This is a genomic window from Pseudaquabacterium terrae (genome assembly GCF_013266755.1).
In the GTDB taxonomy this organism is placed as follows: domain Bacteria; phylum Pseudomonadota; class Gammaproteobacteria; order Burkholderiales; family Burkholderiaceae_C; genus Pseudaquabacterium; species Pseudaquabacterium terrae.
The window spans coordinates 282,477-336,401 of sequence record NZ_JABRWJ010000005.1 but is presented as its reverse complement, the minus strand read 5'-3'; the positions used below and the strand labels follow the sequence as shown (position 1 = coordinate 336,401).

General features: G+C 70.2%; 57 protein-coding genes (1 of these 57 cut by a window edge). 27 read left to right on the top strand and 30 right to left on the bottom strand.

What is annotated here, in order from left to right; genetic code table 11:
• The first annotated feature begins 280 nt into the window (after positions 1-280).
• The 6 genes from HLB44_RS36760 to HLB44_RS17535 are packed head-to-tail and all read left to right on the top strand — an operon-like array spanning position 281 to position 6,484.
• Positions 281-1,546: a Tm-1-like ATP-binding domain-containing protein gene (locus HLB44_RS36760; protein WP_343051402.1), complete on the top strand. Its 1,266-nt coding sequence runs from the start codon at positions 281-283 to the stop codon at positions 1,544-1,546.
• Positions 1,530-2,360, top strand: coding sequence for a phosphoenolpyruvate hydrolase family protein (locus HLB44_RS17555; RefSeq protein ID WP_173124863.1), 831 nt, complete (start codon positions 1,530-1,532; stop codon positions 2,358-2,360). Before HLB44_RS36760 ends, HLB44_RS17555 begins: the two co-directional genes overlap by 17 nt.
• Before the next feature lie 10 nt (positions 2,361-2,370).
• A complete protein-coding gene (locus HLB44_RS17550) occupies positions 2,371-4,071 on the top strand; it encodes a flotillin family protein (RefSeq protein WP_173124861.1) in 1,701 nt (566 codons plus the stop codon).
• 6 nt (positions 4,072-4,077) lie between these two features.
• The gene (locus HLB44_RS17545) at positions 4,078-4,548 is read left to right on the top strand and encodes an SRPBCC family protein (protein ID WP_173124859.1); all 471 of its coding nucleotides are present in this window, start codon (positions 4,078-4,080) and stop codon (positions 4,546-4,548) included.
• Between the two features lie 18 nt (positions 4,549-4,566).
• The gene (locus HLB44_RS17540) at positions 4,567-6,057 is read left to right on the top strand and encodes an SRPBCC family protein (RefSeq protein WP_173124857.1); all 1,491 of its coding nucleotides are present in this window, start codon (positions 4,567-4,569) and stop codon (positions 6,055-6,057) included.
• 31 nt (positions 6,058-6,088) lie between these two features.
• The gene (locus tag HLB44_RS17535) at positions 6,089-6,484 is read left to right on the top strand and encodes a VOC family protein (protein WP_173124855.1); all 396 of its coding nucleotides are present in this window, start codon (positions 6,089-6,091) and stop codon (positions 6,482-6,484) included.
• On the opposite strand, the gene HLB44_RS17530 is transcribed toward HLB44_RS17535, so the two are convergent.
• Both HLB44_RS17530 and HLB44_RS17525 read right to left on the bottom strand, forming a co-directional pair.
• On the bottom strand, positions 6,477-8,300 hold the full coding sequence (locus HLB44_RS17530) for a putative bifunctional diguanylate cyclase/phosphodiesterase (protein ID WP_173124853.1): 1,824 nt from the start codon (positions 8,298-8,300) through the stop codon (positions 6,477-6,479). The genes HLB44_RS17535 and HLB44_RS17530 overlap by 8 nt on opposite strands.
• Positions 8,257-9,162, bottom strand: a complete 906-nt coding sequence (locus HLB44_RS17525) for a carbon-nitrogen hydrolase family protein (RefSeq protein ID WP_173124851.1) — start codon at positions 9,160-9,162, stop codon at positions 8,257-8,259. Before HLB44_RS17525 ends, HLB44_RS17530 begins: the two co-directional genes overlap by 44 nt.
• Before the next feature lie 93 nt (positions 9,163-9,255).
• Here HLB44_RS17525 and HLB44_RS17520 point away from each other — a divergent pair, with 93 nt between their 5' ends.
• Entirely contained in the window at positions 9,256-9,876 is a 621-nt protein-coding gene (locus HLB44_RS17520) for a TOPRIM nucleotidyl transferase/hydrolase domain-containing protein (protein ID WP_217283704.1), read from the top strand.
• Here the strand turns inward: HLB44_RS17520 and HLB44_RS17515 are convergent.
• Complete coding sequence (locus HLB44_RS17515) at positions 9,861-10,400, bottom strand: GNAT family N-acetyltransferase (RefSeq protein ID WP_173124849.1); 540 nt, start codon at positions 10,398-10,400, stop codon at positions 9,861-9,863. The two genes, HLB44_RS17520 and HLB44_RS17515, sit on opposite strands and share 16 nt — an antisense overlap.
• Before the next feature lie 98 nt (positions 10,401-10,498).
• Here HLB44_RS17515 and HLB44_RS17510 point away from each other — a divergent pair, with 98 nt between their 5' ends.
• From HLB44_RS17510 to HLB44_RS17495, 4 genes are all read left to right on the top strand, one after another.
• On the top strand, positions 10,499-11,404 hold the full coding sequence (locus HLB44_RS17510) for a LysR family transcriptional regulator (RefSeq protein ID WP_173124847.1): 906 nt from the start codon (positions 10,499-10,501) through the stop codon (positions 11,402-11,404).
• A gap of 7 nt (positions 11,405-11,411) precedes the next feature.
• A complete protein-coding gene (locus HLB44_RS17505; protein ID WP_173124845.1) occupies positions 11,412-12,149 on the top strand; it encodes a CAP domain-containing protein in 738 nt (245 codons plus the stop codon).
• Between the two features lie 89 nt (positions 12,150-12,238).
• Positions 12,239-12,409 carry a hypothetical protein gene (locus HLB44_RS17500; protein WP_173124843.1) on the top strand — a complete coding sequence of 57 codons (171 nt, stop codon included), beginning with the start codon at positions 12,239-12,241 and terminating at the stop codon, positions 12,407-12,409.
• 20 nt (positions 12,410-12,429) lie between these two features.
• Entirely contained in the window at positions 12,430-14,103 is a 1,674-nt protein-coding gene (locus tag HLB44_RS17495) for an NAD(P)/FAD-dependent oxidoreductase (RefSeq protein WP_173124841.1), read from the top strand.
• Here the strand turns inward: HLB44_RS17495 and HLB44_RS17490 are convergent.
• Entirely contained in the window at positions 14,100-14,999 is a 900-nt protein-coding gene (locus tag HLB44_RS17490) for a GntR family transcriptional regulator (protein WP_217283703.1), read from the bottom strand. The genes HLB44_RS17495 and HLB44_RS17490 overlap by 4 nt on opposite strands.
• Positions 15,000-15,070: 71 nt before the next feature.
• On the opposite strand from HLB44_RS17490, the gene HLB44_RS17485 reads away from it, so the two are divergent.
• From HLB44_RS17485 to tam, 6 genes are read left to right on the top strand one after another with little or no spacing between them, the layout of a single operon-like run.
• Positions 15,071-16,234 carry a C45 family autoproteolytic acyltransferase/hydrolase gene (locus HLB44_RS17485; protein WP_173124837.1) on the top strand — a complete coding sequence of 388 codons (1,164 nt, stop codon included), beginning with the start codon at positions 15,071-15,073 and terminating at the stop codon, positions 16,232-16,234.
• Between the two features lie 22 nt (positions 16,235-16,256).
• Positions 16,257-17,813, top strand: a complete 1,557-nt coding sequence (locus HLB44_RS17480; protein ID WP_173124835.1) for an ABC transporter substrate-binding protein — start codon at positions 16,257-16,259, stop codon at positions 17,811-17,813.
• A gap of 13 nt (positions 17,814-17,826) precedes the next feature.
• Entirely contained in the window at positions 17,827-18,771 is a 945-nt protein-coding gene (locus HLB44_RS17475) for an ABC transporter permease (protein ID WP_173124833.1), read from the top strand.
• A complete protein-coding gene (locus HLB44_RS17470; RefSeq protein ID WP_173124831.1) occupies positions 18,768-19,571 on the top strand; it encodes an ABC transporter permease in 804 nt (267 codons plus the stop codon). The genes HLB44_RS17475 and HLB44_RS17470 overlap by 4 nt, the downstream gene beginning before the upstream one ends.
• On the top strand, positions 19,571-21,208 hold the full coding sequence (locus HLB44_RS17465) for an ABC transporter ATP-binding protein (protein ID WP_217283702.1): 1,638 nt from the start codon (positions 19,571-19,573) through the stop codon (positions 21,206-21,208). Before HLB44_RS17470 ends, HLB44_RS17465 begins: the two co-directional genes overlap by 1 nt.
• A 1-nt stretch (position 21,209) precedes the next feature.
• Positions 21,210-21,983, top strand: coding sequence for a trans-aconitate 2-methyltransferase (tam, locus tag HLB44_RS17460; RefSeq protein WP_173124829.1), 774 nt, complete (start codon positions 21,210-21,212; stop codon positions 21,981-21,983).
• Between the two features lie 7 nt (positions 21,984-21,990).
• On the opposite strand, the gene HLB44_RS17455 is transcribed toward tam, so the two are convergent.
• Complete coding sequence (locus tag HLB44_RS17455) at positions 21,991-22,386, bottom strand: tautomerase family protein (RefSeq protein ID WP_173124827.1); 396 nt, start codon at positions 22,384-22,386, stop codon at positions 21,991-21,993.
• A 101-nt stretch (positions 22,387-22,487) separates the two neighbouring features.
• Between HLB44_RS17455 and HLB44_RS17450 the strand changes: the two genes are divergently transcribed.
• Positions 22,488-23,381 (top strand): LysR substrate-binding domain-containing protein, encoded by an 894-nt coding sequence (locus tag HLB44_RS17450; protein WP_173124825.1) that lies wholly within the window; start codon positions 22,488-22,490, stop codon positions 23,379-23,381.
• 3 nt (positions 23,382-23,384) lie between these two features.
• Here HLB44_RS17450 and HLB44_RS17445 read toward each other — a convergent pair whose 3' ends face one another.
• Genes HLB44_RS17445 through msbA form a run of 4 tightly spaced genes read right to left on the bottom strand, consistent with a single transcriptional unit; the run spans position 23,385 to position 28,230 of the window.
• Positions 23,385-24,257 (bottom strand): aldo/keto reductase, encoded by an 873-nt coding sequence (locus tag HLB44_RS17445; RefSeq protein WP_173124823.1) that lies wholly within the window; start codon positions 24,255-24,257, stop codon positions 23,385-23,387.
• Positions 24,254-24,847: a peroxidase-related enzyme gene (locus tag HLB44_RS17440; protein ID WP_173124821.1), complete on the bottom strand. Its 594-nt coding sequence runs from the start codon at positions 24,845-24,847 to the stop codon at positions 24,254-24,256. Before HLB44_RS17440 ends, HLB44_RS17445 begins: the two co-directional genes overlap by 4 nt.
• Before the next feature lie 59 nt (positions 24,848-24,906).
• The gene (locus HLB44_RS17435) at positions 24,907-26,469 is read right to left on the bottom strand and encodes a phospholipase D family protein (protein ID WP_173124819.1); all 1,563 of its coding nucleotides are present in this window, start codon (positions 26,467-26,469) and stop codon (positions 24,907-24,909) included.
• Between the two features lie 36 nt (positions 26,470-26,505).
• Positions 26,506-28,230, bottom strand: a complete 1,725-nt coding sequence (msbA, locus tag HLB44_RS17430) for a lipid A export permease/ATP-binding protein MsbA (RefSeq protein WP_173124817.1) — start codon at positions 28,228-28,230, stop codon at positions 26,506-26,508.
• A 103-nt stretch (positions 28,231-28,333) separates the two neighbouring features.
• On the opposite strand from msbA, the gene imuA reads away from it, so the two are divergent.
• A complete protein-coding gene (gene imuA / locus HLB44_RS17425; protein ID WP_343051361.1) occupies positions 28,334-29,326 on the top strand; it encodes a translesion DNA synthesis-associated protein ImuA in 993 nt (330 codons plus the stop codon).
• Between the two features lie 28 nt (positions 29,327-29,354).
• Entirely contained in the window at positions 29,355-30,905 is a 1,551-nt protein-coding gene (locus tag HLB44_RS17420; protein WP_173124815.1) for a Y-family DNA polymerase, read from the top strand.
• A 27-nt stretch (positions 30,906-30,932) separates the two neighbouring features.
• On the opposite strand, the gene yidD is transcribed toward HLB44_RS17420, so the two are convergent.
• From yidD to HLB44_RS17390, 6 genes are all read right to left on the bottom strand, one after another.
• A complete protein-coding gene (yidD, locus tag HLB44_RS17415; protein ID WP_173124813.1) occupies positions 30,933-31,277 on the bottom strand; it encodes a membrane protein insertion efficiency factor YidD in 345 nt (114 codons plus the stop codon).
• Between the two features lie 72 nt (positions 31,278-31,349).
• Positions 31,350-32,015 carry a LysE family translocator gene (locus HLB44_RS17410; protein WP_173124812.1) on the bottom strand — a complete coding sequence of 222 codons (666 nt, stop codon included), beginning with the start codon at positions 32,013-32,015 and terminating at the stop codon, positions 31,350-31,352.
• Positions 32,016-32,023: 8 nt separating this feature from the next.
• Positions 32,024-32,593, bottom strand: coding sequence for a chromate transporter (locus tag HLB44_RS17405; protein WP_173125562.1), 570 nt, complete (start codon positions 32,591-32,593; stop codon positions 32,024-32,026).
• A 20-nt stretch (positions 32,594-32,613) separates the two neighbouring features.
• Positions 32,614-33,219: a chromate transporter gene (locus tag HLB44_RS17400; RefSeq protein WP_173124810.1), complete on the bottom strand. Its 606-nt coding sequence runs from the start codon at positions 33,217-33,219 to the stop codon at positions 32,614-32,616.
• Positions 33,212-34,393 (bottom strand): MFS transporter, encoded by a 1,182-nt coding sequence (locus tag HLB44_RS17395; protein ID WP_343051360.1) that lies wholly within the window; start codon positions 34,391-34,393, stop codon positions 33,212-33,214. The genes HLB44_RS17400 and HLB44_RS17395 overlap by 8 nt, the downstream gene beginning before the upstream one ends.
• Positions 34,390-35,397 (bottom strand): D-2-hydroxyacid dehydrogenase family protein, encoded by a 1,008-nt coding sequence (locus HLB44_RS17390; RefSeq protein WP_173124808.1) that lies wholly within the window; start codon positions 35,395-35,397, stop codon positions 34,390-34,392. The genes HLB44_RS17395 and HLB44_RS17390 overlap by 4 nt, the downstream gene beginning before the upstream one ends.
• 117 nt (positions 35,398-35,514) lie before the next feature.
• Between HLB44_RS17390 and HLB44_RS17385 the strand changes: the two genes are divergently transcribed.
• Entirely contained in the window at positions 35,515-36,027 is a 513-nt protein-coding gene (locus HLB44_RS17385) for a DUF1993 domain-containing protein (protein WP_173124806.1), read from the top strand.
• A gap of 81 nt (positions 36,028-36,108) precedes the next feature.
• On the opposite strand, the gene HLB44_RS17380 is transcribed toward HLB44_RS17385, so the two are convergent.
• The 4 genes from HLB44_RS17380 to lexA form a co-directional block, all read right to left on the bottom strand.
• A complete protein-coding gene (locus HLB44_RS17380; protein WP_173124804.1) occupies positions 36,109-36,471 on the bottom strand; it encodes a hypothetical protein in 363 nt (120 codons plus the stop codon).
• Positions 36,472-36,488: 17 nt separating this feature from the next.
• Positions 36,489-36,872: a hypothetical protein gene (locus HLB44_RS17375; protein WP_173124802.1), complete on the bottom strand. Its 384-nt coding sequence runs from the start codon at positions 36,870-36,872 to the stop codon at positions 36,489-36,491.
• A 226-nt stretch (positions 36,873-37,098) separates the two neighbouring features.
• A complete protein-coding gene (locus HLB44_RS17370) occupies positions 37,099-37,422 on the bottom strand; it encodes a helix-hairpin-helix domain-containing protein (protein WP_173124800.1) in 324 nt (107 codons plus the stop codon).
• The gene (lexA, locus tag HLB44_RS17365; protein WP_173124798.1) at positions 37,422-38,096 is read right to left on the bottom strand and encodes a transcriptional repressor LexA; all 675 of its coding nucleotides are present in this window, start codon (positions 38,094-38,096) and stop codon (positions 37,422-37,424) included. Before lexA ends, HLB44_RS17370 begins: the two co-directional genes overlap by 1 nt.
• A gap of 90 nt (positions 38,097-38,186) precedes the next feature.
• On the opposite strand from lexA, the gene HLB44_RS17360 reads away from it, so the two are divergent.
• From HLB44_RS17360 to HLB44_RS17350, 3 genes are all read left to right on the top strand, one after another.
• Positions 38,187-39,122: an asparaginase gene (locus HLB44_RS17360; protein WP_173124796.1), complete on the top strand. Its 936-nt coding sequence runs from the start codon at positions 38,187-38,189 to the stop codon at positions 39,120-39,122.
• Between the two features lie 74 nt (positions 39,123-39,196).
• The gene (locus HLB44_RS17355) at positions 39,197-39,787 is read left to right on the top strand and encodes a 2-hydroxychromene-2-carboxylate isomerase (protein WP_173124794.1); all 591 of its coding nucleotides are present in this window, start codon (positions 39,197-39,199) and stop codon (positions 39,785-39,787) included.
• 8 nt (positions 39,788-39,795) lie between these two features.
• Complete coding sequence (locus HLB44_RS17350; RefSeq protein WP_484573297.1) at positions 39,796-40,215, top strand: styrene oxide isomerase; 420 nt, start codon at positions 39,796-39,798, stop codon at positions 40,213-40,215.
• A gap of 63 nt (positions 40,216-40,278) precedes the next feature.
• Here HLB44_RS17350 and HLB44_RS17345 read toward each other — a convergent pair whose 3' ends face one another.
• Both HLB44_RS17345 and HLB44_RS17340 read right to left on the bottom strand, forming a co-directional pair.
• The gene (locus HLB44_RS17345) at positions 40,279-40,704 is read right to left on the bottom strand and encodes an organic hydroperoxide resistance protein (RefSeq protein WP_173124781.1); all 426 of its coding nucleotides are present in this window, start codon (positions 40,702-40,704) and stop codon (positions 40,279-40,281) included.
• A gap of 45 nt (positions 40,705-40,749) precedes the next feature.
• Positions 40,750-41,232 (bottom strand): MarR family winged helix-turn-helix transcriptional regulator, encoded by a 483-nt coding sequence (locus tag HLB44_RS17340; protein ID WP_173124779.1) that lies wholly within the window; start codon positions 41,230-41,232, stop codon positions 40,750-40,752.
• A 272-nt stretch (positions 41,233-41,504) separates the two neighbouring features.
• On the opposite strand from HLB44_RS17340, the gene HLB44_RS17335 reads away from it, so the two are divergent.
• Positions 41,505-43,664: an ATP-binding protein gene (locus HLB44_RS17335; protein WP_173124776.1), complete on the top strand. Its 2,160-nt coding sequence runs from the start codon at positions 41,505-41,507 to the stop codon at positions 43,662-43,664.
• A gap of 14 nt (positions 43,665-43,678) precedes the next feature.
• On the opposite strand, the gene HLB44_RS17330 is transcribed toward HLB44_RS17335, so the two are convergent.
• Positions 43,679-44,677 (bottom strand): helix-turn-helix transcriptional regulator, encoded by a 999-nt coding sequence (locus tag HLB44_RS17330; protein ID WP_173124772.1) that lies wholly within the window; start codon positions 44,675-44,677, stop codon positions 43,679-43,681.
• A gap of 88 nt (positions 44,678-44,765) precedes the next feature.
• Between HLB44_RS17330 and HLB44_RS17325 the strand changes: the two genes are divergently transcribed.
• A complete protein-coding gene (locus tag HLB44_RS17325; RefSeq protein WP_173124770.1) occupies positions 44,766-45,437 on the top strand; it encodes an NIPSNAP family protein in 672 nt (223 codons plus the stop codon).
• Positions 45,438-45,473: 36 nt separating this feature from the next.
• Positions 45,474-45,983, top strand: coding sequence for a hypothetical protein (locus tag HLB44_RS17320; protein ID WP_173124769.1), 510 nt, complete (start codon positions 45,474-45,476; stop codon positions 45,981-45,983).
• Positions 45,984-45,999: 16 nt separating this feature from the next.
• Here the strand turns inward: HLB44_RS17320 and HLB44_RS17315 are convergent, their stop codons facing one another.
• The 8 genes in view from HLB44_RS17315 to HLB44_RS17280 are tightly spaced (at most 27 nt apart) and all read right to left on the bottom strand, a layout consistent with a single transcriptional unit that may run on beyond the window.
• On the bottom strand, positions 46,000-46,293 hold the full coding sequence (locus HLB44_RS17315) for a TFIIB-type zinc ribbon-containing protein (RefSeq protein ID WP_173124767.1): 294 nt from the start codon (positions 46,291-46,293) through the stop codon (positions 46,000-46,002).
• Between the two features lie 22 nt (positions 46,294-46,315).
• Positions 46,316-48,292, bottom strand: a complete 1,977-nt coding sequence (locus tag HLB44_RS17310) for an ABC-F family ATP-binding cassette domain-containing protein (protein ID WP_173124765.1) — start codon at positions 48,290-48,292, stop codon at positions 46,316-46,318.
• The gene (gene prmB, locus HLB44_RS17305; RefSeq protein WP_173124763.1) at positions 48,289-49,170 is read right to left on the bottom strand and encodes a 50S ribosomal protein L3 N(5)-glutamine methyltransferase; all 882 of its coding nucleotides are present in this window, start codon (positions 49,168-49,170) and stop codon (positions 48,289-48,291) included. Before prmB ends, HLB44_RS17310 begins: the two co-directional genes overlap by 4 nt.
• A complete protein-coding gene (gene dapE / locus HLB44_RS17300) occupies positions 49,167-50,312 on the bottom strand; it encodes a succinyl-diaminopimelate desuccinylase (protein ID WP_173124761.1) in 1,146 nt (381 codons plus the stop codon). The genes prmB and dapE overlap by 4 nt, the downstream gene beginning before the upstream one ends.
• Positions 50,313-50,328: 16 nt before the next feature.
• The gene (locus tag HLB44_RS17295) at positions 50,329-51,528 is read right to left on the bottom strand and encodes a PilT/PilU family type 4a pilus ATPase (RefSeq protein WP_173124759.1); all 1,200 of its coding nucleotides are present in this window, start codon (positions 51,526-51,528) and stop codon (positions 50,329-50,331) included.
• Positions 51,529-51,555: 27 nt separating this feature from the next.
• Complete coding sequence (dapD, locus tag HLB44_RS17290; RefSeq protein ID WP_173124757.1) at positions 51,556-52,392, bottom strand: 2,3,4,5-tetrahydropyridine-2,6-dicarboxylate N-succinyltransferase; 837 nt, start codon at positions 52,390-52,392, stop codon at positions 51,556-51,558.
• On the bottom strand, positions 52,389-53,630 hold the full coding sequence (dapC, locus tag HLB44_RS17285) for a succinyldiaminopimelate transaminase (RefSeq protein WP_173124755.1): 1,242 nt from the start codon (positions 53,628-53,630) through the stop codon (positions 52,389-52,391). Before dapC ends, dapD begins: the two co-directional genes overlap by 4 nt.
• 25 nt (positions 53,631-53,655) lie before the next feature.
• Positions 53,656-53,925, bottom strand: the 3' portion of a protein-coding gene (locus HLB44_RS17280) for an SET domain-containing protein-lysine N-methyltransferase (protein ID WP_173124753.1). It continues 153 nt past the right edge of the window; 270 of the gene's 423 nt are visible here — the last part of the coding sequence; its start codon lies off the right edge, out of view — the gene reads right to left on this strand; its stop codon occupies positions 53,656-53,658.

The window sequence follows — 53,925 nt, the reverse complement described above, 5'->3', positions numbered from 1 at the left end:
GGAAGGCGAGGCGGGCGACGACGTGGCGGCCGACGCGGCAAGCGACGACGGTGCCGTGCGGGTCTTCACCGTCCGGCGCGCACATGGCGACGGCGCCACCGTGCAGGACGAGCTGGCGCCGCGCAGCGTGCGCGGCTTCAACCGCTGGAACACCGGCGGCGTGTCCGGACCGGTCACGGACCTGCCGCGCGAAATGAGCGTCCAGGCCGGCCCAGCGGATCAGGCGGCGATGCCCCGCCCCGCCGAAAGGGCCGACATCCCGGCCTCATCGTCGGCACAGGTGTTCGACTTCCCCGTCGCCGCCAGCAGCGCGCGCGCGGCCTATGTCGCCGGCACCTTCGACACCAAGGCGCGCGAGCTGTTCTACCTGCGCCAGTGCCTGGACAAGCTGGGCCTGCGCGTCGTCACGGTCGATCTGGCGACCTCGGGCAAGCCGTCGCCCGCCAGCGTGCACCCGCGCGAGGTGGCGCGCCACCATCCGGAGGGCGAGGCAGCCGTCTTCAGCAGCGACCGCGGCAGCGCGGTCACGGCGATGGCACTGGCCTTCGAGCGCTTCATCGCGACGCGGCGCGACCTGGGCGGCTTGATCTCCGCGGGCGGCTCCGGCGGCACCACGCTGGCCACCCAGGGCATGCGCGCGCTGCCGGTCGGCATACCCAAGGTGATGGTGTCGACGATGGCCAGCGGCGACACGCGCCCCTACGTCGGCCCGAGCGACATCTGCATGATGTATTCGGTCACCGACGTGCAGGGCATCAACCGCATCAGCGAGAAGGTGCTCGCCAATGCGGCCCATGCGCTCGCCGGGATGATCGCGCACCCGCCGCCGCAGTCGCAGGCGACGAAGCCGGCGATCGGGCTGACGATGTTCGGCGTTACCACGCCTTGCGTGCAGGCGGTGACGAAGGCGCTGGGCGACGAGGTCGATGCGCTGGTCTTCCATGCCACCGGCGTCGGCGGGCAGTCGATGGAGAAGCTGGCCGACTCCGGCCTGCTGGCCGGGGTGATCGATGTCTCGACCACCGAGATCGCCGATCAGATCGTCGGCGGCGTGCTGTCGGCCGGCCCCGGCCGGCTCGACGTCTTCGCGCGCCATGCGCTGCCCTACGTGGGGTCCTGCGGCGCGCTCGACATGGTGAACTTCGGCGGCTGGGACACCGTGCCCGAGCGCTTTCGCGGCCGGCGCCTGGTCCGCCACAACCCCAACGTCACCTTGATGCGCACGACGCCCGACGAGTGCCGCCGCATTGGCGACTTCCTGGCGGCCAAGCTCAATGCAATGCGCGGGCCGGTGCGCTTCCTGATCCCCGAGGGCGGCGTGTCGGCGATCGATGCGCCCGGGCAGCCGTTCCATGATCCCGAAGCCGACCGCGCGCTCTTCACGGCCATCGAGCAGCAGTTCCGCGGCGGCAGCGACCGCCAACTGCTGAAGCTGCCGCACCACATCAACGACGAGGCCTTCGCGCTGGCGCTGGTCGCCGCCTGGCGCGAGGTCGCGCCGCACACGGTTCGTCCGCTGGAGCGTCCCCATGCCACGCATCGCTAGAGACGTGCTGCTCGCGCGCCTGCGCGCCAAGGTGGCTGCGGGCCGGCCGATCGTCGGCGGTGGCGCCGGCACCGGCCTGTCGGCCAAGTGCGAGGAAGCGGGCGGCATCGACCTGATCGTGATCTACAACTCCGGCCGCTACCGCATGGCCGGCCGCGGTTCGCTGGCCGGGCTGCTGGCCTACGGCAACGCGAACGACATCGTGCTCGAGATGGCGCGCGAGGTGCTGCCGGTCGTGAAGCACACGCCGGTGCTGGCCGGCGTCAACGGCACCGACCCGTTCATGGTGCGCGACCGCTTCCTGCGCGAGCTGATCGAGCTTGGCTTCTCGGGCGTGCAGAACTTCCCGACGGTCGGCCTGATCGACGGCACCTTCCGCGCCAACCTCGAGGAGACCGGCATGGGCTACGGCCTCGAGGTGGAGCTGATCGAACGCGCCCACGCGCTGGACCTGCTGACCACGCCCTACGTGTTCAACGAGGCCGAGGCGCGCACGATGGCCGCGGCCGGTGCCGACATCGTGGTCTGCCACCTGGGCCTGACCACCGGGGGCGCCATCGGCGCCGGCACAGCGCTGACGCTCACCGACTGCGTCGAACCCATCCGCGCCTGGGCGGCGGCTGCGCGCGCGGTGAATCCGCAGGTGCTGGTGCTGTGCCACGGCGGCCCGATCGCGACGCCGGCCGATGCGCAGTTCATCCTGAACCAGTGCCCGACCATCGACGGCTTCTACGGCGCCAGCTCGATGGAACGCCTGCCCACCGAAACCGCGCTGACCGCGACCACGCGGCAGTTCATCGAGATGACCCGTTAGGAGATCCGCCATGACCGGCGCCCAATTCGGCAGCTTCCTCCTCGGCCTGCTCGTCGTCGCGATCGTCGTCGCCATCGCCGTCTGGCTGCTGCACTGGCTGTACCTGCGCAGCAGCAAGGAGCGCGCGTTCGTGCGCACGGGACTCGGCGGCCAGAAGGTGGTGCTCGACGGCGGAGCCTTCGTGCTGCCGATCGTGCACGACGTGATCCCGGTCAACATGAACACGCTGCGGCTGGAGGTCAGCCGCGGCCGCGACAAGGCGCTGATCACGAAGGACCGCATGCGCGTGGACGTCATCGCCGAGTTCTACGTGCGCGTCGCCGCGCAGCCCGAGGCGGTGGCCGCGGCGGCGCAGACGCTGGGCCTGCGCACGCTGGAGCCCGAGCAGCTGAAGGAGCTGGTCGAAGGCAAGTTCGTCGACGCGCTGCGCACCGCGGCGGCCGAGATGACGATGGAGCAGCTGCACGAGCAGCGCGGCAGCTATGTTCGCCGCGTGCGCGAGGCGGTGGCCGGCGACCTGACGATGAACGGGCTGGAGCTGGAGGCGGCGTCGCTGACGCAGCTGGACCAGACCGGCATGGAGTTCTTCAATCCCAGCAACGCCTTCGACGCCGAGGGCCTGACGCGCCTGACCGAGCAGATCGAGCGCCGCAAGAAGCAGCGCAACGATGTCGAGCAGGACACGCTGGTGGCCATCCGCAACAAGAACCTCGAAGCCGAGAAGCTCTCGCTCGAGATCGACCGCGACAGCGAGTACGCGCGCCTCGAGCAGCAGCGCGAGGTCGAGATCGCCCGCGCCCGCCAGCGCGCCGAGGTGGCCACCGAGCGCGCGCAGCGCGAGCAGGACGCCGAGCACGCGCAGATCACGGCCAAGCAGACGATCGACACCGCGCGCATCCGTTCGGAGCAGAGCACCGAGGCTGAACGCATCGCCAAGGAACGCACGATCCAGGCCGCCGAGATCGAGCGCCGGCAGGCGATGGAGCTGGCCGAGCAGCAGCGCGCGATCGCCGTCGCGCGCGAGAGCGAGGTGCAGTCGCTGGCGCAGGCGGCGGCCGACAAGGCGCGCGCCGAAGCCGTGTCCGCCGAGGAGAAGGTGTTCACCGCGCGTGACGTCGAGGCCGCGGAACGGCGCAAGGCCATCGATCTGATCGGCGCCGCGCAGTCGGCGGAGCGCGAGGCCTTGCGCCTGACATCGGCGGCACGCGCCGAGAAGGACGCCAGCGACGACCGCGGCGCGGCGATCCGCGCGCAGGCCGAAGCCGATGCCGATGCCGACAAGATCAAGGCGCTGGCGGTGCGCGTGCGGGCCGAGATCGAGGCCGAGGCGCTGCGCCTGATGAACGAGGCGCAGAACGTGCTGTCGCCGGAGGCGCGCGCGTCGGTGCTGCGGCTGAAGCTGGTCGAGAAGGCCGAGGCCATCATCCGCGAGGCCGTGCGGCCGATGGAGCGCATCGAGGGCATCAAGATCCTGCACGTGGACGGGCTGGGCGGCGGCGGGGTCACGAACGGTGCCGACGGCAGCCATGCGAGCTTCTCCGACAGCGTCGTCAACTCGGCATTGCGCTTCCGCGCGCAGGCGCCGATCGTCGACCAGCTGCTGCGCGAGATCGGCTTGGCAGGCGGCGACATCCACCAGTTGGTCAACGGTGCGACCGGCGGCGCTGCCGCGTTGCCACCGGCGCCGACGACCACACGCGCCAAGGAGTGACATTGCGTGATCCGCGTCTACGTTTCCAGCGTGATCGAGGCCAGCGGTGATTCGGTGTGGTCGCGCATCCGCGATTTCAATGCGTTGCCGCAGTGGCACCCGGGCATTGCCGACAGCCGCATCGAGAACGGTGAGCCGAGTGATCGCATCGGCTGCATCCGGCACTTCCACACTCGCGACGGCGGCCTGATCCGCGAGCGACTGCTTGCGCTGTCCGACTACGACTACAGCTGCACCTACGAGATCCTCGAGAGCCCGATGGGCGTGGCCGACTACACCGCCACGCTGAAGCTCACGCCGGTGACCGACGGCAACCGCTGCTTTGCCGAGTGGAGCGCCGAGTTCGACTGCGATCCGTCGCGCGAGAGCGCGCTGGCGGAGTTGATCGGCCAGGGCGTCTTCCAGGCCGGCTTCGATGCGCTGAAGAAGCAGTTCGCCGGCGGCGCCGCCGCCTGGCGCGTGGCCGGCCGGGCCTGAGAAGCAACGAACCCCGCGATGCTGCAGAAGGTCGTTCGCTCCACGGTCATCGACGCGCCGATCGAGCGCGTGTGGGCGGTGCTGCGTGACTTCAACAGCCACGACCAGTGGCACGGCGTGGTCGAGGCCAGCCGCATCGAGGGCGGCGAACGCAGCGACCAGGTGGGCTGCGTACGCAGCTTCACGCTGAAGGACGGCAACCGCATCCGCGAGCAGCTGCTGGCGCTGTCGGACCGCGAGCACCGCAGCACCTATTGCATCGTCGAGGCCACCGTGCCTTTGCAGCGTTACGTCGCGACGCTGACGCTCAAGCCGGTGACCGACGGCAACCGCACGTTCTGGCACTGGGAATCGACCTTCGCGACGCCGCCCGGCGAGGAACGGGCGCTGCGCGAGATGGTCGCGACCCAGGTGTACGAGGCGGGTTTCGAGAACCTGCGCCGGCACCTGCGACAGGGCGGCGACCTGCGTCCCGCCCCGTCGGCGTCGGGCCGGCATGCGGCCGGAACCCCGCTGCCGCGCGCGCTGCCGCTGCCGTCGCGGCAGATCATCGTGCGACGCTACGGCGAGGCCGGCGAGCTGCGAGCGGAGGCCGCCGAGTGCGCCGCGCCGCAGGCGGGCGAGGTACGCATCCGGCAGCGCGCAATCGGCGTCAATTTCTTCGATGTCTACCTGCGCCGGGGCTGGATTCCGCAGGCGCTGCCGCTGCCCGGCGTGCCGGGACTGGAGGCCGCCGGCACCGTGCTCGATGCGGGGGAGGGTGCGCTGGGCCTGCTGCCCGGCGATCGCGTGGCCTATGTCGCCGCGGCACCCGGTGCCTACACGGACCTGCGATGCGTGCCTGCCGTGTCGGTGCTGCGGCTGCCGCCCGGCATCGACGAGACGGTGGCCGCGTCGGTCCTGCTGAAGGGCCTGACCGCCGACGTCGTGCTGCGCGACCTGGCCCGTGTGCGCCCCGGCATGCGATTGCTGGTGCACGCGGCGGCCGGCGGCGTCGGCCTGCTGCTGTGCGCGTGGGCGCGGCAACTCGGGGCGCGCGTGATCGGCACCGTGTCGAGCGACGAGAAGGCGCGCGTGGCGCGCGAGCACGGCTGCGAAGAAGTCATCGTCACCCCCGAGCACCGCTTTGCCCAGGCGCTGCACGGCGCCTGGCCCGACGGCGCCGAAGTGATCGTCGACGGCCTCGGCGAAGCGGCGCGGGAAGAGAACCATGCCGCGCTGGCGCGCTGCGGCCACTGGATCAGCCTGGGCCAGGCCAGCGGACCGCTGGCGCCGATCTCGCCGGAGTGGCTGGTGCAGAAGTCGCTGACGTTCTCGCGCCCGGTGCTGTTTCACTACATCGCCAGCCGCGAGGCCCTCGTCGAGCGCGCCGAGCGCCTGTGGGCCGCCATCGACACCGGCGCGCTGAAAGTGCCGCCGATCGAGACTCATGCGCTCGAGGCGGCCGCCGAAGCGCACGCGCGGCTGGAGTCGCGCCGCACCGTCGGCGCGCTGGTGCTGCGCGCCTGAAGGCAATGCCAACACACAAAAGGAGCGTCCCATGATTGTCGGGATGAACCACTTCACCGTCATCGCCGAGGACGAGGCCAAGACGCTGGACTACTACGTCGGCGTGCTCGGCCTGAAGGTCGGTGCGCGGCCGGACCTGGGCTTTGCCGGCGCCTGGCTGTACGGCGAGGGCCCGCAGGCCGTGCTGCACCTCTACTTCGGTCGCCCGCTGCCGCCCACGCGCGCAGGCGTGATCGACCACATGGCCTTCACGGCCCGGGGCCTGCGGGCCATCCGGGCACGCTTCGACGAGCGCGCCATTCCGTACGACCTGAGACGACAGGCCGGCGCCGGCACATGGCAGCTGTTCAGCCACGATCCGAACGGCGCGAAGGTGGAACTGGACTTCGAGGCCAGCGAGGAGTTGGCAGATGCGCTGACTACTTGAAGATGTCGCTCAGCCGCTGCATCGGCCGGCCGATCAGGAAGCCCTGCACGTAGTCCACGCCGAGCGACTTCAAGGTGTTCAAGGTCTGGCGGTCCTCGACGCATTCGGCGACGGTTTTGATGTTCAGGCCCTGCGAGACCTCGTTGATGGCCCGCACGAACAGCGGATCGTCGGGACTGTCGGTGACATGGCGCACGAAGCTGCCGTCGATCTTCAGAAAGCTGATCGGCAGCTTGCGCAGGTTGAGCCACGACGAGAAGCCGGCGCCGAAGTCGTCGAGACTGAACTGGCAGCCCAATGCGCTGATGCGATGCAGCAGCTCGGCCATCTTCTCGATGCCCTCGATCGCCGCCGTCTCGGTGATCTCGATCGTCAGCAGCTCGCCCGGTACGTTGCTGTCGCGCAGCCGCTGCTGCAGGAACTCGCAAAAGCCGCCGGCCTGCAAGGTCTTGGTCGACACGTTGACCGAGACGCGCGGTTTGCGGCCCTGCACGAGCATCTGGCTCATGTGCATCAGCGCGATGTCGACGCCCCTGCGATCGAGCTGGTTGATCAGCCCGGTGTGCTCGGCGTGCGCGATGAACGCGCCGGGCAGCACGAGATGCCCGTCCTCGCCGATCATGCGCATCAGCGCTTCGCAGTGGGTGATCCTGCCGTCCTTGAGCTGCTGGATCGGTTGATAGAACAGCAGCAGCCGCTCCTCGCGCAGCGCGGTCTGCAGCCGGTCCTTCCACTTCACCTGCTCGGACAGCATCTGCAGGTCGGTGAAGGACGGGTCGTAGATCACCCAGTTCGTGCTCGAGCGGCTTTCGGACTTGGCGCGGTACATCGCCATGTCGGCATTGGCCATCAATTGGCCCACCGTCGAGCCATGCTCCGGGTAGAGCGCCACGCCGATGCTGCACGAGATGCTGTTCAGGCGGTCGTTGCGGCGAAAGCGCACGTTGCTCAGGCGCTCGCTGAACTGGGCGACCGCGGCATGCACGACATCGATGTCGACCTCGTCCATCACGACGGCGAACTCGTCGCCGCCCTGCCGCACCGGCAGGTCGGTCGCGCGGATCGATTCCTTGAGCACCTGCGAGACCTTCTGGATGATCTCGTCGCCGACCTTGTGGCCGCTCAGATCGTTGATCAGCTTGAAGTTGTCGATGTCGAAATACAGCAGTGCCACGCCGTGGTTGTAGCGCGACGCGCGCGTCAGGATCTTCTCGAAGTTCTCCTCGAAGCGGCGGCGGTTGTACAGGCCGGTCAGCGGGTCGCGGTCGGCCAGCCCGACAAGGCGGCGCTCCTCGGCCTTCTGCATCGTGATCTCGAACCCGACCGTCAGGCATGCGAACTCCTCGCCCAGCCCCCACGTGCCTGGATCGACCCGCGTGTGCCACCACTCGAAGACCCGCTCCTCGCCGCGCGGGTTGTGCAACTCGGCCTCGTGCCTGAGCGATGTCAGCGCGCCGCTCAGGAGCCGGTTCAGGCCCATCACGTTCTCGTAGCGGCGCGGATCGGGGCCCAGCAGTTCGCCGAACAGCCTGCCCTGCAGCGTATCGAACTCGGCGGCGAGGAATCTCGTCGCCGTGGCGTTTTCCCACATGATCTCGCCGTCCAAACCGAGCAGCAGCACGCAGTAGTCCGCATGGCCATAGAGCTGGCGCAGAAAGCTTCGCATCGCCGCCAGGCGCGCGCTGGCGCTGAGGGCGAGCCCTTCGACCGCTTCCTCGAACAGGACTCCCGCCGCGGTGCCGCGCCCGATCGCGCCCTCGCGGTCCTTCAGATCAATGGAGTCCGTCGGGCTCGTCGGCAGCGATGCGTTCAACATGGTTGAGACCTTCGCGGTACCACTCGTTCAGCACGGTTTTTTCGATCAGGGTTCGCTTGGCCGTGTGGCCATGCGCCGCGCCGAGTCTGATTTCCTCACTGATGATGCATTCCTCGAAGTAGCCGGCTTCCTGCAGCACCTCCCCTTCCGGGCTGACGATGACTGACTTGCCGTGCGACGAGCCATGGCGGCGCAGGTTGTCCGGATCCGCCGGCGTATTGGCCTTGACGACGTAGATGCCGTTCTCGAATGCGCGGGCGATCGCCATCGCGCGGTAGGCGTTCATCTTGCGCTCCGCCAGCAGGCCCGATTCGCAGGAGCTGATCAGGCAGATCTCGGCGCCCATCGCTGCCGGCAGGCGTGCGAGCTCCGGGTAGCGGACGTCACGGCAGATCAGGAAGCAGACGTTGGCGCCCGCTACCTCCATCAGCGGAATGCGGGCGGCGAAGTTCGTGCACCAGGAATCTCCGCCGAGGAAGGTCTTGCCGTAGCGCCCGATCAGCCGCCCGTCCTTTTCGAAGACGGCCAAACCGTTGATCCAGCCCCCGGAACCCTGAAATGCCGAACCGACGACAGCGGCGAGCTTCAGGCGCTTGCAGGCGGCGGCGATGTCGCGTTCGGCGGCCAGGAAGGCTTGCGGATCCGCCGTGGCCCAGAATTCCGCGCGGTTGCTGTAGCCCGAGAGCGTGGCCTCCGGGAACAGCAACAGGTCGACCCGTTGGGTCGCAGCGATCTCCATGAACGAGATGACGCGGTTCTTGCTGAACTCGATGTCCTCGGTGGTCATCAGCTGGCAGGCGGCGACCTTTAATCTCAGAAGGGATTTGCACATGGACGACTGCCCGGTGGGTTTGAGGTTCAAGGTCGGATTCGCCGCCGCCTGCCGATGATGGTTCAGCGAGTTGTCGTACTGTTTTATAAATCAATCAATTGCACCACTGGTGCAACTACCTAGGTGAACGGTCCGCTGCTGCCCCTGACGGTGCTCGCCGCGTGCGAGATGCTGGTCGCGGCGCACGCCGTGGCGGTGATCCTCGTCGAGGGCTGGAGCGACCAGGCCGCGCTGGAGGCGCTGGCGCGGCGCAGGGGCTGGGACCTGCGCGCCGAAGGCATCGTGGTGGTGCCGATCGGTGGCGTGACGAACTTGCGCAAGTTCGTGCGGGCGCTGGGTCCGCAGGGGCTCGGTCTGCGGCTGGCCGGGCTCTACGACGCGGCCGAATGGACGTACGTGCGGCGCGCGCTCGAGCAGGTGGGTTTCGGCGTGAGCCGCACAGAGGCCGGCACCGAAGCGCTCGGCTTCTTCGTCTGCAATGCCGATCTGGAAGACGAATTGATCCGCGCCCTCGGCCCGGCCGCGGTCGAGCGCGTGATCGAGGCCGAAGGCGAGCTCGCTTCTTTCCGCAGTTTCCAGGCCCAGCCCGTACAGCGCGGACGCGACCTCGCAGCGCAGCTGCGGCGATTCATGGGCACGCGTGCCGGCAGGAAGATCCGCTACGGTTCATTGCTGGTCGAGGCGCTCGAGCCGGACCGCGTGCCGAGCGCGCTCGATCGGGTGCTGGCTCAGGTCAGGGCCTGAAGCCCCGGCGGCGCGCCGTCGCCCACGCCGAGCATTCGCTGCATCAGCACCGTGTCGGTCCACTCTCCAAGCTTGAATCCGACCGCGCGCAGCGTGCCGACGGTCTCGAAGCCGACACTGCGGTGCAGCCCCAGCGAGCCGGCATTGCCGCTGTGGCCGACGGTGGCCAGCATCTGGCGCCAGGGCCCGCGCTCGCAGCGCTCGATCAGCGACTGCAGCAGCGCGCGGCCGATGCCGCGGCCGCCGAGCTCGTGCGCGACGTAGACCGAATCCTCGATCGTGTGGCGGTAGGCCGGGCGCGGCCGGTACAGCGTGGCGTAGCAGTAGCCGGCGATGCGGCCGTCGAGCTCGGCAACCAGGTAGGGCAGGCCGGCGGCCAGCACCGCGGCGCGGCGCACGCGCAGCTCGTCGACACTCGGCGGCTGTTCTTCGAAACTGGCGCGCCCGTGCAGCACATGGTGGGCATAGATGGCCTGGACGGCGGCCATGTCGTGGTCGGCGGCATCGCGCACGGTGGGCTTCATCGTTCTCCTCCGGCAACAAGGTCGATGCCCAGTGTCGGAGCGCGCCGGGTATAAAGGAAGCTCATGCACTTTATGCAAATCATGAGCGATTCTTTGCCATGCACCGGTTGAACCTGGACCATCTGCATGCCTTCGCGACGGTGATCGAGCACGGCAGCTTCTCGGCCGCCGCCGAGCGGCTGGCGCTGACGCAGCCGGCGGTCAGCCTGCAGGTGCGGCAGCTGGAAAAGCGGCTGGGCACGCTGCTGATCGAGCGTGTCGGCCGCCGCGCGACGCCGACCGCCGCGGGCACCGAGCTGCTGGCGCACGCGGCGCGCATCGACGAGGCCGTCGGCACGGCGCTGGGCGCCGTCGGCCAGCATGCGGCCGGCGTCATGGGGCGCGTGCGGCTGGGCACCGGTGCCACCGCCTGCATCTTCCTGCTGCCGCCGCTGCTGCGCGAGCTGCGCCGCCGCTACCCCGGGCTGGAGCTCACCGTGACCACCGGCAACACGGCAGACATCGTCAAGGCGATCGACGAGAACCGCATCGATGTCGGCCTGGTGACGCTGCCGGCGGCCGGCCGCTCGCTGGTCGTGACGCCGGTGCTCGATGATCCCTTCGTCGTCGCGGCGCCGCGCGGCACCGAGCTGCCCACGCGCCTGACGGCGGCGGCGCTGGCGCGCCAGCCGGTGCTGCTGTTCGAGCCGGGCGGCAATACGCGGCGCATCGTCGACGCCTGGTTCGCGCGCGCCGGCGTCACGCTCAAGCCGGTGATGTCGCTCGGCAGCGTCGAGGCGATCAAGGCGCTGGTGGCCGCGGGCCTGGGCTGCGCGGTGCTGCCGCAGATGGCCGTGCGGCACGAGCAGGCGCGGGGCTCGCTCGTCGTGCGCCCGCTGGCGCCCAAGCTGCAGCGCCAGTTGGGCGTCGTCGTCCGACGCGACAAGCGCCTGCAGCGGCCGCTGGCCGAGACGATCCGCGCGCTCGAAACGCTGGCAGGCACGGCGCCTGCTGCCGCGCCATGATTCGACCATGAAGCTGCAGCACTGCACCTGGATCGCTGCCACGGCCTGTGCGCTGGCAGCACCCGCGGCCGCGCGCCCGCCGGCTCGGCAACCCGCGCTGCCCGAGATCGAGCAGCGCATCGTCGATGGCACCAACCGCCTGCGCCAGGCCGCCGGCCGTGGCGCCGCCGCCCCGAATGCGCAGCTCGAAGCCGCCGCGCGCGGCTTCGCCGAGTTCATGGCCCGCACCGATCAGTACGGCCACCAGGCCGATGGCCGCCAGGCGGCGCAGCGCACGCAGGAACGCGGCTACGCGCATTGCATGATGGCCGAGAACATCGCCTACCAGTTCAGCTCGGCGCGTTTTCGCAGCGAGGAGCTGGCCGATCAGTTCGTGCAAGGCTGGCGCGATTCACCCGGCCACCGCCGCAACATGTTGGACCCCGACGCCACCGAGACCGGTGTCGCGGTGGCGCGCAGCCCGAAGAGCGGGCGCTACTACGCGGTGCAGCTGTTCGCCCGGCCGCAGGCGCTGCGCATCCGCTTCGAGATCGGCAACCGCGGCAACGCCACGGTGCACTACGTGCTGGACGAGCAGTCCTTCGAGCTGCCGCCGCGCGTGACGCGCACGCACGAGCAGTGTCGCGCGGCCCGCCTGGTGCTGCGTCTGCCGGGCGATGCCGAGCCGGTCAGCCTGCAGCCCGCCGACGGCGAGCGCTGGCGCGTCGAGCGCACCAATGCACGCTGGCACGTGCAGCGCGGCTGAGTCGAGGCTCCGAGATGCCTTTGGGCGCGTTCGGTCAGTCTCAGGCGATAATGCGCGGTTTTTCGTCCACGCACTATCGGAGTCCCGCCATGGGCAACAAGATCATCACCGAAGCCGACCGCCGCGCCACGCCGCGGCCCGCCGCCCTGCCGGGCGCCGTGCTCGCCACCCACCGCGGCCAGAAGAGCAGCAAGGAGCGGGGTGCCCACACCCGCAGCAAGAAGAACCCGGGCAAGCGCCCGCACAAGGGTGGCGGCTGATTCCGAGAGGTTGATCCGGATTGCTGCGCATCACCGAGCTGCGGCTGCCGCTAGACCATCCTGAAGCGGCGCTGCGCAGCGCGATCCTCGAGCGGCTGGGCGTCAGCGATGCCGAGCTGCTGAACCACACGGTCTTCCGCCGCGGCTACGACGCGCGCAAGAAGGCCGCGGTGGTGCTGACCTACACCATCGATTGCGAAGTCACCGACGAGGCCGCCGTGCTGGCGCGCCACACCGGTGATGCGCAGCTGCGCCCGGCGCCCGATACGCGCTACCGATTGCTCGCCCACGCGCCGGCCGATTTCTACGCCGAGGAGCGCCCGCGCCCGCTGGTGATCGGCTTCGGCCCCTGCGGCCTGTTCGCAGCGCTGATCCTCGCGCAGATGGGCCTGCGGCCGATCGTGCTCGAGCGCGGCAAGGCGGTGCGCGAGCGCACGCAGGACACCTGGGGACTGTGGCGGCGCAGCGAGCTGAATCCCGAATCGAACGTGCAGTTCGGCGAAGGCGGCGCCGGCACCTTCTCCGACGGCAAGCTCTACAGCCAGATCAGCGACCGCCGCCATCTGACGCGCAAGGTGCTGACCGAGTTCGTCAAGGCCGGCGCACCGGAAGAGATCCTCTTCGTCAGCAAGCCGCACATCGGCACCTTTCGCCTGGTCTCGATGATCGAGAAGATGCGCGCCGAGATCGAGGCGCTGGGCGGCGAGGTGCGCTTCCAGCAGCGGGTCGACGATTTGGTTGTAGAGGACGGACACCTGCGCGGCGCGGTACTCGCCTCCGGCGAGACGCTGCGCGCCGACCATGCGGTGATCGCGCTCGGCCACAGTGCGCGAGACAGCTTCGGAATGCTGCAGCGGCGCGGCGTCTACCTCGAGGCCAAGCCGTTCTCGATCGGTTTCCGGGTCGAGCATCCGCAGGGGCTGGTCGATCGCGCGCGGTTCGGTCCGAATGCCGGCCATCCGATCCTCGGCGCGGCCGACTACAAGCTGGTGCACCACGCGCGCAACGGCCGCTCGGTCTACAGCTTCTGCATGTGCCCGGGCGGCACGGTGGTGGCGGCGACCTCCGAGCCCGAGCGCGTGGTCACCAATGGCATGAGCCAGTACTCGCGCAACGAGCGCAATGCGAATGCCGGCATCGTCGTCGGCCTGATGCCGGACGATTACCGCCAGGGCAGCTACGAAGGCCCGGTGAACCCGCTCGATGGGATTGCCTTCCAACGCTTCTGGGAGTCGCGCGCCTACGAATTGGGTGGCGGCGGCTACATCGCGCCGGGTCAATTGGTCGGCGACTTCGTCAAGGGCCAGCGATCGAGCGCCTTCGGGGATGTGCAACCCTCGTACAAGCCGGGCGTGCACCTGACCGACCTGGCACTGCCGGGCCGCGGCAGCCTGCCGGACTACGCGCTGGCGGCGATCCGCGAAGCGCTGCCCGCCTTCGAGCGCCAGATCAAGGGCTTCTCGATGCCCGACGCGGTGCTGACCGGCGTCGAGACGCGCACCTCGTCGCCGCTGCGCGTGACGCGCGGCCGCGACTACCAGAGCCTGAATGTGCGCGGGCTGTACCCGGCGGGTGAGGGTGCGGGGTATGCCGGCGGCATCATGTCGGCCGGCGTCGACGGCATCGAGGTCGCCGAGGCGCTGGCGACGCAGTTGCTCGGATTGTCTTTCGTCGATTCAAAAGACACGGTTTAGATCGGATCCTCGCGCTTGAGCTGGCGCGCCTTGTCGAGGTGGCGCTGCAACAGCACGGCGGCCACCTCGCCGTCGCCGGCATCGAGCCGGTCGAGGATCTCCAGGTGCTCGGTGCACGACACCACCATGCGCTCGCGGCCATGGCCCCAGTCGTAGTTGACGAAGCGCCGCATGCGGTTCTGCTGCTGCATCGCCATCAGCAGGAAGCGGTTGCCCGAGGCCGCGGCCAGGCCCTCGTGGAAGGCGGCGTTCATCTCGAAGAGCTGGACCGCCGCATCATCGTGCCAGCGCTGCTTCAGCATCGCCTGGTGGCGCTCGCGCATCAGCGCGCTCCAACCGGGCGGCAGCGCGAAACCCGGCTCGCGCAGCCCGGCCGGTTCGATCAGCAGCCGGAACCGATAACTCTCCTGTTCAGCGGCCAGGTCGCTGTGAATCGGCTGGAAGGCCCAGCCGTGGCCCGCCTTGCGCTCGACCATGCCGACCTCGGCGAGCCGTGCCAGCACCTTCAGCAGCGTCGGCCGCGTGACCTCGAAGCGGCGCATCAGGTCGGCTTCGGAGATGTCGGTCGGCAGTTGGCCGGCGTTGCGGGCGCGGGCGATGGCGACGAACAGGTGGTCGGCCTCGTCGCTCGCCGGCGCCAGCGCCGGCGTCGTGAAGGCGGCAGCCGGCCGCGTCGTCACGTAGCCGACGCCAGGGCGGCGCTCGAGCAGGCCCTGCTGCTCCAGCCAGGCCAGCGCGGCGCGCACCGGTGTGCGCGAGACGCCGATGGCGGCCGCGGCGCTCAGCTCGCTCATCGCCTGGCCCGGCGCGAAGCCCTTGTCGCGCACCCAGTCGACCAGGCGCGCGGCGATCTGTCGCTGCAGCGGGCTCAGCGGCGTCTCGGGGTTGTCCCGCATCAGGCTTGTTTGATGTTGCATGTGACTATGAAATACATGATACTGGATTCGTCTCTTGCAGCGCAAACACCATGGCCTCCGTCGCACCCTGTCCCTTGATCGAAGTGTCCGGCCCGCCGCTCGAGCGCGGCCGCCAGCATGGCCGCCAGGCGGCCGATCGCATCCGCCGCGGCATTGCCGATTATTCGGCGCAGCTCGCGCGCTCCGGCTTCGGCGAGGGCGAGCTGCGCGATGCCGTCGCCGGCTACCTGCCGGTGATCGAGGGCTTCGATGCGCACTACGTGACCGAGATGCAGGGCATCGCCGAAGGCGCCGGCGTGCCTTTCGAGCAGGTCGTGCTGCTGAACGCGCGCACCGAGCTGCTGCAGATCGCCAGCCGCCGCGCCCGCGAGCAGCAACGTGCCAACGGTGAGCCGGTCGACGATGATCCGGATGGCTGCACCGGCGTCGTCGTGCTGCCGGAAGCCGCAGCCGAAGGCCGGCTGATCCACGCGCAGAACTGGGACTGGAAAGCCGGCTGCGCCGAGACCGCGATCGTGCTGAAGGTGCGCCGCGACGACGGGCCCGACTACATCACCTTCACCGAAGCCGGCGCGCTCGGCCGCTTCGGCTTCAACGCGCTGGGCATCGCCATCACCGCGAACTACCTCGAATGCGACCGCGACTATTCGCAGCTCGGCGTGCCGCTGGCACTGATCCGGCGCAAGGTGCTGGAGCAGAGTGAATTCGCGCTCGCGCTGCGCACGGTCTACACCACGGCCAAGTCGGCGTCGAACAACATCATCGTCAGCCATGCGCAAGGCATCGCGATCGACTTCGAGTGCGCGCCCGACGAGACCTTTCTCGTGCATCCGGAGCACGGCCTGCTGGTGCATGCCAACCACTGGCAGAGCGGCGTCGCCTTGTCCAAACTGCGCGACACCGGCATCCTGAGCACGCCCGACAGCCTGTACCGCGACCGCCGCGTCCATTCGCTGCTATCCCCGCACTTCGGCTGCATCACCCGCGCCCACGTGCAAGGCGCGCTCTTCGATCGCTTCGCCGACCCGTGGAGCGTCTGCCGCCCGCCGCGCAAGACGCTGTCGAGCAACCTGAGCGCCACCGTGGCGATGATCGTGATGGACCCGGCCGCGGGCACGATGGATGTGGCGATGCTGCCGGCGCTGAACCGCGAGTTCAGCCGCTTCACGCTCGACACGCGCTACACGCCGGTGGCCACGCCGGTGCCGGTCTGAGACGCTCCGAAAGAGGCTCCCGATGAAGATGCCGAAGGTTTTGACGCTGATCGCCGCCGCGCTGCTGGCCGCCGCGGCCGTGCCCGCGCAGGCCCAACTGCTGCGCGCGCGCTTGAACGCCGACATCCGCTCGACCGATCCGGGCGTCAACCGCGACGCGACGACCGATGCGGTGATGCTGCACCTGGTCGAAGGCCTGGTCGCGCTGAAGGAGGACACCAGCGTCGGCCCGCTGCTGGCGCAGAAGGTGGAGGTGTCGAAGGACGGCAAGACCTACACCTTCAAGCTGCGCGATGGCCTGCGCTTCCACAACGGCGCGCCGCTGGTGGCCGACGATGTGGTCTGGAGCTGGAGGCGCTTCCTGACACCCGCGACCAACTGGCGCTGCCTGAACGAATTCGACGGCCGCGGCATCACCAAGATCCTGGCGGTCGAAGCGCCGGATCCGAAGACCGTCGTGTTCCAGCTCGACAAGCCCTCGGCGCTGTTCCTCGCGATGATGGCGCGCGCCGATTGCGGCGGTTCCGGCATCGTTCACCGCGCATCGGTCGGCCCCGACGGCAAATGGATCGCGCCGATCGGCACCGGCCCGTTCAAGCTCGGCGAATGGAAGCGCGGCCAGTACATCGAGCTGCAACGCTTCGACCCCTACGCGTCGCGCAACGAGCCGCGTGACGGCAATACCGGGGGCAAGAAGGCCGAGATCGAGCGCCTGCGCTTCATGGTCATCCCCGACGGCGCGGCGGCGAAGGCCGCGCTGATCAGCGGCCAGGTCGAGTTGGTCAACGATGTCGACGTCGCCGACCTGGGCGAGATCGCCGCGTCGCCGCTGCTGGCGGTCGACAAGGCCGAGACGATGAGCCTGTCGGCGATCCTGCTGCAGACCCGCGATCCGCTGCTGAAGGACGTGCGCATCCGCCGCGCAATGGCGCTGGCCATCGATCACCCGGCGCTGGTGCGTGGCGTCAGCAATGCGCTGGCGCGGCGCAACAACTCTGCCATCCCGGCGACCAGCCCGTACTACAGCGCGGCGCAGGCGCAGGGCTTCACGCACGACCTGGCGCAGGCCAAGAAGCTGCTGGCCGAGGCCGGCTACGCCGGGCAGCCGATCAAGCTGATGGCCAACAAGCGCTACGGCGCGATGTTCGATGTCGCGGTGCTGGCGCAATCGATGCTGCAGCAGGCAGGGATGAAGGTCGAGCTCGAAGTGCTCGACTGGGCGACCCAGCTCGACCGCTACACCAAGGGCAACTACCAGGCGATGAGCTTCTCGTACTCGGCGCGGCTCGATCCGTCGCTGAACTTCGAGATGTTCACCGGCCCGAAGGACACGCAGCCGCGCAAGGTGTGGGACAGCGCCGAGGCGCAGGCGGCCTTGAACGCGAGCATGGAGACGATCGACAAGACCAAGCGCCAGGCGCTGTTCGACGAGTTGCACAAGCGATTGCTCGACGAGGTGCCGCTGATCGTGCTGTACAACGGCCTCGAGATCACGGCCCACAGCAAGAGGATGCAGGGCTACAAGAACTGGGCGCTGGCGCAGCCGCGCCTGTGGAACGTCAAGCTCGCCGCACGCTGACCGCGACAACACCATGCTCGGCTACCTGCTGCGCCGGCTGGCGCTGACCCTGCCGACCCTGCTGCTGGTGGCGCTGGCGGTTTTCGTGCTGATGCGCGCGATCCCTGGCGACCCGGTGCAGCTGATGCTCGGCGACGCGGCCGATGAAGCGCAAGTCGCCGAATTGCGCCAGCGCATGGGGCTCGATGCGCCGCTGCCGCTGCAGTTCGGCCACTGGCTGGCGGCCGCCGGCCGCGGCGACCTCGGCCAGTCGATCACCAATGGCGAGGCGGTGCTGCCGCTGATCCTCGAACGCTTCCAGGTCTCGGCGGTGATCGTGCTGCTGGCGGTCGCTGCCGCGGCGCTGATCGCGGTGCCGCTCGGGATGCTGGCGGCGTGGAAGCAGGACAAGCCGCTCGATGTCGCGATCGTCGGCGGCGCGACGCTGCTGCTGTCGGTGCCGAGCTTCTGGCTCGGCCTGCTGATGCTGCTGGTCTTCGGCATGCAGCTCGGCTGGCTGCCGGTGGTCGGCTACGTGTCGTTCGGCGACGACTGGCGCCAGGCGCTGACCTACATCGTGCTGCCGGTGGTCACGCTGACCTTGATCGAGATCGGCGTGCTGACGCGCATGTCACGCGCCAGCGCGATCGAAGTGCTGCGGCTCGAATACGTGACGCATGCGCGGGCCAAGGGCGCGAGTGAATCGCGCGTGCTGCTGCGCCACGTGCTGCCGAATGCCTTTGCGCCGACGCTGACGCTGATCGGCCTGGTGCTCGGCAACCTGCTCGGCGGCATCGCGGTGCTGGAGACGGTGTTCACGCTGCCGGGGCTCGGCCGGCTGCTGGTCGATGCGATCTTCGCGCGCGACTATCCGGTGGTGCAGGGCTGCCTCTTGTTCACCGCGGTGATCTACGTGCTGGTGAACCTGCTGGTCGACCTCTGTTATCCGCTCTTCGATCCGCGGGTGAGCGTGGCATGAGAAGCAACGCATTGATCGGTGGGGTGATCGTCGGTGCGGTGGTGATGATGGCCAGCCTGGCGGCGCTGTGGACGCCGCACGACCCGCTGGCCGTGAACCTCGGCGTCAAGCTCGCGGCACCGTCGGCCGCGCACTGGTGGGGCACCGACGAGTTCGGCCGCGACGTGTTGTCGCGCGCGATGACCGGCGCGGCAACGAGCTGCCTGATTGCCTTGTGCACGGTGCTGCTGGCCGTCGTGCTCGGCGCGGCGATCGGCGTGCTCGCCGGCTTCGTGCGCGGCTGGCTCGACCGGGTGCTGATGGCGGTCAACGATGCGCTGCTCGCGTTCCCCGGCATCCTGCTGGCGATGGGCATGATCGTCGTGCTCGGTGCCAGCCGCTGGGGCGTCGTCGCGGCGCTCGGGCTGGCCTATGCGCCGTCGGTCGCGCGCATCGTGCGCGGGACGGTGTTGTCGCTGCGCGAGCGGGAATTCGTCGAGGCCTCGCGCATGATCGGCAACCCCGAGTGGCTGACGATGCTGCGCCACGTGCTGCCGAACTGCGTCGCACCGGTGGCGGTGCTGGCGACGTCGATGTTCGGCTGGGTGCTGCTCGCCGAGAGTGCGCTGAGCTTCCTCGGCCTCGGCGTCGCGCCGCCGGCGCCGACCTGGGGCAACATGCTCGCCGGCGCGCGGCCGTACCTGCAGTCGGCGATGTGGCTGGGCATCGCGCCGGGCCTGTGCATTGCGCTCACTTTGCTCGGTATCAACCTGCTCGGGGATGCCGTGCGCGACCGCCTCGACCCCCGCATGGTCCGCTGATGAAGAGAGAACTGCTGATGCCCTTGTTGTCGGTGCAAGGCCTGACCCTCGAAGCGCCGGCGCGCGGCCTGAAGCTGGTCGACGATGTGTCGTTCGAGCTGCAGGCCGGCGAGGTGCTCGCGCTGGTCGGCGAATCGGGCAGCGGCAAGACGCTGGCCGCGCGTTCGGTGCTCGGGCTGCTGCCACCGGGGGTCGTGCGCACGGGCGGGCGGCTGCTGCTCGACGGGCGTGATCTCGGCGCGACGAAGCCCGAGCAGTTGCGCGCGCTGCGTGGTCCGGGCATCGGCATGGTGTTCCAGGAGCCGATGGTCTCGCTGAACCCGGCGCACACCATCGGCGCACAGATGGAAGAGGGGCTCAAGCTGCACACGCGGCTCGCTGCCGCCGAGCGCCGCCGCCGTTGCATCGCGATGCTCGAACGCATCCAGATCCGCGACCCGCAGGTGTGCCTGCGCGCCTACCCGCACGAGTTCTCCGGCGGCATGCGCCAGCGCATCATGCTGGCCTCGGTGATGCTGTTGAAGCCGCGCCTGTTGATCGCCGACGAGCCGACCACCGCGCTCGATACGCTCACGCAGCGCGAGGTGCTGGACCTGATGCTCGAGCTGACCCGCGAGCAGCAGACTGCCGTGCTGCTGATCACGCACAACCTCGGCCTCGTCGCCCGCTACGCGCAGCGGGCGGTGGTGATGGAGAAGGGCAAGCTGATCGAGCAGGGCGCGACCGCGCAGGTGCTGTTCGCACCGCGCTGCGACTACACGCGCACGCTGGTCGACGCGCTGCCGCGCCGCGGTGCCGAGCCGCCGGTGGAGGCGATCGGCGCGCCGCTGGTCGAGGTGAAGGACCTGAGCGTGGTCTACCCGGGCCGGCGCCCGGGCTTGTTCCGGCGCAGTGCCGGCTTCCGCGCGCTCGATGCGGTGGACCTGGCGATCCGGCCCGGCGAGACGGTGGCCGTGGTCGGCGGCAGCGGCTCCGGCAAGACGACGCTCGGCCGCGCGCTGCTGCGCCTGGTCGACAGCCACGGCGGCGAGATCCGCTGGCAGGGGCGCGACATGCGGGGCTTGCGCGGCGGCGCGCTGCGGCCCTTCCGCATGGCCTGCCAACTGGTGTTCCAGGACCCGTACTCGTCGCTCGACCCGCGCCAGCGCATCGGCGAGATCGTCGAGGAGCCGCTGCGCCTCGTGCCCGGCCTCGACGCCGCCGAGCGCCGCCGGCGCACCGAGACGATGCTCGCCGAGGTCGGCCTTGCCGGCTTTGCTGGCCGCTTCGGTCACGAGTTATCCGGCGGTCAGCGCCAGCGCGTCGCGATCGCCCGCGCGCTGGTGCGCAAGCCCGCGCTGGTGGTCGCCGACGAGCCGGTGTCGGCGCTCGACATGACGATCCAGGCCCAGGTGCTGAGGCTCTTCAAGCAGCTGCAGCGCGAGCACGGCTTCGCGTGCCTGTTCATCTCGCACGATCTGGCCGCCGTCGAGCAGATCGCCGACCGGGTGGTCGTGATGCAATCGGGCCGCATCGTCGAGCAGGGCAGCCGCGATGCGGTCTTCGATGATCCGCGCCACGAGTACACGCGCGCGCTGCTGGCGGCGACGCCGGCGTTCGCGGCGACCGCGCCGGCCGCCGCTTGCACGGGAGCTTGAGATGAGCGACTGGAACCCCGCGCTGTACCGCCGCTTCGAGGACGAGCGCACGCGCCCCGCGGTCGAGCTGCTGGCGCGCGTGCCACTGCAGTCGCCGCAGCGCGTGTTCGACCTGGGCTGCGGTCCCGGCAATTCGACCGAGCTGCTGGTGCAGCGCTTCCCCGATTCCCAGGTGGTCGGCACCGACAACTCGCCGGCGATGATCACCAGTGCGCGCGAGCGGCTGCCGTCGCTGAGCTTCGAACTGAGCGACATCGCCGCCTGGCAGCCGGATGCGCCGGCCGACCTGGTCTACAGCAACGCCGCGCTGCAATGGGTGCCCGACCATGCGCAGCTGCTGCCGCGGCTGGTCTCGACGCTGGCGCCCGGCGGCGTGCTGGCGCTGCAGATGCCGGACAACCTCGACGAGCCATCGCACGTGCTGATGCGCGAGACGGCCGCCGATGCGCGCTTCGCCGCCGCGATCGGCGACGCCGACAAGCTGCGCGCCCGCGTGCTGCCGGTGGCTGCTTACTACGACCTGCTCGCGCCGCTGGCCGAGGTCGATGTCTGGCGCACGATCTACCAGCATCCGATGGCCGACGCGGCCGCCATCGTGCAGTGGGTGCGCGCGACGGGGCTCAAGCCCTTCGTCGATCCGCTGTCACCCGAGCTGCAGGCGCTGTACCTGGCCGAGTACCAGCGCCGCATCGACGCCGCCTATCCGGCGCGCGCCGACGGCCAGCGCCTGCTGGCCTTCCCGCGGCTGTTCATCGTCGCTCGCCGTCGCGCCTGAGGGCGCCTCAGCCGCGCTGCTGCTGCAGCTCCATCGCGAAACGGCCGTTGCCGACCGACCAGTCGGAGTAGTCGTTCTCGTGCATGAAGATGAACACGTCCGGCGGTGCGACGCCGGCGGCCTGCAGCTTGTCGGCGATGGCCGCGTACAGCGCACGCTTCATCGCATCGCTGCGCCCGCGGCGCAGCGTGATCTCGATCGCCACGACGCGATCGGAGCGCGTGATGCCGTTGAAGCTGCGGCTGCAGAAGAACTGCCCCGGTTGATAGTCGGACACCAGGTTGAACAGCTCGTCCTCGGGCATGCCGATGGCTTCGATCAGCGCATGGTGGATGCCCATGACGATGGCCTCGCGCTGCGGCGCGGGCGTGTCGTGGGGAAGCGCGGTGTGGATGAACGGCATGTGACTTTTGCTGAAGATGACGACAGACGCAGTTCTACCGTTGTCTGCCATGGAATCAAAATCATTTTGGCGGCCCGCCTATGTGATCTACGATCACAATGATGAAGCGCCGCCTGCCCCCGCTCAACGCCTTGCGCGCCTTCGAGGCGGCCGGGCGGCTCGGCCGCATGACCGCCGCCGCCGACGAGCTCGCCGTGACGCCGGGCGCGATCAGCCGCCAGGTGCGGCAGCTCGAGGACGCGCTCGGCGTGCTGCTGTTCGACGGGCCGAAGCAGCGGCCGGCGCTGACGGAGGCCGGCCGCCTGCTGCTGCCGCCGCTCAGCGATGCCTTCGACCGCATCGAGGCGGTCGTGCGCGCCGTGGCCGACGAGCCGGCGGGCACGCTCGACGTGTCGTGCTTCAGCACCTTCACGCTGCGCTGGCTGTTTCCGCGGCTCTACCGCCTGCAGGCCGTGCACCCGGAGATCGACGTGCGCCTGAGCACGGCCGATCGCGCGGTGAGCGTCGAGCGCGAGCGCTTCGATGTCGTCATCACGCTGGACGACGAGGCGCCCGCAGCGTCCGGACGCATCGTCGTCGAAGCGCTGTTTCCTGAATGGCTGGGGCCGGTGCTGGCGCCGTCGCTCGCAGCGTCGATCCGCCTGCGCGCACCCGCCGACCTGCGCGGCGCGCAGCTGCTGCGCACCCGCACACGGCCCGACGCGTGGGTGCAGTGGGCCACGCGCGCCGGCTGCCCGGCACCGAAGCCCGGCGGCCAGTTGTTCGAGCACTACGAGTTCACGCTGCAGGCGGCGGCCGCCGGGCTGGGCATCTGCATCGCGCCCTGGCACCTGGTGGTCGACGACCTCGCCGCCGGACGGCTCGTCGCGCCGCTCGGCTTCTGCGAAAGCGGCCATCGCTACGTCGCGCTGCGGCGCGCGCAGCGCAGCGTCAAGGCCGAGCGCTTCTGCGCCTGGCTGTTGCGCGAGGCGGCGGCGATGCCGCTGCCTCGTTGAGCGTCACGGCACCTCGTGCCCGGCGCCGGCGGTCCATATCCGGTACCACTGCTCGGCAGTCAGCTTCAGGTCGAGCGCCGCCACCGCCTCGCGCGAAGCCTCGATGCGCTGCGAGCCGATGACCGGCAGCGGCCGACTCGGGTGGCGCAGCAGCCACGCAAAGACCAGCGTCGTGATCGTCGTGCCGAGCTCGTCGGCCAGCGCCTGCAGCGCGTGGCGCACGCGGCGCGCCGCCTCGTCCTCGCCGGTGAAGATCCGCCCACCGGCCAGCGGCGACCAGATCATCGGCCTTAAGCCCAGCCGCTGGCACTGGTCCAGCGTGCCGTCGTGCAGCGCATCGAGGCGCAGCGGCGACAGCTCGAGCTGGTTGGTCACCAGCGGGCAGCGGTGGTGCAGCAGCTCGAGCTGCGAGGGCGTGAAGTTCGAGACGCCGAAGTGATGCACCTTGCCTTCGCGGCGCAGCGCGGCGAAGGTGTCGGCCAGCTCGGCCGCGTCCATCAGTGCATCGGGGCGGTGGATCAGCAGCAGGTCGATGTGGTCGCTGCGCAGCGCGCGCAGCGAGTTGTCGACCGATGCGCGCACGTGCGCGGCCGAGGTGTCGTAGCAGTGGAAACGGTGGCCGGGCCGCGCCGGCGAGACCAGCTTGATGCCGCACTTGGTGACCAGCTGCAGCTCGTGGCGCAGCGCGGGCGCCAGCGCCAGCGCCTCGCCGAACTGTTGCTCGACCTGGTAGCCGCCGTAGATGTCGGCATGGTCGAAGCTGGTGATGCCGAGCTCGAGGTTCTGCTCGATCCAGCGCAGCCGCTGCTGCGGCGTCAGGTTCCAGCTCGCCATGCGCCAGGCGCCGGCGACAATGGGTGATAGCAGATGATTCATTTGGCGGCGGACTTGTCGCGCGGCACGCGGCCCATCAGGTAGAACTGATCGTTCGGCCGCATGCCGGTCAGGTTGGCCATCCGGTTCGACAGGCCGAAGAACGCGGTGATCGCGGCGATGTCCCAGGCGTCTTCATCGTCGAAGCCGTGCGGCTTCAGCGCGGCGAAGTCGGCTTCGTCGATGGTGTGCGATTCAGTGCAGACCTTCAGCGCGAAATCCAGCATCGCGCGCTGGCGCGGCGTGATGTCGGCCTTGCGGTAGTTCACCGCCACCTGGTCGGCGACCAGCGGCTTCTTCTCGTAGACGCGCAGGATCGCGCCGTGCGCGACGACGCAGTACAGGCACTGGTTCACCGCCGACGTGGCGACGATGATCATCTCGCGCTCGCCCTTGCTCAGTGAGCCGGTCTCCTTCAGCAGCAGCGCGTCGTGGTAGGCCATGAAGGCGCGCCATTCGGCCGGGCGGTGCGCGAGCGCGAGGAAGACGTTGGGCACGAAGCCGGCCTTCTCCTGCACCTCGAGGATGCGCGTGCGCATGTCCTCGGGCAGGTCGGCCAGGTCGGGCACGGGATAGCGGCTGATCGCAGGCATGGCGGGTTCGCTCGGGCCGGGAGGGGCCCGCAGCATAGCGCGGCGCCGTGCGCCTGGAGTTACAGCAGGCGCTCGTCGACCACCAGCGACAGCAGCCAGAGCTTGAAGCGCAGCCAGGCGCTGCCGGCGGGCTCTTCGCTGGTGGCGGTGATCCGGCCGTCGGCCTCGGTGCTGAGCCACTCGATGCGCTCGCCGTCGTCGGCCAGGCGCAGCTTGTACATGTTGGCGAACTGCCGGCCGGTGACCAGCTGGCTCAGATCCTCGGCCAGCGGCGGGCTGTCGATCACCACGCCGAGCTCGGTGTTGCCGATCGCCGAGCGCGCGTCGAGATTCACCGAGCCGACCAGCACATGCCGATGGTCGACGATCGCCACCTTGGCATGCAGCCGCGGCACCGATTGGCCGAACGAGCCGAAGCCGAGCGAGCGCTGCGCATGCGTGGGGCTGAATTCGTAGATGTCGATGCCCATCTTCAGCATCTCGATGCGGCGCCGGCTGTAGTGGTCGTGCACCAGCGGCTCGTCGGTCGAGCCCAGCGAGTTGGTCACCAGCACCAGCTTGACGCCGTTCTGGCCGGCGTAACGCATGCGCTGCATCGCGGCGTCGTTGGGCAGGAAGTAGGGCGAGGTCATCGCGACGTAGCGGCGCGCGGTCTGCATCGTGTCGAGCAGGCCCTGCATCGCGGCAGTGGGCTTGTTCAGCAGGCTGCGCACGGTGGCCTTCTCCGGCGGATCGGCATGCACCTTCGCGCTCGCATGGGCCTGCACCAGGCGGCCCTCGGAGAGCTGCGCCTCGACGGGCGTGTGGCCCAGCGGATCGAGGCGGTAGCGCGGCATCACCGGCTTGGCGTCGCGTACCGCCTCGTCGAAGGCGGCGCGCGCCTGCGCCGCGTCTTCAGGCGGCGGCAGCAGCGCCTGCAGCGGCCACGCGACCTCGCTGTTCCAATAACGATCGAAGACCGTGGAGAGCTCGTCGACCACCTGGCCGGTCGAGAGCACGTCCATGTCGATGAAGTTGGCCTCGCGGTGGCCCATGAAGTACTCGTCCGCGATGTTGCGCCCGCCGTAGATCGCCGCCGCGTTGTCGGCGATGAACAGCTTGTTGTGCATGCGGTGGTTCATCTGCTGGAAGTTGCCCGGCGACAGCAGCAGGCGCACGATCGGCGCGCCGCGGCGCAGCGGCAGCGGGTTGAACAACCGCAGCTCGATGTTCGGATGCGCCGCCAGACCCAGCAGCAGGTCGTCGATCTCGGCGGCGTAGAAGTCGTCGACCAGCAGCCGAACGCGCACGCCGCGCTGCGCCGCATCGCGCAGCGCGCGCAGCAGCATGCGACCGGCCTCGTCGCGCTGGATGTGATAACACTGCAGGTCGAGCGAGCGCTCGGCGCGCTGCGCCAGCGCGACGCGCGCATTGAACGCGAACTCGCCGCTCGGCAGCAGCCGAAAGCCCGAGGGCGCGGTTTCGCCGGCGGGCCGGCTGGCGGCGGCGATGCGCGCCAGCGCGGTGCCGGCGGTGTCGCGGTAGGCCGTGCTGGCCGCGGGCTCGCCGCGCGGCGGCAGGCCGGCGCAGGCGCCGAGCAGGCTCAGCAGCGCGAGCATCAAAAGCTGGGAGAGGCGGATCATCGGAGCCAAGTCGGGCGGCGCGCGCGGCGCCTTCGGTCAGGTTCGGAATTGCAATGCGTGCAGCCGCGCGTAGACGCCACCTCGCGCCAGCAGCTCGGCATGTGCGCCCTGCTCGGCGACGCGGCCACCTTCGAGCACGACGATGCGGTCGGCATGCTCGATCGTCGACAGCCGGTGTGCGATGACGATCGTCGTGCGGTCGCGCATCAGCTCTTCCAGCGCCGCCTGCACCGCGCGCTCGCTCTCGCTGTCGAGCGCCGACGTGGCCTCGTCGAGGATCAGGATCGGCGCGTTCTTGTACAGCGCACGGGCGATCGCCAGCCGCTGGCGCTGGCCGCCGGAGAGCTGGCTGCCGTTGTGGCCGATCAGGCTGTCCAGGCCTTGCGGCAGGCCGTCGACGAAATCGAGCAGGTGCGCGCCTTTCAGCGCGGCGCGCGCGCGGGCGCGGTCGGCCTCCTGGCCGAGCGTGATGTTGGCGAGCACCGTGTCATTGAACAGCACGACGTCCTGGCTGACGAGCGCGAATTGCCGCCGCAGCGCATGCACCTGCCAGTCGGGCAGCGGCACGCCGTCGAGCAGCAGCCGGCCGGCGCTCGGCTCGATGAAACGCGGCAGCAGGTTGATCAGCGAGCTCTTGCCGGCCCCTGACGGGCCGACCAGCGCCACCGTCTCGCCGCGGTGGATCGTCAGGTCCAGCGCATCGAGCGCGGGGGCCTGGTCGTCGCGGTAGCGCAGGCCCACCGACTGCAGCGTGATGTCGCCGGCGGCGCGGCCGGGGTCGTGCGTGCCGCCGTGCTCGGGCGGGCTCTGGTCGAGCAGCTCGAGGCCGCGCTCGATCGCCGCCAGCCCGCGCGTCAGCTGTGCCGAGACGTCGGACAGGTGCTTGATCGGCGCCACCAGCATCAGCATCGTCGTGACGAAGGCGACGAAGCTGCCGACCGACGAGCCGCTGGTCTGGCTCTGCCACAGCGCCAGCGTCACCACCGCCGACAGCGCCAGCGCGGCGAAGACCTGCGTCAGCGGCGTGATCGTCGCGCTGGCGGCAGCAATCTTCAGCAGCACGCGGCGCAGCTGCACCGCATGGCGCTCGAAGCGCCGCCCCTGCGCCGGGCCGGCACCGTGCATGCGCACGATGCGCCAGGCGAGCGCGTTTTCCTCGACCACGTAGGCCAGCTCGTCGACGGCGGTCTGGCCTTCGCGCGTCAGCCGGTCGAGCCGCTTGCCGACCACGCGCATGACCCACGCCACGGCCGGGAACAACACGGCGACGAACAGCGTCAGCTTCCAGTTCAGCCAGAACAGATAAGCCAGCAGCGCCAGCAGCGCCAAGGAATCGCGCACGGCGGTGAGCAGCGCGCTGACCAGCAGCGTCGCGCCGGTCTGCGCTTCGTAGACCAGCGTATTGGTCAGCTGGCTCGCCGAGCGCTGGCCGAACATCGCCGGCTCGGCCGTCAGCACGCGCTCGAAGAGCTGCTGGCGCAGCACCTGCAGCCCGCGCTGCGCCGACCACGACAACCCGAGCTGCGCGACGAAGCCGGCGGCGCCGCGCACCGTGAACAGCCCGACGATGGCCACCGGCACCGCCCACAGCGGCAGCGAGCGGTCCTGGAAACCGGAGTCGAGCAGCGTCTTCAGCAGCTGCCCGACCATCGGCTCGGTGGCCGCGCCGATCATCGAACCGAACAGCGCCAGTGCCAGGCCGAGGCGGGCTTGGCTGAAGTAGGGCAGGAGGCGGGTGAGTCGCTGCAGCAGGGAGGGCATCTCGGCGTTCGACGCCGGCAGGGTCAAGGAGCGCAGCGCGACGCGGATTATCGCGACCCCGCCCGGCCTTGCCATGATGACTGTATAAAACTACAGTATCTTCGTGAACCTGTCGCCGCTCAACTTGCCGCTGCCTTTCGACGACGAGCCCGCGCCCGCGCCGGCTGTCGCTGTGCCTGCGCGGGACGAGGCGGTGGTGTCGGACCCCGCGCCGCCCCAGCCAGCCGCTGCGTTGACGCCGGCGCCTGCGTTGACGCCAGCCCCTGCGTTGACGTCGGCGCCTGCACCGGGCGCGCTCAGCCCCACGGCGCCGTCGCGCCCGCTGGCGCCAGAAACCCTGCACCCGGCGCTGTGGCATGCGCACCAGCTCGGCGGCGGCCGCATCGTCGCCACCGCCAGCGGTTTTGCCGCGCTCGATGCCGAGCTGCCCGGCGGCGGCTGGCCGCACCGCATGCTGACCGAGCTGCTGCTGCCGCATCCGGGCCTCGGCGAGCTGCGCTTGCTTGCGCCGGCGCTGGCGGCGCTGCTGCAGCCCGCCGCTGCGCACGGCGAGGCCGCGGACGACGGCGGCCGTTGCGTGATGTTGTTCGATCCGCCGGCGGGGCTGTGCGGCTGGGCGCTGGCGCAGCTGGGCGTCGATGCGCGCCGGCTCGTGGTCGTGCACGGCCGTGAAGGCCGCAAGGGCGCGACCTATCTGCGGCACCTGCTGCCGAGCGCCGACGTGCTGTGGGCGCTCGAACAATCGCTGCGCAGCGGCCACCTCGGCGCGGCGCTGGCCTGGCTGCCGGCGCGGCTGACGGCCGACGTGCTGCGCCGACTGCAATTGGCCGCGCAGGCGCACGACGGGCCGGTGTTCCTGTTCCGCGAGGCGGAAGCGCGCCAGCGGCCGAGCGCCGCCCCGCTGCGCCTGGCGCTGCAGCCGGCGGGTTTCGACACGCTGTCCGTGAAGCTGCTGAAGCGCCGCGGCCCACCGCTGGCCGAGGCGCTGCGGCTGCAGCTGCCGCCGGTGCTCGAGCCCGATCTGCGCGGCCGCACGCCGGCGCAGCTGCTGCGTGCGGCGCGCGCCGGGCGCTCGAGCCGATCCGAACAGCCTTGACCGTCCTCCACGTGCCCCCGTCCTGCCCATGTTGTGGATCGGTCTGCATTTGCCTTGGCTGTCGCTGGAAACCTTCTGCGCGACGCTGGCCGCCTTGCCCGAGTCTCGCCCGATCGCGCTGGTCGAGGACGGCCGCATCGTGCAGGCCGACGCCGCCGCACGCGCGCTCGGCATCCGGCCCGGACTGAAGCGCCCGACGGCGCTGGCGCTGTCGGCCGACCTGCTGCTCGGCCAGGCCGATCCGCACCGCGATGCGATCGCGCTGCAATCGGTGGCTCAGGCAGCGCTGGCCTTCACGCCGGCGGTGACGCTGGCCGATCACGCCGCGACGATTCAACTCGAAGTGCAGGCCAGCCTGCGTTACTTCGGCGGGCTGACCCGGTTGATCGATCGGCTGCAGCAGGCGCTCGCGCCGCTGCAGCATCGGCTGCAGCTCGCCACCGCGCCAACCGCGCGCGGTGCCGCGCTGCTGGCGCGCTGGCGCGCTGGCTTCGAACTCGGGCCCCACAGCACCGACCTCGCGCAGCTGTGCCGCCTGCTCGACGACGCGCCGGTGTGGCTGCTCGGCCCCGGCCGCGAGCACTGGGACGCGCTGCAAGGCATGGGCTTGCGCACGCTGGCCGATCTGCGCGCGCTGCCGCGCTCGGGCGTCGCGCGCCGCTTCAGCCCCGAGCTGCTCGAAGAGCTGGACCAGGCGCGCGGCCGTGCGCCCGAGCCGCAGCGCTGGATCGTGGCGCCGCCGCAGTTCCACAGCCGGCTCGAGCTGTTCGCCCGTGCCGACCGCAGCGAGCAGGTGATCGCCGGCGCGCACATCCTGCTGGCGCGGCTGGTCGCCTGGGCGCAGGCGCAGCACGGGCGCATCGGCCGCTTCAGCCTGCTGATGCACCACGAGCCGCGCCACCGCGCTGACGACCGCACGCCGCCGACGACATGCCTGGAGATCGAACCGGCCCTGCCTTCAGCCGATGCGGCGCACCTGCAGATGCTGCTGGCCGAGCGGCTGGGCCGGCTGCCGCTGGTCGCGCCGGCGCTCGAGCTGAGCCTGCACAGCGAAACGCTGGTGCCCGGCGCGGCGCCGAATGCCGAGTTGTTCCCGACCCGCGCCAGCGAGCGCGCCGGCCTGACGCGGCTGATCGAGCGCCTGCAGGCCCGGCTCGGCCGCGAGGCCGTTCGCGCGCTGGCCCTGGCGCGCGACCACCGCCCCGAACGCGCCACCGTGTCACAGCCGCTGAACGCCGCGCGCGCCGGTGCGCCACCGGTGGCCGATGCCGCCATCTCTCGGCTGATGGCGCAGGCCCTGGCGGATGCCGCCGGTGACGTGCTGAGCCGCCCGGCCTGGCTGCTGCCCGACCCGCTGCCGCTGGCGCAACGCGACGGCCGCCCGCTGCTCAACGGCCAGCCCTTGCTGCTCCTGGCCGGCCCCGAACGCATCGAGACCGGCTGGTGGGACGAGGACCTGGTGCTGCGCGACTACTACGTCGCCGGCACCGCCGACGGCGCGCTGGTCTGGCTGTTCCGGCCGCGGCTGGCACCGATCGACGAGGACGACAGCTGGTTCCTGCAGGGCCGCTTCGCCTGAAGCGGCCGCGCGGCCGCGCGGCCACGCTCAGGGCGAGCAGTCGCAAGCGCCGACGTCGCAGGCCGAGTTGCCGCACTCCTCGCAGGCGTTTTCGATGCAGTCGCGCCCGGCTTCGCGACGTCGCTCACGCCGCTCCGCGCGCTGCTGCTCGCTGCGTGAGCGCAAGGCCGCGAACGCCGAACGGCAGCGCGCGAACTGCCGCGGCAGCGCCTGCAGCAGCGCCAGTGCGCCGATGCGCCGCACGATGCGGCGCGCGTATTCGGAGCACGAGGCGCGCCCCGAATGCACACGGTACGCGCAGCAGAAGCCCTTGTAGGGCGAGAGGTAGCGTTGGTAGACCCCGATCGCTTTCAGCGCGGCGCTGTCGATCATCCACGGCTCCCGTCGTCAGGATGACGGCTCGGAGTCGAACGCGCCGCAGCAAGTTCCGCGGCGGCTCGATCGCTAACGCACCGGCGACTCGGCCAGCCCCAGCCGCAAGCCGAGCGCGACGAACAGCGCGCCGACGCCACGCGTCAGCCAGAGGGTCCAGCGGCACCGGCCGCTACCGCCGGCCAGCCGCGCGCGCAGCACGGCGATGCCCCACGCGAAGCCGAGGTTCACCAGCGTGCCGTTGATGTTGAAGATCAGGCCGAGCACCAGGAAGGCCTGCGCCTTGTGCGGCGTGCCGGCAGCGATGAACTGCGGCACGAAGGCGAGGAAGAAGAGGGCGACCTTCGGGTTCAGCGCGTTGGTCAGGAAGCCTTGCAGGAAGACGCGGCCGAAGCGCGCCGGCGGCACGGACGCCACGGCGGCCGAATCGCCGCCGCTCGTGGACTTCGTGCGCAGCATCGAGATGCCCAGCCACACCAGGTAGGCCGCGCCGATCCAGCGGATCACGTCGAAGGCCGTCGCCGAGCCGGCCAGCAGCGCCGACAGCCCGAGCGCCGCGGCCGCCGCATGCAGCATGCAGCCCGCACCAACCCCGAGCGCCGCTGCTGCGCCGGCACGAAAACCTTGCGCGCCGCTGCGCGCGGCGATCAGTGCGATGTCGGCACCCGGCGTGATGTTCAGCAGCAGCCCCGCGGCGATGAACAGCGGCAGGTCATGGATCCCATCGAGCAGCAGCATTTCCCTCGTCACCCCACCAGTCCGAACATGCCGGCCACCGCGCCGGCGGCGATCAGCCACAGCGGGCTGAGCTTGGTCCACGCCATCGCCGCGACCGTCGCGGCGATCAACACCCAGGTGCCCGCATGCTCGCGCGTCGGCGCGGTCAGCACCCAGCCGGTCGACAGCAACAGGCCGAGCGTCAGCGGCGTCAGGCCGGCGGTGAAGGCGCGCAAGGCGATCGACTCCGAGCGCCGGCGGCCGAGGCGGCCGACGCCCCAGGCGACGAGCGACGATGGCAGCAGGATGCCGGCCATCGCCGCGACCAGGCCGGCAGCGCCGGCGACATTCAAGCCCAGCAGCGCGACGAACAGGATGTTCGGTCCCGGCGCCGCCTGCGCGATCGCCACCGACGCGGTGAACTGCGCATCGCTGAGCCACAGCTGCTCGTGCACCAGATAGCGCTGCATGTCCGGCGCCGTCGTGATCGCGCCGCCGACGGCCAGCATCGACAGCAGCGCGAAGTGCAGCGTCAGCTTCAGCAGATCGTCCCAGTCCAGCCCGTGCAGGCCCCAGAGCTCGGCGGCCGCGGCGAGCATCGTCGCGTCGGGCCAGAAGCTCACCTCGACGACTCCAGCACACGGATGCGCCACCAGGCCAGCGCCATCGCCGCGCCGCCCAGGCCGAGCACGACCCACACCAGCGGCCAGCGCAGCCCGCCGACCAGCGCCAGCGTCAGCGCGCCGATCGCGTAGCTCGCGGGCTGGCCGAGCGGATTGGCCTGCAGCGTCGTGCGCAGCTTCACCGCGGTGGCGATCACCAGGCCGGCCGACACCACACCCATGCCGCGCAGCGCGCCGATCGCCAGTTCCTGCGTCGCGACCTGCGTGTACAGCGTCGCCAGCAGCAGCACGATCGCCAGCGGCACCGTCATCAGCCCGGCGCTGGCCGCCAGTGCGCCGCGCCAGCCGAAGTGGCGGTCGCCGAAGATGATCGACATGTTGACGATGTTCGGCCCCGGCAGCACCTGGCCGAGCGCGAGCAGCTCGACGAACTGCGTCGGGGTGAGCCACTGCTCGCGCTCGACCAGCTCGCGGTGCGCGATCGGCAGCACGCCGCCGAAGCCCTGCAGCGCGAGGCGGTTGAAGACGCGGAACAGCTCGGCCGTCGATTGCGGCCGGCGCGGTGGTGGCTCGGCCAGCGGACCGGGCGTGCCCTCAGCCATGCGCGGGCGCCGGCCGCGGCGTCGCGGCCATGCGGCGCGCCGCCCATACGCTCAAGGCTATCGCCGCGCTCATCCAGGCCAGGCCCACCCAATGCAGCGGCCCGAAGCCGGCCTGTGCGACGATCGCGCCGCCGCTGGCCGCGCCGAGCGCCTGGCCGGCATACATCGCCGAGCTGTTCAGCGCCACCAGCGCCGAGGTCAGCGCCGGTGCCGCGAGGCTCAGGCGCGCCTGCTGCGCCGAATTCGAGGCAAAGCAGCCGAGCGCCCAGGGCGTGATCACCAGCGCCATCAGCATCAGGCTGGTGCCCAGCGGCCACAGCAGCAGGCTGAGTGCCATGCAGCCGAGCAGCCAGCCGACCACGCGCGCGGCACCGAGTCGGTCGATGTAGCGCGCGACCAGCACGTTGCCGATCACGCCGATCGCGCCGAACCACATGAAGCTCAGGCTGATGTGGCTGGCGTCGGCGCCCAGGACCTGGCGGTAGTAGGGCGCGAAGTACGAGAACAGCGTGAACTGGCCGGCCGCGCTCAGTGCGGTGACGCCGATCGTCGCCATCAGCGCCGGGTGGGTGAAGACCTCGCGCCAGCTGGCCAGCGACAGCGCCGGCGGCCGCACGCCATCGGGCAGCGCGCGCCACACCCACAGCGCACCGCCCGCCGACAGCAGCGCCACCAGCCCGAAGGCCCAGCGCCAGCCGAAGGCCTCGCCGATGTAGGCATGCAGCGGCATGCCGAGCACCGACGACACCGACCAGCCCAGGAAGACGAAGGTGATCGCGCGGCCGCGCTGTTCGGGCGGCACCATCACGCCGATGGCGGCGGCCGCCTGCGGCGTGAAGACCGCCGCGCCGAGCACCGACAGCGCGCGCACCGGCAGCAGCGCTGCGTAGTTCGGCATCAGCGCCGACAGCGCATGGCCGATCGCGAACCAGGCCAGCGCGAAGCTCAGCAGCCGGCGCCGGTCGATGCCGGCGACGAAGGCGGCCAGCAGCGGCGCGCCGAAGGCCATCATCACCGCCGCGACGGCGATCAGCTGGCCGCCGACCGCGACGCTGATCTGCAGCGACGTGACCAGGTCGTTCAGCGCGCCGGTCGGCACCATCACGCCGCAGCCGATCGTGAAGTTGCCGAACAGCAGGGCCCAGCGCGCGCTGGCGGCTCTTTCTGGATTCACCGGATCACTTTCAAGGCATCCGGATTGAGCAGGTTCGTCGGCTCGTTGCGAATGAAGTTGACGACGTTGTCGAAGGCCGCGCCGAAGTACAGCTCGTAGCTGTCCTGCTCGACGTAGCCGATGTGCGGCGTGCAGACGGCGTTCTCCAGCCGCAGCAGCGGATGGCCCTGCAGGATCGGCTCGGTCTCGAAGACGTCGACGGCGGCCATGCCGGGGCGGCCACGGTTCAGGCCGGTGACGAGCGCGTTCTCCTGCACCAGCTCGGAGCGCGAGGTGTTGACGAAGATCGAGGTCGGCTTCATGCGGGCCAGGTCGTCGAGCGTGACCATGCCGCGCGTCGCGTCGGTCAACCGCAGGTGCAGGCTCAGCACGTCGCACTGCTCGAAGAAGGCCTCGCGGCTCTCGGCGGCGATATAGCCGTCGGCCGCAGCCTTCAGGCGCGAAGCCTCGCTGCCCCAGACCATCACCTGCATGCCGAAGGCGCGGCCGTAGCCGGCAACGAGCTGGCCGATCTTGCCGTAGCCCCAGATACCGAGTGTGCGTCCGCGCAGCACCATGCCGACGCCGAAGTTCGGCGGCATCGATGCCGACTTCAGCCCCGACTGCTGCCACGCGCCGTGCTTCAGCGTGCCGATGTAGTGCGGCAGCCGGCGCATCGTGGCCATGATCAGCGCCCAGGTCAGCTCGGCCGGCGCGATCGGAGAGCCGACCCCTTCGGCGACCGCGATGCCCATGCGCGTGCAGGTCGGCACATCGATGTGCGGCCCGACGCGGCCGGTCTGCGCGATCAGCTTCAGCTTCGGCAGCTTCTCCAGCAGTGCGCGCGGGAAATGCGTGCGTTCGCGGATCAGCACCAGGATGTCGGCATCGCGCAGGCGCACCGACAGCTGGCCGATGCCTTTGACCGTGTTGGTGAAGACCTTGGCATTGAGGTTTTCGAGCTTTGCCGCGCAGCGCAGCTTGCGCACGGCATCCTGGTAGTCGTCGAGGATGATGATGTTCATGGCGGGCGCGGACGATTGTGCCGCGTCGATCGCCGTGAGGGTTTCAAGGCGTCAGCAAGACGATCAGCGGCGCGCCGTCCAATAATCCGGGCCCATTCGAACGACGCGGAGATACGCATGCCCCTCTCGATGTACTCGGCCAGCGTGCCGGTGTTCAAGCGCCAGTTGACGGCGATGCTCGGCTGGCTCGACAAGGCCGAGGCCCATGCCCAGGCGCGCAAGTTCGACGCCGCCAACTTCCTGCAGGCGCGCCTGGCGCCCGACATGCTGCCCTTCGTGTCGCAGATCCGCATCGCCAGCGACAACGCCAAGGGCTGCGTCGCGCGCCTGGCGGGCGCCGAGATCCCGAAGTTCGAGGACAACGAGGCCAGCCTCGACGAACTGCGCCAGCGCATCCGCAAGACGCTGGACTACATCGCCAGCGTGCCGGCCGAGGCGTTCGACGGCAGCGACGAGCGCGACATCACGCTGACCGTGCGCAACCGCGACCCGTTCACCTTCAAGGGCGCGTTCTACCTGAACCACTGGGCGCTGCCGAACTTCTTCTTCCACGTCACGACGGCCTACGCGCTGCTGCGCCACAACGGCGTCGAGGTCGGCAAGGCCGACTTCCTCGCGCTCGGCAGCTGAGATGTCAGCCCCCAGCTCACTTCGTTCGCGGCCCCCGAGGGGCGCTCAGTCGGCTTGGGAGCGGCCCGGCGCCGACTGAGGTCAGACGGCCGGGAAGGCGCTGTTCGGGAATGCGCTGTCGAGCGCGTCGCGCAGCGTGTGGCGGGTGCGGTGGTCGCCGTCGCCGCCGGCACGCAAGGCGTCGAACACCGCGCCGCGCAGCAGCCACAGGTCCAGCGGCGCTTCGGTCTGCCGCACCTGGTGGCGCAGCCAGCGGCCGCGGCTGCCGTCGATGGTGGCGACGGCGGCCATGAAGCGCTGCTTCAGCTCGACGAAGGCGCGCCGTGCGGCGATGCGCGCGCGGCGCTGCGCCGGCGGCACCGCGGCGCTGTAGAGCGCCGGGCTGGCCGGCATGCCGATGTAGTGGCGCGGCGGCGCGGCTGGGATCGACGACAGGGCAGACATCGCCGGCCCCATCGGGTTCAGATGATCTGGCTCGCCGGCCCGCTGCGCGGCGCGCGCGTCGGGAAATGGCGGTTCAGCCGCGCCATGCGCTCCTCGGCCTCGGCCTGGCTGAACGCGGTGGCCAGCAGGCCGTAGAGCAGCGAGCGAAGATGCCACAGCTCGCGCAGCGAGCGGGCGCGCTCGATGCGGTCGCCCAGCGCCACGGCGTCCGAGGACGCCAGGTCGTCGAGGCTGATGCGGAATTCGTTCTTCACCAGCGCCAGGCGGTTGACCGGGCGCTGCGCGGCCGGCATCCACGGCGAGCGCTGCAGCCAGCGCTTGGCGCGGCCCCACAGCGTCAGCGACGACGGCCACAGCGCCGGCGGGCAGATCTCCGTGCGCGACAACAGGGTGCTGGACATGCCGCTGTCGCGTTGAGCCCCCGAACGGGAGGCCCAGCGGGGCAGGAGGTGGTGCAGCGTGCTCATGATGGTGATATCGACCGTCGGGCGGCTGGGCTGTAGCCAATTGTTCGGCGCGCAGCGGGCCGCAAAAACGCAAACAGGCGCCGCAAAGGGCGCCTGTTCGACGGCAGCACCGGCAGGTGCTGCACCGCGGCCCGCTGCACCGGCCCGCTACACCGGCCCGCTACACCGGCCCGTACAGCAGCTTGCGTTGCGCGGTGTAGGCCCACCAAGGCGCCGGCTCGGCGCCGCGCATGAAGTCGGTGGCGGCCATGAAGGTGTCGAGCACGCAGGGGTCCTGGCGCTTGCCGCTGTGCGCGCACAGCGCCTGGTACAGCACGAAGGCATCGCGGTGCGCGAGCTCGCGCGGATGCACGATGCCCAGCGCGCGCAGGTCGGCGGCCATCGCCGGGCCGATGTTCGGCAGCTGTTCGAGGCGCTGGCACTCGGCCGCGCTGGCGGCCTTCGGCGCCACGACGCGCAGCTTCTTGACGGCGGTGGGCAGCATCACATCAGCATCGTGTTGCGGATCAGGCCGACGGCGATGCCCTCGAGCTGGAAGTCGGCCTCGGGCGGCACGACGATGACGGCGTAGTCCGGGTTTTCGGGCAGCAGCTCGATGCCCGCACGGGTGCGGCGCAGGCGCTTGACGGTGACATCGTCGCCGAGCCGGGCGACGACGATCTGCCCGTTCTTCGCCTCCTGCGTGCGCTGCACCGCGAGCAGGTCGCCATCGAGGATGCCGGCGTCGCGCATGCTCATGCCGCGCACCTTCAGCAGGTAATCGGGCCGGCGCGGGAACATGCTGGCCTCCACCACGTAGGTCTGGTCGATGTGTTCCTGCGCGAGGATCGGGCTGCCGGCAGCGACGCGGCCGATCAGCGGCAGGGTGAGCTGGGCCAGGCTCGGCAAGGGCAGCGAGAATTGCTTGCCGCGCGCTTCGTGCAACGCCCGCAGGGTGTCCGACCGCAGCCGGATGCCGCGCGAGGTGCCGCCGACCAACTCGATGACGCCCTTGCGGGCCAATGCCTGCAGGTGTTCCTCGGCGGCGTTGGCGGAGCGGAAGCCGAGCTCTGCGGCGATCTCGGCGCGGGTGGGGGGGGCGCCAGTGCGTTCGATCGCGCTCTGCACGAGATCGAGAATCTGCTGCTGGCGGGCGGTGAGTTTCGGGCCTTCTTCCATGCTGTTCTCCGAAGCTGCGGCGGACAAAGCGGCAGGGTTGCCACCTGCGTATTCATCCAGTATCTGTATTTTTATCCAGATGAGGGCTCGATGCCAAGCACCGTAGTGATCCTGGGCACCGGCGGCACGATTGCCGGCACCGCCAGCAACCCTGCCGACAACGTCGGCTACACCGCCGCGCAGCGCGGCGTGGCCGAGCTGGTCGCCGCGGTGCCGCGGCTCGGCGAGGCGCCGCTCGAGCTCGAGCAGGTGGCCCAGGTCGACAGCAAGGACATGGACTACCCGACCTGGCAGCGCCTGGCGCAGCGGGTCGGCCTGCACCTGGCGCGGCCCGAGGTCTGCGGCATCGTCATCACCCACGGCACCGACACGATGGAGGAGACCGCCTGGTTCCTGCAGCGTGTGCTGGCGCCAGGCAAGCCGGTGGTGCTGACCGGCGCGATGCGGCCGTCGACCGCGCTGCAGGCCGACGGGCCGCAGAACCTGCTCGACGCCACGGTCGTCGCGCGCGAGCCGGGCGCCTGCGGGGTCGTGGTCGTGTTCGGCGGCGCGGTGCACAGCGCGCACGACGTGCGCAAGGTCCACACCTATCGCATCGATGCCTTCTCGTCGGGCGATGCCGGGCCGATCGCGCGCATCGAGGAGGGGCGGCTGCGCCGACACCGGCTGTGGCCGATCGGCAGCGCGCTGGGCCTGGCGCGCATCGGCTTCGACCCGGCATCGTGGCCGCGCGTCGAGGTCATCAGCGGCCATGCCGGGTCGGGCGCCGCGCTGGTCGATGCGCTGCTGGCCTCGGGCGTGCACGGGCTGATCGTCGCGGCGCCGGGCAACGGCAGCCTGCACAAGGCGCTGGAGCCGGCGCTGCGCCGCGCCGTGGCTGGCGGCGTGCCGGTGTGGCGCTGCACGCGCTGCGCCGGCGGCAATCTCGTCGGCGTCAACGACGAGACGCTGCCCGCGGCGCCGACGCCGTCGCCCTGGCAGGCGCGCATCGACCTGATGCTGAGCCTGCTCGGCACGCCGGGCTAGCGCCCCAATGACGCAGGCTTGACGCGGCCGGCTCGCGCTCATAGCATACGCATGCGTATGTTTTGGGCGTGACCATGGCCACGATTGACTTCTTCTTCGAGCTCGCTTCTCCGTACAGCTACCTCGCGTCGCACCAGATCGACCGGATTGCCGCCGAGGCCGGGCACGTGGTCGCCTGGCGGCCGATCGATCTCGAGGCGGTCTGGCAGGCGCACGGCGTGCTGGAGGCCTACGCAGCCGTGCGCCGCGTCAAGCGGGCCCACATCTTTCATGACGCGCAACGCTGCGCGCAGGAGCTCGGGCTGACCCTCGCCCGGCCGGTCACGCGCGTGGCCGGCACGGCGCTCGCGAAGCTGGCCTTCCACGGACTGAACAGTGACGATGGCGAACGCGCGAAGCGCTTCATCCGCGCCGTGTGGCACCGGCACTTCGCCGAAGGGCAGCCGATCGACGAACCCCAGGACCTGGCCGCCGCGCACGGCGCGCTGGACGCCGATGCGATCGTGCGCGCAGCGCAGTCACCCAGCGCACGTGAGGCGCAGGACGTCAGCACCGCCGAGGCGCTGCGCTCCGGCTGTTTCGGCGTCCCCTGGCTGGTCTTCGACGGCGAGGCCTACTTCGGCCACGACCGCCTTCCCCACCTCGAGCGCCATCTGCGGCGCTAGTTCATCCAATGCATGCTTGCGCCAAACAACTGGTATTCCATGGATCGATCGTGCTGCTGATCGGCCTGCTGTGCGGCGCGCCGTTCGGCCGGGCGATCAACCGGCAGGCGCCGGCGCACATCGTCAATGCCTGGCGCGTCGCCCATGCCAGCCTGCCGGCCGGTGGCCTGCTGATGCTGGTGGTCGGGGCGGTGCTGACGCCGCTGGCCGGCGGTGACGCGGTCAAGTGGCTGATCGCGCTGTCGCTGATCGTCTCGTCGTACGCGTTCTGCGTCTCGCTGCCGCTGGCGGCGATCGTCGGTCAGCGTGGCCTGACGCCGGACGGCCCGTGGTCCGGCAAGCTGGTCTATGCCGGCAACCTGCTCGGCGCGGCGACCTCGCTGCTGGCGGTGTTCGCGCTGATCTACGCGGCGTTCGTGTCGCTGTAGGTCGGCGCCTGCTGCTTTGCGGGCGACCTGGCCGAGGCGCTGCTCGGCCAGGTGCCGTGGGCGTTAGACCACCGTCAGCGTGACGTCGATGTTGCCGCGCGTGGCGTTCGAGTACGGGCACACCTTGTGCGCGGCGGCGACCAGCGCTTCGGCGGCTTCGCGCTCGAAGCCGGGCAGCGTGATCTTCATCGCCACCTGGATGCCGAAACCGCCGGGGATCGGGCCGATGCCGACTTCCGACGTGATCGACACGTCGTCCGGCACCTTGAGCTTCTGCGCCGCGCCGACGGCCTTCATCGCGCCGATGAAGCAGGCCGAGTAGCCGGCCGCGAACAGCTGCTCGGGGTTCGTGCCTTCGCCGCCGGCGCCGCCCAGCTCGCGCGGCGTCGACAGGTTGACTTCGAGCTTGTTGTCGGACGACTTCGCGGTGCCGGTGCGGCCCCCGGTGGCGGTGGCGGTGGCGGTGTAGAGAACCTTGTCGAGAGCCATGATGTTCAGCCTTTCGGTGCTGGTGGGAAGAGGTGCGGTGCCGCGTCAGGCGGCCCGCGGTGAAGAAGCGGTCAACTGGTCGCGCAGCGTTCTAACGCGTTGCGCCAGGTCGGAGATCTGGCCCAGGTCGCAGGCGGTGGCGCAGGCGATGGCCTGCGGCACGGCCAGTGCGCGGGTCTTCAACTTGCGGCCGCCGGCGGTGAGCTGCAGCAGCACGCGGCGTTCGTCGGCGCTGTCACGCAGGCGCTGGACGAAGCCGAGCGCCTCGAGGCGCTTCAGCAGCGGCGTCAGGGTGCCGGAATCGAGCGTCAGCCGATCGCCGAGCTGCGACACGGTCAGCCCATCGCCTTCCCACAACACCAGCATCACCAGGTACTGCGGATAGGTCAGCCCGAGCGGTTCGAGCAGCGGCTTGTAGGCCTTGGTCATCGCCAGCGACGCCGAGTACAGCGCGAAGCAGAGCTGGCTGTCGAGCGCCAGCCAGTCGGCGGTGCTGCCGTGTTCGGTGGGGGGGTGTCGCCGTGCCATGACCGTTAATGTAGCGAGCAATTAAATTGCACACAATCTAAATGGGTATTCGGTTGTCGGTGCCGAGCGTGCTGGCCAGTCCGGCCGCGATGCCGCTGCGCAACAGCTTGGGCACACGCATTGCCGAGTTCCTCACGGACAAGGAAGGGTCGAGCATAGGCCGCGCCGCGTAAGACTTTGCGAACCCGGGTCGACACCAGGGTCGCGCCTGGATGATGATCGGGACCTTGCGCGCTGCCGAGGCTCACGACGCCGACTGCGGGCCCTCAGAGATGAACTCCAACCCCTCTGCCGCTTCTCCAGCCGCCGCGGGCCATCCCGAGGCGCTGTACCACGCGCTGGTCGAACATGCGCCGGATGCGATCGTGCTGCTCGACGTGTCCGCCAACCGCCTGCTCGACGCCAACCTGAGCGCCTGCGCGCTGTTCGGCCTGCCGCGTGAGCGCTTGCTGACCGCCGCGTTGCTCGACCTGAGCCCGCCAACTCAGCCCGATGGCCGCGACTCGAACGAGGCCGCTGCCGGCCACATCGCCGCCGCATTGCAGGGCGACAGCCGGGCGATCGAGTGGACCTGCAGGCATGCCGACGGCTCGATACTGCCCTGCGAAGTACGCATGGCCGTGGTGCCGGATGCGGCGCCGGGCATCCTGCGCGTCAGCCTCGTGGACATCGCCGAGCGCAAGCAGGCCGAGGCGCTGCGCGCCGGCGAGTCGCGGTTGCTGGAGATGATGGCGCGCGGCGTGCCGCTGGCGGACACCTTGTCCGAGCTCGCGCTGCTGATGGAGTCGCAGGCCGCCGGCCTGACCTGCACGCTGGTGCTGCTGGACATCGACGGCCGGCACATCGCCGGCGCGATCGGCCCGAACATGCCGGCCGAGTACTTGAAGGCCCATGAGGGCGTCGAGATCGGCCCGCTGGTCGGCTCCTGCGGCACCGCGCTGCACCGGCGCGAGACGGTGATCGTCACCGACATCCTGACGGACCCCGGCTGGCAGCCCTTCCTGCCGCTGATCGCGCACCACGGCTTCCGCGCCTGCTGGTCGGCGCCGATCTTTCATGGCGAGACGGTGCTCGGCACCTTCGCGATGTACTACCGCGAGCCGCGCAGCCCGACGCCGCGCGACTTCAAGCTGCTGAGCCTGGCCACGCATGTCGCCGGCATCGCGATTGAGCGGCGCCGGCGCGAGCTGGAGCTGGCGCGCTACCGCGAACACCTGGAAGAGCTGGTGCGCGAGCGCACGGCGGAGCTCGAGGCCGCGCGCGACCGCGCCGAGGTCGCGAACCGCGCGAAGAGCGCCTTCCTGGCATCGATGAGCCACGAGCTGCGCACGCCGCTGAACGGCATCCTCGGCTTCGCGCAGCTGCTGCTGCTCGACCCCGACACGACCGAGCGCCAGCGCAAGGGCATGACCATCATCCAGGGCAGCGGCGAGCACCTGCTGACGCTGATCAACGACGTGCTCGACCTGTCGCGCATCGAAGCCGGCAAGCTCGACCTGCATCCGGTGCGCTTCAGCCTGCCGGCGCTGCTGAAGGTGGTCGCCGATATCTTCCGCGTCAAGGCCGAGGAGAAGAGCCTGTTCTTCCACTACCGGCCGGCGCCCGACCTGCCCGGCGGCGCGGTGGCCGACGACAAGCGGCTGCGCCAGGTGCTGCTGAACCTGGTCGGCAATGCCGTGAAGTTCACCGACGAGGGCGAGGTCAGCCTCGCGGTGCGCGTGGTTCACCGCCATGGCGACCAGGCGCGGCTGCGCTTCGAGATCGCCGACTCGGGCGTCGGCATCGAGCCCGAGCACCTGCAGCGCCTGTTCCAGCCCTTCGAGCAGGCCGGCGACATCGAGCGCCGCGCCGGTGGTTCCGGCCTCGGGCTGTCGATCAGCCGCCAGCTGGTGCGGCTGATGGGCAGCGAGATCGAGGTCGACAGCGCGCTCGGCCGCGGCAGCCGCTTCGCCTTCGAGCTCGAGCTGCCGGTGTTCGACACGCTGCAGCCGGTCGCGCCGCCGGCGCCGGTGATCGTCGGCTACGAGGGACCGCGGCGGCGCGTGCTGGTGGTCGACGACGTGCCGATCAACCGCATCGTGCTCTCCGAGCTGCTCGGCAAGCTCGGCTTCGAGGTCGACGAGGCCGCCAACGGCCAGGAGGGGCTCGATCGGGCGCAGGTATGGCGGCCCGACCTGATCGTGCTCGACAACGTGATGCCGGTGATGGACGGCCTGACGGCCACGCGCCGTCTGCGCGAGCTGCCGCTGACCAAGGGCGTGCCGATCATCGCCGCGTCGGCCAGCGCGTCCAGCGAGCACCAGAAGGCGAGCCTCGCGGCCGGCGCGAATGCCTTCGTGCCGAAGCCGATCGACCACCTGCGCTTTCTCGAGCAGGTGGGGTCGCTGCTGCAACTGCAGTGGCGGCTGGCGCCGGCGCGTGACGAGACCTGAGGCTGCCGCCTCGATCAGCCGGCGCGGTCGTAGCGCTGGGCCAGCGTGCGGTAGGTCGAGGCCAGCGCGTCGCGCAGCTCGGCCGGCGCCAGCACCTCGCCATCGCTGCCCAGGCGCAGCAGCTGCCGCGCGGCGTGCGCGACCGACTCGATCGGCATGCGCAGCTCGATCCAGCCCTCGTGGGCCGCGCTCGGCTCGGCGCTGGCGAGCGCGGCGTCTGCCACCAGCGCGCTGAAGGCCAGCACCGTCTTGAGCCCCGCCTCGTTGACGCGCAGCCGCGCCTCGCCGCGGTAGACGCCGGCTTCGAAGCGAGCGGTCTCGCGCGCCCACCAGTCGGCCAGGTCGAAGCCGCGCGGGCGTTCGAAGAATTGATCGAGCACCTCGAGCGACTGGATCGCCGCGAGGCGGTAGACATGCGGCTCCCGTGGACGCTCCTTTTGCGCATCAGGCGCGCGGCGCGCGGCCATGTACCAGGTGCCGGCCTTCAGCACCACGCCCAGCGGCTCGACGATGCGCTGATTCACGCCTTGCCAGCTCTCGTAGCGCAGCGCCAGCCGCTGCGTGTGCCACACCGCCTCGGCGACGGCCTGCAGGTGCGGCGGCGGCGCGGCGCTGCGGAACCAGTCGATCGGATCGAGGTGGAAGCGCGCGGCGACCTGCTGCGCGTCGGCCTGCCAGTCCGACGGCAGCGCGGCCAGCAGCTTCAGCTGCGCGGTGGCCATCGCTTCGCCCAGGCCCAGCTCGGCGGCCGGGCCGGGCAGGCCGGCCATGAAGATCGCGCGCGCCTCGGGCACCGTCAAGCCGGTCAGCTGCGTGCGCCAGCCTTCGCGCAGCTGGAAGCCGCCCGAACGCCCGCGGTCGCCCCACACCGGCACGCCGGCGGCGCTGAGCTGGTCGATGTCGCGGTAGACGGTGCGCACCGAGATTTCCATCATCCGCGCCAGCGCCGGCGCGCTCTGCCGGCCGCGGGTCTGCAGCAGCATCAGCAGGGTCAGCAATCGGCTCGCGCGCATGGTGATGAAGTGTCGCCGTAAAAGCTGACATGCGGTGGCAGGTTTGGCGGCGCAGCATCGCGGCTCGTTGAATCAAAGGAGGTTCCCGATGCCCACTTCCACCCACGCCCTGCCGCCGGTGATCGAGCTGCGGCAGTACACGCTGCACCCCGGCCGGCGCGACGAGCTGATCGAGCTGTTCGAGCGCGAATTCCTGTTCTCTCAGCAGGACTGCGGCATGCGCGTGCTCGGCCAGTTCCGCGACCTGGACGCGCCGGATCGCTTCGTCTGGCTGCGCGGCTTCGCCGGCATGCCCCAGCGCGCGCAGGCGCTCGCCGACTTCTACGGCGGCCCGATCTGGCAGGCGCACCGCAACGCGGCCAACGCGACGATGATCGATTCGGACGACGTGCTGATGCTGCGGCCGTGCGTGCCGGTGGCCTCCGGCGCTGCCGCGGGCAGTGGCCGCGTGATCGCGACGATCTGCCCGCTGCGCGCACCGGCCGACGATGCGTTGCGCCGGCAGCTGTCCGAGCTCGTGCTGCCGCGCCTGGCAGCAGCCGGCGCGACGCCGCTGGCCTGCCTGGAGACCGAGCCGGCGCGGAACAACTTTCCGCGCCTGCCGGTGCGCGAGGGCGAGCAGGTGGTCGTGTGGCTGGCCTCGGTGCCGCGTGACGGCGCGTGGCCGGCGCTGGACATCGGCGCGCTGCTCGACCGCTGGCTGCGCGACCTGCCGACCAGCCTGCACCTGCAGGCCACCCCGCGCTCGGCCTGGCGCTGAGCGTTGTTGATTCCAACCACTTCAGGAGACAGCACCATGACCACGATCACCCTGCCGCAACCGACCGGCCACGTGAACGACTTTGACTTCCTGTTCGGCCGCTGGTCGGTCGCCAACCGGCGCTTGATGACGCGCCTGGTCGGTGCGAACGACTGGGCCGAGTTTCCAGCCACGGCGGCCTGCGAGCCGCGCCTGGGCGGCGGCGCGAACGTCGACCAGATCGACTTCCCGACGCTGGGCTTCTCGGGGCTGACCTTGCGCAGCTTCGACCACGCGCGCCGGCAATGGGCGATCTGGTGGATCAACAGCAAGAGCGGGCTGCTGTTCCCGCCGGTGCACGGCGGCTTCGAGGGCTTGGTCGGGGACTTCTACGGCGACGACGAGGACGATGGGCGTGCGGTCGACGTGCGCTATCGCTGGACGCGCATTTCGTCCGATAGCGCCCGCTGGGAGCAGGCGTTCCGGCTGAAGGGCGGGCCGACGTCGACCGCGGAAGCCGACGGGTGGGAGACGAACTGGGTGATGGACTGCACGCGCATCGGGTGAGCCCACGCCCACTCGGTCAGTCGAAGATGTCGCTCAACCAGGACTTGCGCTTGTAGTGGCCCTTGCCCTGGTGCCCGTAGTCCGAATCGACGAAGTCCGGCCGGCGCGGCGGGTAGGGCTGCTGTTGTTGCGGCACGCCCGCCGGCGGCTGCGCCGGCGCCGGCGCCTGCATCGTCGCCGAGCGCTCGATCAGCTTGTCGAGCTCGCCGCGGTCGAGCCAGACGCCGCGGCATTGCGGGCAGTAGTCGATCTCGACGCCCTGGCGGTCGGACATCACCAGCGTGACGTCGGGGCAATGGGGACACTTCATCGGGGCACTCCGTCGGGTGGGTTCAGCCTGCGGCGGTGATCGATTCGATCTCGGTCTGCAGCTCGAGCCAGCGTTCTTCGAGCATCGCCGTTTCGGCGGCGATGTGGTTCAGCCGGCGGCCGTGCTCGGCAATTTCGGGGCCCGCCAGCGTGCCGGTCGCGAGCGCCGCTTCGAGTTCGGCGCGCTCGGCGCCCAGTTTCTCCAGCCGGCCGTCGATCCGCTGCACCTCCAGGCGCAGCGGTCGGGTGCGGTTGGCGATCTGCGCGCGGTTCTGCGCTGCCTGCTTGCGGTCGTCGCGGCGGTTCGCATCGGGCGCCGCCGCGGCGGCCTTCGGCGCGGCAGCGGTCGCAACTGGCGCGGGCGCAGCGACCGGTTGTCCCGGCAGCGGCGGTGCCGGCTGGCCCTTGGCCGCGGCGCGCGAGACGTCGAGCAGCCAGCGCTGGTAATCGTCCAGATCGCCGTCGAAGGGCTTGACGCCGCCGGCGGTCACCAGCCAGAACTCGTCACACGTTTCGCGCAGCAGTGCGCGGTCGTGGCTGACCAGCATCACCGTGCCTTCGAACTCGTTCAGCGCGATCGACAGCGCCTCGCGCGTCGTCAGGTCGAGGTGATTGGTCGGCTCGTCGAGCAGCAGCAGGTTCGGCCGCTGCCAGACGATCGTCGCCATCACCAGCCGAGCGCGTTCGCCGCCGGACAGCGTGCCGACCTTCTGGTGCACCATGTCGCCGCCGAAGCGGAACTGGCCGAGGAAGTCGCGCAGCTCCTGCTCTCGCGCATTCGGTGAGACATCGCGCGCCAGCCGCACCATGCGCTGCAGTGGCGTGTCGTCCTCGCTCAGCAGATCGAGCTCCTGCTGCGCGAAGTAGCCGATCGTCAGGCCCTTGCCCTCGGTCAGTGTGCCGCCGAGGGGCTTCAGCACGTGGGCGATCGTCTTCACCAGCGTCGACTTGCCCTGGCCGTTGGCGCCGAGGATGCCGATGCGCTGGCCGGCAAGCACGGTGCGCTCGACGTTGCGCACGATCACCGTGTCACCGTAGCCGCACTCCAGGTCGCGCATCGCGAGCATCGGATTCGGCAGGTTGCCGGGCTCGCGGAATTCGAAGTCGAAGTCGCTCGCCGTCAGCACCGGCGCCAGCTTCTCCATGCGCGCCAGCGCCTTGACGCGGCTTTGCGCCTGCTTGGCCTTGGTCGCCTTGGCCTTGAAACGGTCGATGAATTTCTGCAGGTGAACGATCTTGTCCTGCTGCTTCGAGTACGCCGCCTGCTGCTGCGTGATGCGCTCGGCGCGCATCTCCTCGAAGGTCGTGTAGTTGCCGCCGTACCGCGTCAATGACGCGTTATCGAGGTGCACGGTGACACCGGTCACCGCATCGAGGAATTCGCGGTCGTGGCTGATGATGACCAGCAGGCCGCTGTAGCGCTTGAGCCAGCCTTCCAGCCAGACCAGCGCGTCGAGGTCCAGGTGGTTGGTCGGCTCGTCGAGCAGCAGCAGGTCCGCGGGGCACATCAGCGCCCGCGCCAGTTGCAGTCGCATGCGCCAGCCGCCGGAGAAGCTGTCGACCGGCGCATCGACCTGGTCGACGCGAAAACCCAGGCCCAGCAGCAGCGACTGCGCGCGCGAGCGGGCGTCGAAGGCGCCGGCCTGCTCCAGGTGCATGTGCGCATCGGCGATCGCATGGCCGTCGCCCGAGGCTTCGGCCAGCGCCAGCGCGTCGCGCGCCTCGACCAGCGGCAGGTCGCCGTCGAGCACGAAGTCGGTCGCCGGCTGGTCCGTCTCGGGCATCGATTGCACGACCTCGCCGATGCGCCAGCGCGGCGGCATCTCGACATCGCCGAGATCGGCGTGCAGCCGGCCGGCCAGCAGCGAGAAGAGGGACGACTTGCCGGCGCCGTTGCGGCCGATCAGGCCGATCTTCTCGCCCGGGTTCAGCGTGACGCTGGCGTCTTGCAGCACGACCTTCGCGCCGCGGCGCAAGGTCAGGTTTCTCAGCGAAATCATGGTTTCTTCAAGGGAGCGAGGGCCGCACGCGTCAGCAGCAGCACCTGGTCGTCGCCGGCGCTGGTCGGCAGCCACACCGGTTCGAGCGTCGGGAAGGCGTGTTCGAAATGAGCGCGCTCGTGGCCGATCTCGAGCACCAGCACGGCGTCGTCGTCGGTCATCGCGGCCGGCGCGTCGTGCAGCAGCGTGCGGATGAAATCCATGCCGTCATCGCCGCCGTCGAGCGCCAGCACCGGCTCGGCGCGGTACTCGGCCGGCAGCGCGGCCATCGACGTGCGGTTGACGTAGGGTGGGTTGCACAGGATCAGGTCGTAGCGGCGGCCCGCGACCGCGGCGAGGCCGTCGCCTTGATAAATCGTGATGCGAGCGGCCAGGTCATGGCGCTCGACGTTGACGTGCGCAACAGCGAGCGCATCGGCGCTCAAGTCGGCGGCGTCGACCGTGACCTCGGGCCAGGCCATCGCCGCCAGCACGGCGAGGCTGCCGTTGCCGGTGCAGAGATCCAGCACCGCCTGGGTGCGGTCGCTGAGCCACGCGTCGATCGTGCCGTCGGCCAGCACCTCGGCGATCAGCGAGCGCGGCACGATGACGCGTTCGTCGACCGTGAACGGCACGCCTTGCAGCCAGGCTTCGCCGGTCAGGTAGGCGGCCGGCCGGCGCGTCTGGATGCGCTGCTCGACCAGCGCCTCGATGGCCTGCTGCTCGTCCGCGCTCAGCGCGCGCTCCGCGAATTGATCGAGCGCATCGAGCGGCAGCTTCAACTGCCACAGCACCAGCCACGCCGCCTCGTCGAAGGCGTTGCTCGTGCCGTGCCCAAAACAAACGCCCGCCGATTCGAGGCGGGCGCTCATCGTTTCGATGATCTGGATCAGCGTCATGTCAACAGAGACTCGAGCGTGCGGCGGTAGATGTTCTTCAGCCGCTCGATGTCGCCCACGTTCACGTTCTCGTCGATCTTGTGGATGCTGGCGTTGATCGGGCCGAACTCGACCACCTGCTCGCAGATGCGGGCGATGAAGCGGCCGTCGCTGGTGCCGCCGGTGGTCGACAGCTCGGTGGCGACGCCGGTCTCGCTGCGGATCGCGGCGCTCAGCGCCTCGCTTAAGCGACCCGGCCGCGTCAGGAAGGGTGAGCCGCCGAGCGTCCAGGCGACCGCGTAGTCCAGGCCGTGCTGCCTGAGCGTCGCCTCGAAGCGCGACTTCAGCGATTCGGGCGTGGATTCGGTCGAGAAGCGCCAGTTGCAGTCGACCACCACCTCGCCGGGGATCACGTTCAGCGCGCCGGTGCCGCCGTGGATGTTCGAGACCTGCCAGGTGGTCGGCGGGAAGTGCTCGTTGCCCTGGTCCCAGACCGTGGTCGCGAGCTCGGCCAGCGCCGGTGCGAGCTGGTGGATCGGGTTGCGCGCGAGCTGCGGATAGGCCACGTGGCCCTGGATGCCGCGCACCGTCAGCTTCGCCGACAGCGTGCCGCGGCGGCCGTTCTTGATCGTGTCGCCGAGCGTCTCGACGGAGGTCGGCTCGCCGACGATGCAGCAGTCGAGCCGCTCGCCGCGGGCCTGCAAGGCCTCGACGACGCGCACCGTGCCGTCGACCGAGGGCCCTTCCTCGTCGCTGGTGAACAGCAGCGCCAGTGTGCCGGCGTGGTCCGGGTAGGCGTTCACGAATTCGCCGGCCGCCACGGTCATCGCGGCGATCGAGGTCTTCATGTCGGCGGCGCCGCGGCCGAAGAGCTTGCCGTCGCGGTGGCTGGGCACGAAGGGGTCGCTGGTCCATTGCGACAGCGGCCCGGTGGGCACCACATCGGTGTGGCCGGCGAGCACGACGGTGGGCCCGGCGCGCGCGCCGCGGTGCGTGGCCCACAGGTTCGTGACGCGGAAGTCGTCCGGGCCGCGCAGCAGGGTCTCGCACTCGAAGCCCAGCGGTGCGAGCCGTTCGGTGACCAGCGCCTGGCAGCCGGCATCGTCCGGGGTCACCGAGCGGCGTGAGATCAGGGCTTCCAGCAGTCGGAGGGTGTCGCTCATTTCAGGGGATAGGGGTTCAGCGGGCTGCGCCGGCCGGGCCGAACACGAGCTTGCGCGGCGGCGGGGCGCCTTCCGGATAGACCTCGATCGTGAACTCGGTGTAGGTCGCGGTGTCGGACTCTTCCTTCTTCGGCGCCGCACGCGAGACCGGCTGCGTCTCGTTCTGCAGCCGCCACATCAGGTTGGTCGGTGAGTCGGCGTAGGCCAGGCCCTCGTCGCGTGTCACCAGGCCGTCGGTGATCATGCGCGCGATGTCCTGCTCGAAGGTCTGCGAGCCCTCGGCCAGCGACTTCTCCATCGCTTCCTTGACGCCGGGGAAGTCGCCCTTCTCGATCATCTCGGCCACCAGCTTGGTGTTGAGCATGATCTCGACGGCCGGCAGCCGGCCGCCGGCGATCGCGCGCAGCAGGCGCTGCGAGGCGATTGCGCGCAGGCCGGCAGCCAGGTCGGACAGCAGCACCGGCCGTGCCTCGGGCGTGTAGAACGACAGGATCCGGCCGAGCGCGTGGTAGCTGTTGTTCGCGTGCAGCGTCGCCAGCACCAGGTGGCCGGACAACGCATAACTCAGCGCCAGCGTCATCGTCTCGCGATCGCGGATCTCGCCGATCATGATGACGTCGGGCGCCTGGCGCAGCGCGTTCTTCAGCGCGGTTTGCAGGTTGGTGGTGTCGCGCCCGACCTCGCGCTGGTTGACCACCGATTTCTTGCTGCTGAACAGGAACTCGATCGGGTCCTCGATCGTCAGGATGTGGCCGGCGAGCGCCTTGTTGCGCATCTCGAGCATCGATGCGAGCGTCGAGCTCTTTCCGGTGCCGGTGGCGCCGACCATCAGGATCAGCCCGCGCTTTTCCATTACCAGCTGCGACAGCATCTCGGGCACGTTCAGCGACTCGAGCGACGGGATGTTGTGCGGGATGTGGCGGAACACCGCGGCGATGGTGCCGCGCTGCTTGAAGGCGGAGATCCGGAAGCTGCCGACCTTCTCGAGGCCGATCGCCATGTTGAGCTCGCCGGTCTCCTCGAGCTCTTCCATCTGCTTGGGCGTCAGCAGTTCGGACAGCAGCGCCTTCGGCTGCTGCGGCGTCAGGATCTGGTCCGACAGCTGCAGCACCTGGCCGTGGATCTTGATCAGGATCGGCATGTTGGCCGAGAGGTACACGTCCGAGGCGCTGCGCTCGCTCATCAGGCGCAGCACGCGCTCCATGTTTCCACTCATGCCGATCCCCTTGTCAGTTGGAAACGCTCAAGGACGCAGCAATTCGTTGATGCTGGTCTTGGAACGCGTCTGCGCGTCGACCCGCTTGACGATGATCGCCGCGTACATCGTGTAGGGCGTTCCGTCGGCGCAGGTCTTGGGCAGGCCGCCGCTGACGACCACGCTGCCCGAAGGCACGCGGCCGTAGCTGAACTCGCCGGTCTCGCGGTTGAAGAGCGGCGTGCTCTGGCCGATGTACACGCCCATGCCGAGGACCGAGTTCTCCTCGACGATCACGCCCTCGACGACCTCCGAGCGCGCGCCGATGAAGCAGTTGTCCTCGATGATCGTCGGGTTGGCCTGCAGCGGCTCGAGCACGCCGCCGATGCCGACGCCGCCCGACAGGTGCACGTTCTTGCCGATCTGCGCGCAGGAGCCGACGGTGGCCCAGCTGTCGACCATCGTGCCCTCGTCGACATAGGCGCCGATGTTGACGTAGCTGGGCATCAGCACCACGCCCTTGCCGAGGTAGCTGCCGCGCCGCGCGACGGCCGGCGGCACCACGCGCACGCCCGAGGCCTTCATCGTCGCCGGGTCGACATGCGTGAACTTGGTCGGCACCTTGTCGTAGAAGCTCAGGTCGCCGGCGTGCATCGGCTGGTTGTCCGAGAGCCGGAAGCTCAGCAGCACCGCCTTCTTGATCCACTGGTTCACCGTCCACTGGCCGACGCCTTGGCGCTCGGCGACGCGGATGCGGCCGGCGTTGAGGTCGGCGATCACGGTGTTGACCGCCTCGCGGATCTCCGGCGACAGCGTGTCCGGCCCGAGGGCGGCGCGGCCTTCCCAGGCCAGGTCGATGATGGATTGCAGTTGATCTTGGCTCATGCGCGGGTGCTCGGAGGGGAGGAGGAGGGAGGTTCGTAGCGTCGCGTGAAGTCGGCGATGCGCTGGGCGGCTTCGAGGCACTCGGCGGTGCCGGCCACCAGCGCCATCCGGATGCGGCCGCGGCCGGGGTTGCTGCCGTGGGCATCGCGCGCCAGCAGGCTGCCGGGCAACACCGTGACATTGTATTGAGCGAGCAAGCGGCGCGCGAAGTCGATGTCGTTGCCGGGCTCGCCGTCGTGCGAGGGCACGCCGGCCCACAGGTAGAAGCCGGCATCGGGCAGCCGCACGTCGAGCGCGTCGGCGAGCACCGGTGTGGCTTCGGCGAACTTCTGGCGATAGAGCGCGCGGTTCTCGACCACGTGCGTCTCGTCGGACCAGGCGGCGATGCTGGCGCGCTGCACCATCGGGCTCATCGCCGAGCCGTGGTAGGTGCGGTACAGCAAGAAGGCCTTGATCACGCGGGCATCGCCGGCGACGAAACCCGAGCGCATGCCCGGCACGTTCGAGCGCTTGGACAGCGAGGTGAAGGCGATCAGGTTGCGGAAGTCGTCGCGGCCGAGTGCCGCCGCCGCCTCCAGGCCGCCGAGCGGCGGCTCGTCGCGGAAGTAGATCTCCGAATAACACTCGTCGCTGGCGATCACGAAGCCGTGACGGTCCGACAGCTCGAACAGGCGCCGCCACTCCGACAGCGGCATCACCGCGCCCGACGGGTTGCCCGGCGAGCAGACGTACAGCAGCTGCGTGCGCGACCAGGTGGCCTCGTCGATCCGGCTCCAGTCGGCGGCGAAATTGCGCGCCGGATCGCTGTTGGCGAAGGCCGTGTCGGCGCCCGCCAGCAGCGCCGCGCCCTCGTAGATCTGGTAGAACGGATTCGGGCAGACGACGGTGGCGCCAGCCTTCGACGGATCGATCACCGTCTGCGCCAGCGCGAACAGCGCCTCGCGCGAGCCGCAGCACGGCAGGATCTGCGTCGCCGGATTCACGCTCAGGCGGTAGCGGCGCTGCAGCCAGTGGGCAATCGACTCGCGCAGCGCCGGCTCGCCCAGCGTCGGCGGATAGACCGCCAGGCCCGGCATGCCCTCGACCAGCGCCTGCTTGATCAGCTCGGGCGCCGGGTGGCGCGGCTCGCCGATGCCCAGGCCGATGGGGTGCAGGTGCGCCGCCGGCGTGATGTCGCGCGTCAGCTCGCGCAGGCGCTCGAACGGGTAGGGGTGCAGCCGGGTCAGCAGCGGGTTCATCGGCTGATTATCGGCGCCGCCTGCGCTACAGCCAGCCGATGCAGCCCGGGGCGCCGCAGCGGCAGGCCAGCGTGCCGGCGTGATGCGTCTCGCCGTAGTTCACGGTGATCTCTTCGCCCGGGCCGATCGCGCGCAGCGCGTAGAACTCGATGCGGCCGTCGCGGATCGTCAGGCGCGCGTTCGGCTTGCAGCAGTGGTTCGTGAAGCGCATCGGGTCCTCGGACTGCGACGCGTCGATCGCCTTGCGCGACGACACCTCGACGATCATGATCCGCTGCCGCCCCTCGGCACGCCG

Excerpts from the sequence above, each read along its gene's own strand:
- HLB44_RS17555 (WP_173124863.1), top strand. The coding sequence starts at position 1,530 with ATGCCACGCATCGCTAGAGACGTGCTGCTCGCGCGCCTGCGCGCCAAG.
- HLB44_RS17550 (WP_173124861.1), top strand. The coding sequence starts at position 2,371 with ATGACCGGCGCCCAATTCGGCAGCTTCCTCCTCGGCCTGCTCGTCGTC.
- HLB44_RS17540 (WP_173124857.1), top strand. The coding sequence starts at position 4,567 with ATGCTGCAGAAGGTCGTTCGCTCCACGGTCATCGACGCGCCGATCGAG.
- HLB44_RS17535 (WP_173124855.1), top strand. The coding sequence starts at position 6,089 with ATGATTGTCGGGATGAACCACTTCACCGTCATCGCCGAGGACGAGGCC.
- HLB44_RS17530 (WP_173124853.1), bottom strand. The coding sequence starts at position 8,300 with ATGTTGAACGCATCGCTGCCGACGAGCCCGACGGACTCCATTGATCTG.
- HLB44_RS17515 (WP_173124849.1), bottom strand. The coding sequence starts at position 10,400 with ATGAAGCCCACCGTGCGCGATGCCGCCGACCACGACATGGCCGCCGTC.
- HLB44_RS17510 (WP_173124847.1), top strand. The coding sequence starts at position 10,499 with ATGCACCGGTTGAACCTGGACCATCTGCATGCCTTCGCGACGGTGATC.
- HLB44_RS17505 (WP_173124845.1), top strand. The coding sequence starts at position 11,412 with ATGAAGCTGCAGCACTGCACCTGGATCGCTGCCACGGCCTGTGCGCTG.
- HLB44_RS17500 (WP_173124843.1), top strand. The coding sequence starts at position 12,239 with ATGGGCAACAAGATCATCACCGAAGCCGACCGCCGCGCCACGCCGCGG.
- HLB44_RS17490 (WP_217283703.1), bottom strand. The coding sequence starts at position 14,999 with ATGCGGGACAACCCCGAGACGCCGCTGAGCCCGCTGCAGCGACAGATC.
- HLB44_RS17485 (WP_173124837.1), top strand. The coding sequence starts at position 15,071 with ATGGCCTCCGTCGCACCCTGTCCCTTGATCGAAGTGTCCGGCCCGCCG.
- HLB44_RS17480 (WP_173124835.1), top strand. The coding sequence starts at position 16,257 with ATGAAGATGCCGAAGGTTTTGACGCTGATCGCCGCCGCGCTGCTGGCC.
- HLB44_RS17475 (WP_173124833.1), top strand. The coding sequence starts at position 17,827 with ATGCTCGGCTACCTGCTGCGCCGGCTGGCGCTGACCCTGCCGACCCTG.
- HLB44_RS17470 (WP_173124831.1), top strand. The coding sequence starts at position 18,768 with ATGAGAAGCAACGCATTGATCGGTGGGGTGATCGTCGGTGCGGTGGTG.
- HLB44_RS17465 (WP_217283702.1), top strand. The coding sequence starts at position 19,571 with ATGAAGAGAGAACTGCTGATGCCCTTGTTGTCGGTGCAAGGCCTGACC.
- tam (WP_173124829.1), top strand. The coding sequence starts at position 21,210 with ATGAGCGACTGGAACCCCGCGCTGTACCGCCGCTTCGAGGACGAGCGC.
- HLB44_RS17455 (WP_173124827.1), bottom strand. The coding sequence starts at position 22,386 with ATGCCGTTCATCCACACCGCGCTTCCCCACGACACGCCCGCGCCGCAG.
- HLB44_RS17450 (WP_173124825.1), top strand. The coding sequence starts at position 22,488 with ATGAAGCGCCGCCTGCCCCCGCTCAACGCCTTGCGCGCCTTCGAGGCG.
- HLB44_RS17445 (WP_173124823.1), bottom strand. The coding sequence starts at position 24,257 with ATGAATCATCTGCTATCACCCATTGTCGCCGGCGCCTGGCGCATGGCG.
- HLB44_RS17440 (WP_173124821.1), bottom strand. The coding sequence starts at position 24,847 with ATGCCTGCGATCAGCCGCTATCCCGTGCCCGACCTGGCCGACCTGCCC.
- HLB44_RS17435 (WP_173124819.1), bottom strand. The coding sequence starts at position 26,469 with ATGATCCGCCTCTCCCAGCTTTTGATGCTCGCGCTGCTGAGCCTGCTC.
- msbA (WP_173124817.1), bottom strand. The coding sequence starts at position 28,230 with ATGCCCTCCCTGCTGCAGCGACTCACCCGCCTCCTGCCCTACTTCAGC.
- HLB44_RS17420 (WP_173124815.1), top strand. The coding sequence starts at position 29,355 with ATGTTGTGGATCGGTCTGCATTTGCCTTGGCTGTCGCTGGAAACCTTC.
- yidD (WP_173124813.1), bottom strand. The coding sequence starts at position 31,277 with ATGATCGACAGCGCCGCGCTGAAAGCGATCGGGGTCTACCAACGCTAC.
- HLB44_RS17410 (WP_173124812.1), bottom strand. The coding sequence starts at position 32,015 with ATGCTGCTGCTCGATGGGATCCATGACCTGCCGCTGTTCATCGCCGCG.
- HLB44_RS17405 (WP_173125562.1), bottom strand. The coding sequence starts at position 32,593 with ATGCTCGCCGCGGCCGCCGAGCTCTGGGGCCTGCACGGGCTGGACTGG.
- HLB44_RS17400 (WP_173124810.1), bottom strand. The coding sequence starts at position 33,219 with ATGGCTGAGGGCACGCCCGGTCCGCTGGCCGAGCCACCACCGCGCCGG.
- HLB44_RS17390 (WP_173124808.1), bottom strand. The coding sequence starts at position 35,397 with ATGAACATCATCATCCTCGACGACTACCAGGATGCCGTGCGCAAGCTG.
- HLB44_RS17385 (WP_173124806.1), top strand. The coding sequence starts at position 35,515 with ATGCCCCTCTCGATGTACTCGGCCAGCGTGCCGGTGTTCAAGCGCCAG.
- HLB44_RS17380 (WP_173124804.1), bottom strand. The coding sequence starts at position 36,471 with ATGTCTGCCCTGTCGTCGATCCCAGCCGCGCCGCCGCGCCACTACATC.
- HLB44_RS17375 (WP_173124802.1), bottom strand. The coding sequence starts at position 36,872 with ATGTCCAGCACCCTGTTGTCGCGCACGGAGATCTGCCCGCCGGCGCTG.
- HLB44_RS17370 (WP_173124800.1), bottom strand. The coding sequence starts at position 37,422 with ATGCTGCCCACCGCCGTCAAGAAGCTGCGCGTCGTGGCGCCGAAGGCC.
- lexA (WP_173124798.1), bottom strand. The coding sequence starts at position 38,096 with ATGGAAGAAGGCCCGAAACTCACCGCCCGCCAGCAGCAGATTCTCGAT.
- HLB44_RS17360 (WP_173124796.1), top strand. The coding sequence starts at position 38,187 with ATGCCAAGCACCGTAGTGATCCTGGGCACCGGCGGCACGATTGCCGGC.
- HLB44_RS17355 (WP_173124794.1), top strand. The coding sequence starts at position 39,197 with ATGGCCACGATTGACTTCTTCTTCGAGCTCGCTTCTCCGTACAGCTAC.
- HLB44_RS17350 (WP_484573297.1), top strand. The coding sequence starts at position 39,796 with ATGCATGCTTGCGCCAAACAACTGGTATTCCATGGATCGATCGTGCTG.
- HLB44_RS17345 (WP_173124781.1), bottom strand. The coding sequence starts at position 40,704 with ATGGCTCTCGACAAGGTTCTCTACACCGCCACCGCCACCGCCACCGGG.
- HLB44_RS17340 (WP_173124779.1), bottom strand. The coding sequence starts at position 41,232 with ATGGCACGGCGACACCCCCCCACCGAACACGGCAGCACCGCCGACTGG.
- HLB44_RS17335 (WP_173124776.1), top strand. The coding sequence starts at position 41,505 with ATGAACTCCAACCCCTCTGCCGCTTCTCCAGCCGCCGCGGGCCATCCC.
- HLB44_RS17330 (WP_173124772.1), bottom strand. The coding sequence starts at position 44,677 with ATGCGCGCGAGCCGATTGCTGACCCTGCTGATGCTGCTGCAGACCCGC.
- HLB44_RS17325 (WP_173124770.1), top strand. The coding sequence starts at position 44,766 with ATGCCCACTTCCACCCACGCCCTGCCGCCGGTGATCGAGCTGCGGCAG.
- HLB44_RS17320 (WP_173124769.1), top strand. The coding sequence starts at position 45,474 with ATGACCACGATCACCCTGCCGCAACCGACCGGCCACGTGAACGACTTT.
- HLB44_RS17315 (WP_173124767.1), bottom strand. The coding sequence starts at position 46,293 with ATGAAGTGTCCCCATTGCCCCGACGTCACGCTGGTGATGTCCGACCGC.
- HLB44_RS17310 (WP_173124765.1), bottom strand. The coding sequence starts at position 48,292 with ATGATTTCGCTGAGAAACCTGACCTTGCGCCGCGGCGCGAAGGTCGTG.
- prmB (WP_173124763.1), bottom strand. The coding sequence starts at position 49,170 with ATGACGCTGATCCAGATCATCGAAACGATGAGCGCCCGCCTCGAATCG.
- dapE (WP_173124761.1), bottom strand. The coding sequence starts at position 50,312 with ATGAGCGACACCCTCCGACTGCTGGAAGCCCTGATCTCACGCCGCTCG.
- HLB44_RS17295 (WP_173124759.1), bottom strand. The coding sequence starts at position 51,528 with ATGAGTGGAAACATGGAGCGCGTGCTGCGCCTGATGAGCGAGCGCAGC.
- dapD (WP_173124757.1), bottom strand. The coding sequence starts at position 52,392 with ATGAGCCAAGATCAACTGCAATCCATCATCGACCTGGCCTGGGAAGGC.
- dapC (WP_173124755.1), bottom strand. The coding sequence starts at position 53,630 with ATGAACCCGCTGCTGACCCGGCTGCACCCCTACCCGTTCGAGCGCCTG.